The 40,748-nt window shown below is 65.2% G+C and carries 28 protein-coding genes and 1 pseudogene; 26 read left to right on the top strand and 3 right to left on the bottom strand.

Features of this window, described 5'->3' with window-relative positions; genetic code table 11:
• Positions 1 to 1,249 precede the first annotated feature (1,249 nt).
• The 8 genes from ACLMAL_RS36290 (at position 1,250) to ACLMAL_RS36255 (ending at position 10,970) form a co-directional block, all read left to right on the top strand.
• Positions 1,250 to 3,043: a hypothetical protein gene (locus ACLMAL_RS36290; protein WP_412003192.1), complete on the top strand. Its 1,794-nt coding sequence runs from the start codon at positions 1,250 to 1,252 to the stop codon at positions 3,041 to 3,043.
• 28 nt (positions 3,044 to 3,071) lie between these two features.
• Complete coding sequence (locus tag ACLMAL_RS36285; protein WP_412003191.1) at positions 3,072 to 4,556, top strand: PPE domain-containing protein; 1,485 nt, start codon at positions 3,072 to 3,074, stop codon at positions 4,554 to 4,556.
• A complete protein-coding gene (locus ACLMAL_RS36280; RefSeq protein ID WP_412003190.1) occupies positions 4,553 to 4,894 on the top strand; it encodes a hypothetical protein in 342 nt (113 codons plus the stop codon). The genes ACLMAL_RS36285 and ACLMAL_RS36280 overlap by 4 nt, the downstream gene beginning before the upstream one ends.
• Positions 4,894 to 5,619, top strand: a complete 726-nt coding sequence (locus ACLMAL_RS36275; protein WP_412003189.1) for a hypothetical protein — start codon at positions 4,894 to 4,896, stop codon at positions 5,617 to 5,619. Before ACLMAL_RS36280 ends, ACLMAL_RS36275 begins: the two co-directional genes overlap by 1 nt.
• Positions 5,620 to 5,639: 20 nt before the next feature.
• A complete protein-coding gene (locus ACLMAL_RS36270) occupies positions 5,640 to 6,005 on the top strand; it encodes a hypothetical protein (protein ID WP_412003188.1) in 366 nt (121 codons plus the stop codon).
• Between the two features lie 35 nt (positions 6,006 to 6,040).
• Positions 6,041 to 6,361, top strand: coding sequence for a hypothetical protein (locus ACLMAL_RS36265; protein WP_412003187.1), 321 nt, complete (start codon positions 6,041 to 6,043; stop codon positions 6,359 to 6,361).
• The gene (locus tag ACLMAL_RS36260; protein ID WP_412003186.1) at positions 6,361 to 8,886 is read left to right on the top strand and encodes a hypothetical protein; all 2,526 of its coding nucleotides are present in this window, start codon (positions 6,361 to 6,363) and stop codon (positions 8,884 to 8,886) included. Before ACLMAL_RS36265 ends, ACLMAL_RS36260 begins: the two co-directional genes overlap by 1 nt.
• 146 nt (positions 8,887 to 9,032) lie before the next feature.
• Positions 9,033 to 10,970, top strand: coding sequence for a type VII secretion target (locus ACLMAL_RS36255; protein WP_412003185.1), 1,938 nt, complete (start codon positions 9,033 to 9,035; stop codon positions 10,968 to 10,970).
• Between the two features lie 343 nt (positions 10,971 to 11,313).
• On the opposite strand, the gene ACLMAL_RS36250 is transcribed toward ACLMAL_RS36255, so the two are convergent.
• Complete coding sequence (locus ACLMAL_RS36250) at positions 11,314 to 12,381, bottom strand: hypothetical protein (protein ID WP_412003184.1); 1,068 nt, start codon at positions 12,379 to 12,381, stop codon at positions 11,314 to 11,316.
• Between the two features lie 178 nt (positions 12,382 to 12,559).
• Between ACLMAL_RS36250 and ACLMAL_RS36245 the strand changes: the two genes are divergently transcribed.
• The 9 genes from ACLMAL_RS36245 (at position 12,560) to ACLMAL_RS36205 (ending at position 25,639) form a co-directional block, all read left to right on the top strand.
• Positions 12,560 to 13,501 carry a C40 family peptidase gene (locus tag ACLMAL_RS36245; RefSeq protein ID WP_412003183.1) on the top strand — a complete coding sequence of 314 codons (942 nt, stop codon included), beginning with the start codon at positions 12,560 to 12,562 and terminating at the stop codon, positions 13,499 to 13,501.
• An 820-nt stretch (positions 13,502 to 14,321) separates the two neighbouring features.
• A complete protein-coding gene (gene eccA / locus ACLMAL_RS36240; RefSeq protein ID WP_412003182.1) occupies positions 14,322 to 16,034 on the top strand; it encodes a type VII secretion AAA-ATPase EccA in 1,713 nt (570 codons plus the stop codon).
• A gap of 426 nt (positions 16,035 to 16,460) precedes the next feature.
• On the top strand, positions 16,461 to 18,014 hold the full coding sequence (gene eccB, locus ACLMAL_RS36235; RefSeq protein WP_412003181.1) for a type VII secretion protein EccB: 1,554 nt from the start codon (positions 16,461 to 16,463) through the stop codon (positions 18,012 to 18,014).
• Positions 18,011 to 22,024 carry a type VII secretion protein EccCa gene (gene eccCa / locus ACLMAL_RS36230; RefSeq protein WP_412003180.1) on the top strand — a complete coding sequence of 1,338 codons (4,014 nt, stop codon included), beginning with the start codon at positions 18,011 to 18,013 and terminating at the stop codon, positions 22,022 to 22,024. The genes eccB and eccCa overlap by 4 nt, the downstream gene beginning before the upstream one ends.
• 107 nt (positions 22,025 to 22,131) lie before the next feature.
• Positions 22,132 to 22,449 carry a hypothetical protein gene (locus ACLMAL_RS36225; protein ID WP_412003179.1) on the top strand — a complete coding sequence of 106 codons (318 nt, stop codon included), beginning with the start codon at positions 22,132 to 22,134 and terminating at the stop codon, positions 22,447 to 22,449.
• A 26-nt stretch (positions 22,450 to 22,475) separates the two neighbouring features.
• On the top strand, positions 22,476 to 23,954 hold the full coding sequence (locus tag ACLMAL_RS36220) for a PPE family protein (RefSeq protein WP_412003178.1): 1,479 nt from the start codon (positions 22,476 to 22,478) through the stop codon (positions 23,952 to 23,954).
• 45 nt (positions 23,955 to 23,999) lie between these two features.
• Positions 24,000 to 24,395 (top strand): hypothetical protein, encoded by a 396-nt coding sequence (locus ACLMAL_RS36215; protein WP_412003177.1) that lies wholly within the window; start codon positions 24,000 to 24,002, stop codon positions 24,393 to 24,395.
• 39 nt (positions 24,396 to 24,434) lie between these two features.
• Complete coding sequence (locus ACLMAL_RS36210; RefSeq protein ID WP_412003176.1) at positions 24,435 to 24,719, top strand: WXG100 family type VII secretion target; 285 nt, start codon at positions 24,435 to 24,437, stop codon at positions 24,717 to 24,719.
• Between the two features lie 89 nt (positions 24,720 to 24,808).
• Positions 24,809 to 25,639: an ESX secretion-associated protein EspG gene (locus ACLMAL_RS36205; protein ID WP_412003175.1), complete on the top strand. Its 831-nt coding sequence runs from the start codon at positions 24,809 to 24,811 to the stop codon at positions 25,637 to 25,639.
• Between the two features lie 93 nt (positions 25,640 to 25,732).
• Here ACLMAL_RS36205 and ACLMAL_RS36200 read toward each other — a convergent pair whose 3' ends face one another.
• The gene (locus tag ACLMAL_RS36200; protein ID WP_412003174.1) at positions 25,733 to 26,113 is read right to left on the bottom strand and encodes a hypothetical protein; all 381 of its coding nucleotides are present in this window, start codon (positions 26,111 to 26,113) and stop codon (positions 25,733 to 25,735) included.
• Here ACLMAL_RS36200 and ACLMAL_RS36195 point away from each other — a divergent pair.
• The 8 genes from ACLMAL_RS36195 to ACLMAL_RS36160 all read left to right on the top strand — a co-directional run bounded on the left by ACLMAL_RS36195 (position 26,094) and on the right by ACLMAL_RS36160 (position 39,119).
• On the top strand, positions 26,094 to 27,266 hold the full coding sequence (locus tag ACLMAL_RS36195) for a MinD/ParA family protein (RefSeq protein WP_412003173.1): 1,173 nt from the start codon (positions 26,094 to 26,096) through the stop codon (positions 27,264 to 27,266). The two genes, ACLMAL_RS36200 and ACLMAL_RS36195, sit on opposite strands and share 20 nt — an antisense overlap.
• Entirely contained in the window at positions 27,257 to 28,786 is a 1,530-nt protein-coding gene (gene eccD / locus ACLMAL_RS36190; RefSeq protein WP_412003172.1) for a type VII secretion integral membrane protein EccD, read from the top strand. Before ACLMAL_RS36195 ends, eccD begins: the two co-directional genes overlap by 10 nt.
• A complete protein-coding gene (gene mycP / locus ACLMAL_RS36185) occupies positions 28,786 to 30,138 on the top strand; it encodes a type VII secretion-associated serine protease mycosin (protein WP_412003171.1) in 1,353 nt (450 codons plus the stop codon). Before eccD ends, mycP begins: the two co-directional genes overlap by 1 nt.
• Complete coding sequence (gene eccE, locus ACLMAL_RS36180; RefSeq protein WP_412003170.1) at positions 30,135 to 31,856, top strand: type VII secretion protein EccE; 1,722 nt, start codon at positions 30,135 to 30,137, stop codon at positions 31,854 to 31,856. The genes mycP and eccE overlap by 4 nt, the downstream gene beginning before the upstream one ends.
• A gap of 12 nt (positions 31,857 to 31,868) precedes the next feature.
• The gene (locus ACLMAL_RS36175) at positions 31,869 to 32,222 is read left to right on the top strand and encodes a helix-turn-helix domain-containing protein (RefSeq protein WP_412003169.1); all 354 of its coding nucleotides are present in this window, start codon (positions 31,869 to 31,871) and stop codon (positions 32,220 to 32,222) included.
• 75 nt (positions 32,223 to 32,297) lie between these two features.
• Positions 32,298 to 33,326, top strand: a complete 1,029-nt coding sequence (locus ACLMAL_RS36170) for a discoidin domain-containing protein (protein ID WP_412003168.1) — start codon at positions 32,298 to 32,300, stop codon at positions 33,324 to 33,326.
• Between the two features lie 5 nt (positions 33,327 to 33,331).
• A complete protein-coding gene (locus tag ACLMAL_RS36165) occupies positions 33,332 to 34,018 on the top strand; it encodes a hypothetical protein (RefSeq protein WP_412003167.1) in 687 nt (228 codons plus the stop codon).
• 169 nt (positions 34,019 to 34,187) lie between these two features.
• Positions 34,188 to 39,119 carry an NAD-glutamate dehydrogenase gene (locus ACLMAL_RS36160; protein ID WP_412003166.1) on the top strand — a complete coding sequence of 1,644 codons (4,932 nt, stop codon included), beginning with the start codon at positions 34,188 to 34,190 and terminating at the stop codon, positions 39,117 to 39,119.
• A 38-nt stretch (positions 39,120 to 39,157) separates the two neighbouring features.
• Here ACLMAL_RS36160 and ACLMAL_RS36155 read toward each other — a convergent pair whose 3' ends face one another.
• Positions 39,158 to 40,243, bottom strand: a complete 1,086-nt coding sequence (locus tag ACLMAL_RS36155; RefSeq protein WP_412003165.1) for an SPFH domain-containing protein — start codon at positions 40,241 to 40,243, stop codon at positions 39,158 to 39,160.
• A gap of 210 nt (positions 40,244 to 40,453) precedes the next feature.
• Between ACLMAL_RS36155 and ACLMAL_RS36150 the strand changes: the two are divergent.
• A pseudogene (locus tag ACLMAL_RS36150) lies at positions 40,454 to 40,748 on the top strand (L-asparagine permease); the annotation flags it as partial.

Genomic DNA, 40,748 nt, shown 5'->3' with positions numbered 1-40,748 from the left:
CATGGGTCGCGCGACCACCCGAGGGTGGTGCCGCAGCAGGGGCAGCAGCAGGAGCGGGTGGGGCCGCGGCAGGCGCGGACTGACCAGGGGGCGGTGTAGTCGGTGGGGCACCGGTGGCGGGCGCGGTGGCGGGTGAACCAGGCTTCGGGCCGCTCTGAGCGGGTACGGGCGCACCGTTCTGACTCGGCGCGGTTGCGCCGTTATGTCCAGGCGGTGCCGCGCCGCCCGGTAGAACAGGTGACCCGGCGCCGGGACGAGCTCGCTTGTTCTGCGACCACGGCGTTACCGGGCCGGGCTGCGAATCCTCCTCCGCTCCAGCGCCGCCCCCGTCGATGTCGAGCTCTGCCGGCCACGCCTGTGGGCTGGTCACCGGCTACATCCCCGTGCTCGCCGCGCAGCGGAACGTGCGAACGGCACCGTGCGGTTGCACGAGCAGGACAGGACGGAGGCTCATCGAGTACGCCCTCCTTCGGCCAACTGCGGCCTCGGCCGGCTGCGGCTGAGACGGTATGGTGGGCACGGCCATTCGTGCATGTCAGTGTAGTTCAACCCAGGACCATCCTGACCGGTCCGGCCTTCACTCGTGGTTCCCATTGCTGGGAATCATCGAGAATGGGCGTAGAAGCGCGCATATCCACGCACATACCCTGATGGCGAGTAGGTGACCTCATGAGCTGGCTGAGCTCAGACTTCTTGGGCCTAAAGGCCAAGGACTGGATCGTTATAGGGGCGGGTCTGGCTTTCGCTCCCTTCACCGCTGGCTCCTCGATGGTCGTGGCTGCGACGCTGGGCGGTGCACTAATGGGTACAACGAGCGGACTTCTCAACGGTTTCGAATCCGGTTCTGTGAAGGAGGGGTTGGAGTCGGGGCTCGTCACTGCTGGACTCACCGCGGTGGGAGGCCCGCTGGTCGGAAGGGCTCTCGGGGGAGTGGTCGGTCGTCTCGGAGGCTCGATGGGGCCTGAACTTTCGGCTGCGCTTGCTGCTCCCCCGGTCGCCGGGGTAACGAGTTCCTTTTTTGGGGATCAACCAACCACTCCGAAAAAGGTGTGGGCCGACAAATTGCCGACCACATGGATCGATGCTCCGGTTTCGGGATCGGGATCGGGATCGGGATCGTCGAACGGAAACATTCCGCAGCGGTACATGATCCGGGAGTCGAGTGGTGCAACCTAGCTGCTGCCGAAGAAATAGTAGCACCGCAGAAGCGGCAGTCTGACGTGCTCGAGCCGGCCTGAGGGGTCGTTTAATGGATATGTATCGGATGCTCATCCCGGATCGGGATGCGATAAACGCTGGTATAGGCGACAAGTATCCGAAGGAATATCTCTTCGGACTTTACACTCAGCAGATATACAAAGATGTGCACCGAGACTTCCTCGGCTGGTACAACAGCATGGGCAAAGACTCCAAAACTCCGCCCCCGACGATGCCGGTCATACCTCAGGTGACCGGTGTGGACGCGGCCAATTTCGAGTCATATGCCGTTACCGCGGGGAAACTGGAGCGGAAATTCCAACTTCTTCACGAGTCCGGCAAGGACCTGCCCAAGCTGATGAAGAAGACTGATGTGATCGGCCAAACGGGACAGAAGGAATTGAACGCTGTCGTGGAGAAGGTCTGCGACGCCGCGCCAACGGTTCCACCTGGCGTTGCCGAGGGTGCTATCAAGATCGACGATCATATCTGGGGCTATCTGATTACGGCGACGGACTTGGCGAAGGCCGCGCTCGACAAGGCGAAAGCCGCAAACGCTGCAACCGCCAACACTATCGACCAGACCACCGCCGACATGAAGAAGTACCAGGACCTCTTGGACGCCAACAAGAAGCTGGAAGATGAGCTCCAGCGGCTGTCGGCCAACCCCCCGGTCTTCCCACCGGTGACCCCTACTCCGCCGGGAACGAACCCATCGCCTCTCGACCCGAACATCGACCTTCCTGGACTCGACGATCCCCCGGGACTCGGCGATCCCCCCGGTCTCGACGACCCCTCGACCCCCGGACTCGATGATCCATCGGGCACTGACCCGGGTGGAACACCCGGTGGGGTCGGCAATCTCCCAGGCACGAACTATCCGACGTCTCCGGGTGCGATGCAAGCGGGCTACCCGTCCGCTGCCGGGGGCGGTATGGGCGGTATGGGCGGTATGGGCGACATGATGAGCCAGATGCTGCCGATGATGATGCAGCAGGCGATGATGCGGAATATGGCCGACCAGGATCTGAACAATCGGCGCGACGAGCTCGACCCTCGCTACCGCGACGGACTGTACCCGCCCGCGGCTGTGGTCGCACCGCCAGCGGCCCTGGCTCCGCCTGCGTCGACCGCTCCGGCGACTGCGCAGCCTGCGACGAACACGACGCCGCAGCCTGGCGCCAACTCCCAGCAGCCTGCCGGTGGCCCACCCGCGCGCATACCAGACGAAGACGGAATGGTGCTGTACACGTACAAAGACGGTCGTACGCAAAAGGTCTCGCCGATTGTGGCGCAGGCGCTCGATGCGGCGTTCGGCAATGCCAAATCCACCAGCGCAAAGAAGGCATACGAGAAGACGCCCGCCAAGTGGACCGACAACAAGCAGATCGGCGAGCGCGTCGATCCGTACCAGCTGATAACCGGCGATGTGGCGATTTGGGGTAGCGACCGCACGGCGCTGCTCGTGGTGTTCCCCGCCGAGGACGGCGGCACCTTGGAAGCCATCCTCCGGGGCGAGTTGGTGCAGTTCGCTATGCAGATGTCGGACGATGATGCGGCAGCTCCGGGCACGCCTGGTGCACCGAGCACGCCTGGTGCACCGAGCACGCCTGGCGCTCTCGGTACGCCTGATGCATCCGGCATGCCAGGGGAACCCGGCAAGCTGGGTGACCCCGGCAAACCTGAAGAGTCCCGTCCTGCGGGCGACTTCGGTGAGTTCAGTGGGTTCGCGCATCCGCGTGGTATCGATGTGACCGCACCGACGGACGGCGGGGTCTTCCCCGCGACGGCGGCGCCGGCCGATCAGTCCGCGAGCGCGATGGTGCCGGCCATCGCCGCGGGCTGATCGAGCGACGGCCAGGGAAGAGGAGGCGATGGCGCTCGAAGTCGATGTGCATCAACTGGTTATCGAGGCATCGAAACTGGCCGGAATGGCGCGTGACATCGGGACCGCGCTGCCTCGTGGCTGGGTGGTGCCCGCAGGCACCGATTCGATCTCGTCGCAGCATGTGCCGGCACTCAACGCCGCGACGGCGGATGTGTTCAACGGAATCCGGGCGGCGCTCAACGACGTTCAGCGCTCCGCGCACAAGGTCGGGCGTGCGGCAGAGGCTTACAGCACGGAAGACGACCAGGGCGCTCGCCTCGTGAACGGCACTGGGGGCGAGCTGGTCGCCAATCCTGTCGGTGAGTTGCAAATATTCAAACAGCAGGACCCGCCGGTGCTGTCGTTCCCCTCGAGTGGCGGCTCCGTCGATCCGCTGACGTTCGCCGAACAGTTGCGCGATGGTCCCGGGCCGGGCGCCGCGACCAAGTTCGCCGACTCGGTGCGAGGATTCGCCGGTGGCCCCTACGCCGTTGCCGTCGAGTTCGTCGATGGCGCGGCGCGAATGATGCAGAACTGGAAGCCGGTGGGTGCGGCGGCGGCCGCCGAACTCGACCGGCACCGGGGCAAGCTGGATCAGCTCGGCACTCGCATGAAAACGCTGGCCGATGACGTCGACACCTATAGCAACGCGTTCCGCAGGGCGAAGGCCAAACACCCCACACCGGAGGAGATCAAGGCCGCGCGCAAGGAACTCGTCGCCGCGATCCGCTCGAAGAATCAGGTGGCGATTCAAAAGGCGCTGGCCAAGTTCGAGGAACAGAACACTCGCTCGGCGGAGACCGTTACCGGATATGTTGCCGAGGTCGAGGCAAAGCCGCCCGCCGGTGACGGGCCGGGGAACGGCACCGGTAACGGCAACGGCAACAACAACGGCGGCAACAACGGTGGCGGCAGCGATAACAGCATGCTCAACTCGATGCTGCCCTTGATGAGCGCGATGTCCGGCATGGGACAGAACGCGCAGGATCAGGGATCCTTCGACGACCTGGGTGACTACGGCTACGAGGACTACGCGGATCTCGGGATTCCCAGCGGTCTCGGTGGTGGCGGTGGTGGTGGAGGAGGAGGAGGCGGAGGTATCGGCGAGGTGGATGCTCCAGCGATCCAGACCTTCGCCGCCGGCCCCTTGCCCGCGTCGACAGGGCCGCTCGTCACCGGATCGGCCATGCCGCGTGCTCCGATGATGGATTCGGCAAGTGCGGCGGCGTCGGGCGCGGCTCGAGGTGCCATGGGTGGCTCGCCGATGATGCCGTACATGCCGATGTCCCCGGGCATGGGCGGTGCGGGCGGCGGTGGTGGCAACGACCGCAGCCGGGTAGTGGCGTGGCATCCCGACCGCCTGATGTATGTCGACGACACAGAGCACACCGAGTTGGTGATCGGCGAACGGCCGACCATCGCCCCGACCGTGACGCCGCCGACGCCGGGCCCGAGCAACCAGAACACGTCCCAATCCGGAGGTAACGTATGAGTTCTATCCATCCCGACGTGCAGGCGGCGCTGGACGCCGCCCGCGATCTTCGGCATCGGATCGCCGATATGCGTGAACGGATCGACAGCATCCGGGCTCGGCGACCGTCGCCGCGCGGTGGGGTCATCCCCGAGGTGGACGCGATGGGCAGGCTCACCGATCTCTACGTGGCACCGGGTACCGCTGCTCGATTCACCAGTGCGGAACTGGTCGCCGAGGTAATGGCCGCCATCCGTGAGAGCACTGCGGACGCGGCACGGCAGTACCAGGTCATCATGAACACTCCACCTGAGGAGATCGAGGCCGCAGCGGCCGCAGCGGCGGCGGGTCAGGCGTAATGACCACGCCCAGTGCGATGGCGGAGGCGGTCCCCGAGGTCACTGTCGCCGATACGGTGCGATGGCTGCACGAGGAGGGCCTCGTGCGGCTGGCCGGGGTGGCCGATCAGTCCTCCGAGATCGTTGTCGCCTACACGATCGATGTGGCGACCGGTACCGTCAACGCGCACCCCGCCACCGGAGGCGGTGCCGGCGCGGACGTGATGTCGTTCGCCGCGGATGATCTCCCGCACCCGGTCGGCACGGCCAAGCGATTGGTAATCGTCGGTGTCACGACCGCGCAAACGCTGCTCGTCGTCGACCTCGCGGCTACCCTCACCATCGCGATCAATGCCGACCGGCCTGCAGAAGCTGCCAGGTCCTGGGCAATGCAGCTGATGATGAACCCAGAGGTCACCATCACCACCAACAGCGCCGACGTCGTGATCGGCAACAGCCCGAGACTTCGGCAGAGCTTCATCCCCGGCGGCGGCGCGACCATCCTCAATGTCGATGACGCCGTCCCACCACTCACGTCTGTCACTCTCAATGCGACAAACGACGGCCCCGATCATCTCGATGTGGACGCCGACGGCACTGGGGAGATGTATCTCGGCGCACGGTTCTGGCCGTTGAGCCAGGTCATGCGCATCAAGGACGAACCGTGGTCCGAGCTCGCGACACGCTTGGAGGGCCCGCCCGGTGGTCCCACCTCGGACTACGCATACAGATCCCAACCCGCCTAACGATTCTCGGAGAACAGCCGATGAGCAATAACTATTCGGACGACGACGACTTCGACGATGCCGAAACCGGCACCAGGGAGCCGGACTGGCGGACGCTGACCTACGAGGTGCTCAACCCTGACAACACCGTCGGCGTCGCCTGCGACAGGGACGGTGAGATTGTCGGTCTGCACATCACCGACGACGCGCGCGAAAACGGTGACGTCTGGTTGGGTGCCGAGATCCTCCGGTGTGCGCGACTGGCGCATGCGAAGTCGCGGGTAGGGCTGCGGACCGAGATGGAATTCAAGGGCACGAAGTCCTACACGATCGACTCCTTCGACCTCCCCACCGAAGCGGCGTACCGGGCCATGGAGAGAGAGGCGTTCGGCAAGTCCATTTCCTGAACACACTCATCGCAACGCGAAGAGGGGACACCGACATGACGTTGCATATAGGCGAGGCACACGAAGTGAAGGCGGCGGCCGCCGCCTTTGCCGGATCCATCACCACCGTGACCGGTCAGGTCGACGCGATCATCACGAACGTCAAGGACGTGGCGTTGTCGTGCCGCCCGGAGTCGCCGCTCGACATTCAACTCGTCGCGACCCACGACGAATGGATTGCGACCCCGATATGCGAGGCCGTGGTCACCAGCGGTAAGCATGCGCCGGAGACCGACGGGCGAACCAAGCACATCGTGAACGCATACACCACCGAAGACGATGCGAGTGGCGCGAGGATCCGCCGACTCGAGGTCTGATGGATCCCGACCGTAGTAGCCCGCACTGGAATGCGATCGTCGGCAACAACTGGCCTGCGATCTCTCCGGCGAACTGGCGCGCTCTCGAACGACTTGCGCGCGAAGGAGCCGCCACGCTCGATCTCCTCGACGCGGAAAACAAGCGCCGCGTCTTCGACGATCAGGTGATATCGAGTGTGGGTCTAGACGCGGTCAAGGAAGAGATGCTCCGCAGGCGGGGCACCGCGGAGGCATTCGCGGACGCGCTGAACGCGGCAGCCGACACCTACCAGGATTTCTCTGATCTGGTGTATCGGACCAGGAATCAGATTCTGGACATCGTGGATCGCGCCACCAGGCGGATTCAGAAGGCGTCGCGAGAAGCCGCCGAACAGAAGGAGGAATCCGACGCCGAGGCTATCCGGGGCCGGATACCCGGCATCATCGCCGGGGCAAGAGCCGAGGTCGAGGATGTCATGCGCACCGCGCTGCAATCGATCAGTCCGCACGGCCTGCCAAGCCTGGACGAGATCTCCAAAGCCTTCGGGTTGCCAGGCCCATGGGGGTCCGGTGATCCCCGCACTTCCGATTACGGGCCGGGGCATCGGCGTGCAACGGATCATTCCGGCCCACGGCATGACGGCCGCCGACCGGATCGCCCCGAGACCCACCAGGTCGTGCCGTTGCCGCCGTTCCCCGACGGCATTGTAGGTCTGCCGGAACCGGACCACATCGGCTTGCCGTTGCCGACCACCGACGCGGGGGAATTCGACGAAAGGCCCGGTCGCGGTCATGCGGACGGTGGTTCTGTGCTGCCGCCGTCCACGGTGCCGCCACCGTCCACCTCCTCGCCCGGCGGCACGACGACTGGCGCAGCGTATGCACCGGCTGCAGGGCCGAGCGACCATCCGGGTGCCGCCCCCGGCCTGGGGCTGTCGCGTTCATCGTCGATAGCGGAGGGCTCCGCCGATCATGAGCGTGGTCCCGCTGATCATGAGACCGGTACCGTCGAGAAGGATACCGAGCCCGGTGCCCGTCATACGGCTGCCGAGACCGGAACGGACGAGAAATCCGCAGCGAAAACCGCTTCCGGCCCCGATGCCGAGTCCTCGCTCGATTCGTCGGCGGCGCGGAGCGGAGCCACGGCCGATCCGGCCGCGATGCCGTCGGTTCCGATGGTCATGCCGACTCCGGTCACACCGGGCGCTCAGGTCGGGCCTGCGATCACTACCTCCGCTACCTCGCCTACTTCAGGTGTGACCGCTGCCTCCACCTCCGTCGGCGGTACGTCGGCGGCCGCCGCGGCCGCGCAGTCGTCGAATCAAGCCCGTTCGACGATGGCGCCTGCCGAATCACGAGGACCGACCGCCGTGCCCAAGGTGACGGCTGGTCCGGGCTCGAACGTTGCGGCGCCGAGCAAATCGCAGCCGCCGAACCGCGACATCCCGCAGGATGGTGAACCGGAGAGCACCGGCGGCAGTAACGAATTGGTTCGTGACGTAGTCGGCGCCGCGATGGCGTCTTCCGCCGCTCCGGCGTTCGTGCTCGGCAGTCGCGTCGACGGCGATCTGGTGCTGGCGCGCACCATACTCGGCGGCGTTCTCGCGGCCGGGGGTGCATCGGTGGTCGGACTCGGGTGGTCGGTTTCGGTGATGCGTCACCCGGGTGGCATCAGTGCGTTCGTGACGTCGAACGAGGGCCGCGGGTGGTTGCCCGCCGGGTTGTATCTGCCACGTGAAGTGTCCACCCCCTGGGTGTGGGAGGTTTCCGACGGATTCGCCTGGGAAGGCGTTGCGGATCCCGCGCGTGTGCTTGCCGAATTCGGATTGGCCTGGGGGCGCAAGTCTGGTGCGCACCTGACCGCGGTCGTGTCGTCGGAGCCGATCGACACGAACTTGCGCCGCCAACTGGGGGATGTGCCCGCAGAGGGGGAGGTGGGGCCTTCCTCGGCAATGGACCTGAGTGCACCACGAGCGGGTCTCGTCGATCGCCTCGGTCTGGTCGGTGCGCCCGCGTTGGTGAGTCGAGCCGTCGCCACGCCGGAGGCCGATATCGGCACGCGCTGTGTCGACCTGGCCACGGATGCGCACGTCCGAATCGGCAAGGCCGGACTCGGATCGGTGCACGCGCTCGACGCGCCTGCGGTGCGCGAGCGGATTCTCGCCGCAGTGCGGCAGGGGAAAGCGGTATCTCAGGACTGGTGGGAGGAATTGCGCGACGCGGACGATCTGTTGGCAGCGTCGATGCTGTCGCGGCGGGTCGATGTCTCCCGGGTCGCACTGGGCGAGTTGCGATCCGAACAGTCCGATGCTCGATCGACTTCGGAGTTGACCACTCTGCGTGGGATGGTGTTCGAGCGCCGCTGCGACGAACTCGTACTACTGCTGGAGAATGAGCCGACGCGCCAGAGCTTGCGGGATGCGATGTACGCGCACACGCAGCTGATCGGGCATCCGGCGTTCGACGAGGCGGCGGCGCACGGACCGGCACCGGATGCTCATCGCGCACCTCGGCGGCCGACGATTACCGCTGGGCCTGGTCGCTGAAGCAATGAAACATTGTGAACATTGAAAGTTGGTGTGGTGCAGGCAGGTAGGACCGTTCGGCAGTAGCGGCCGATGTACATCGGACTTCCCAATTGTGGGAAGAATCGACAATGAAGGTGTTATTGGTGGAAAGGACCTGATCGCGCATGCCTCACATCATCGATCTCGACCCTGATGTGCTGCGCCAGCTGGCGGCTCAGCATCAGCGGGTCGCCAGTGATACCCGCGCGTGGTCGAAGCCGCCGATTGACTGGCTCGCCAGCTTCCCCGGGACCTACGGCGCGATCGCCGATCCGGTGTACAAGGCGCTCAACACCTATTACGAAGCTCGAGAGCGCGCCGGCGAGGCTCTCGCCCAAGAACACGACGAAACCGCGCGGCAGTTGATCAAAGCTGCGAACGACTTCGAGAACAACGACAACGAGATCGCTAACCTGCTCCGCAAGTCGGGCCAGGATCTCAACCAACCCAGTGCGACACCGCCGCCTGCCGGGCCGCTGCCTGCCGGGCCGCTGCCTGCCGGGCCGCTGCCGGGCGACACCGACCCGAATGCGCCGATGTCGCCACCGACACCCGCACCCGGTGGCCCGACCTCGGTCGGCCCCGAACACCCCGAAACCTCGGGGGCGCCAACGCCGGGCGGCGCGCAGGACCCGTCTGTGCTGCAACCGACTGGTGCCGCGCCGGGTACCTCCGGTGCGGTAATGCCCGACGCCGGCGACGAAGACACTTCGGGAGTCGTGGGCACCCAGTCGACGTCGCCGAGTGCGGGCGCGACGTCCGCGGCGGGCGGCAGTGTTCTCCCGCCGGCGGGAGGCTCGCTCTACGGTGCAGCTGACGGTGGGACGTCGGCATCGTCGGCCGGCGCGTCCGGCCGCCCCGATGGGCAGCCGCCGGTTCCGTCGGCGGTTCCGATGCCGGTTTCGATGACGACCCCCTTCGGCGAGGCAGTCGCCGCGGCGAAGGCGAAGGAGGCCGAACCGGCGTACGTCGTCGGCGACCAGGTGAACGCCGATCTGGTACTTGCTCGGACCTTGCTCGGCAGCGTCCTCGCGGCCGTGGACTCCCCGGTGGGAATGACCTGGGCGGTGTCGGTGATGCGGGGACCGGCCGGCGCCGGTATCTTCATCACTTCGAACGAAGGGCGCGGGTGGATGCCCGCCAAGCTGTTCCTACCTCGTGAGGTGTCCACGCCGTGGCTGTGGGACGAACTGCTCGGCGAGGACTCGGCGGATAACGCATCGCCATGGGAAGGCGTCTCGGACCCGGCGCGGGTGCTTGCGGAGTTCGGCCTGGCCTGGGGTGGGAAGGCGAACGCTCAGTTGTCGGCTCTGGTGTCGTCCGGACCGATCGATCCGGGTCTGCGTGCCAGGTTCCCCGACGCCGCGATGGACGGACTCGTCGCTCCGGTCTACGACGTCGATCTGCGCGTGTTCACACCGGACACGGCCGATCGACTCGGTCTGACGGGGTCCGTTCCGGCGCTGGAACGTGTTGCCGCAATTGATGATTCGCAGGTTCGTGCGAATTGCGTCGAACTGGCTGCGGACGCCAACGCGCGGTTGCAGCGGTCGGGGCCCGCGCCTGTCGCGGCGCTCGAGTCGCGACGTCTGCGGGAGCGCATTCTGTCCGCGTTGCAGTCGGGTACTACGGTGCCGCGACAGTTGTGGGACGAATTCCGTGACGCCGACGATCTGTTGGCGGCGTCGATGTTGTCGCAGCGGGTCGACGTCGGCCGGGTGGAGGTCGGTCAGTTGCGGGTCGACAGCGAAGTCTCCGGGCTGCGCGCGATGGTGTTCGACCGTCGATGCAACGAGCTGGTGCTGCTGCTCGCGGAGGAATCGACAAGGCAGAGCCTGCGCGACGCCGTGTACGCACACGAACAGATCGTCGAGCATCCGCAGTTCGTCGACACTCCCGCCGCTGTCATCACTGCAGCGCCCGAACGTGTCTCCCGCCCGACTGCCGCGCCCGGCGCGGTCACGGCTTCGGGCGTCACGGCCGGGCCGCCTTCCGGCGCCGTTGCCGCGCCTGCGGAAACGCCACCGGTCGTACCACGTGTGGTCGTGCCCGAACAACCGTAAGGCACGCTGCCAGAGTGGGAAAGAGCGAGTAGGGGCCGCTCGGCGTTCGTCCGTCGAGCGAAGCCCTAGCGGCCGAGGTCCTGGTGGGTGTCGGCCGCCCGCGTAGAACGTGGGTGAGTCGGTTCCTCCGGGAAGCATAATGAGTTCGCTGACGGTACCGAGCCCGTTGGACGGCTATTGCCAAGGAACGTCCAAGAGCAGCGGGAGTCCGCGGAGCAACAGAATCAGGTCGGCATCAGGCGATCATCGCCTGATGCCGACCTGATTCTGTTGCATGATGTGCCTGATGCCCGCATCGATCGGCTGTACCCACGCCGGCCGTTGTCAGGTTGCTTCCGTTCGGTCAGATGTCCACGGTGAGTGGCGCATCCGCAGCCGCGTCGTCCACCTCATCGTCATCGTCGGCTTGCTGTTGCGTGCCTTCGGCCGAACCAGCTTGTTCCGCGGCCCGCCTCCGGGAGCGAGCGGCGGGTCTCATCAGCGAGACCGGGGTCGCGGAAATACCGGAGGCAGCCGGATCCTGTCCGGAATCGTCGCTCGCGGCTGCGATCGGTGCGGCGGTGACCGGCGGGGCCGCCTCGGCAGGTGGCGTTGCGCGGTCGCTCGGGGGTTGTGCAGCGGCAGCAGGAGGCGTGCGGTTCTGCTCCTCCTCGCGGTCTTTCCTCGCCTCCTCCTCTTTCTTCATCATTTCCGGAATCATTTGTGCCAGTGGCATCGCCATCATCGGGAGCATCCCGAGCATCGGCATCAACTGGTCCAGGATGCTCGGGCCGCCGCCTCCGTTGTTGCCTGCGGGAGGGGCAGGGGTGCCGGGTGCCTGCGGTTTGGGCTGGGTGGGGTTGGGCTTGTCGCCACCGTTGGCGATGTCTTCGTTGAGCTCGGCGACCGCCATGACCTTCTTGTACACCGCTTCGATCGCCGTGACGATCTGCTTCAGCAGGGCCGTCTCCTGCGGCGGTTTCAGCTTGGCCGTTCCGACGGCTTTGAGCTCGCTGTTGAGATCCGCGACAACACGCTGGATGCCCTTCAGCGTCATATTCTGTTCGGCGGCAACGCGTACGGACGTCTTGATTACTTTGGCGTCCTCCATCACCAGCCACGTCTGCGTGGCCTCGACGGTGTCGATGATCTTCTGGTACGCCTCGGTTGCCTCGCCTTTGCCCACCGTCTCGTAGACGACCGGCTGCAGGAGTTCCTGCACGTCTGGTGGCGGTTTCGGCACGCCCCTGCCGAGCAGGTCTACCGCGTTTTGAATAGCGCCTTCGGCCAACGTGATGTAGGCGGTCACGCCTGCTGACACACCCGGTGGACGGACCAGTTCCACCTTCCAATAGTTCTTCGGCAGCGGTGTGGCGGCCTTTCGCGCCTTCGCCTTCTTGTCGGCGGCAGCTTTCACCACATCCGTTGCCATGCGTCCACACCACCTCTCACGAGTTCCCCCTCATTGTCCGGGCTTCCCGTCGTTGGGGAGTGCGCATAGTTGAATGCAAAATCCTTTCGATAGGGAAGACGCCGGATTCGGGTCGGCGACACGATGCCCGAACACGATGGGAAAGGCGGTCGGTGATGCGCGAAGGCGAGTCGGTCGAATGGCACCGGAACTGACGGGCGACCTGTACGGGGTCCTGCAGTCGCTACTCGGGCTGTACGGCGAAGGCCAGCCCCAAGCAGGCCAGAGCGTGTCGTACCAGGCGGTCACCGATGATGTGAGCGCTCATAGCGGGAAGGGTGTGACCGCCTATACCGACGCACGCGGCATGCACACTTCCCTTGTCGAAACACATGCGGGCAAAGAAAGTGTCACCATCAAGGCCGTCGCCGAATCCGGTGACGGAACGGTCAATGGTCGTAACGGCCTGAACAATCAGATCGCCGATCTCCAGGCTCGGGTGCAGGCGATCGCCTCGGTCGGCGACACCAGGTTCAGCGGTCCCGCCTTGCTCGATGCCGCACAGAACACTCTCACCAACGCGACCAAACGGGTCAATTCCGATGTCGCGGCGGCCCACCAGCAGGCAGCGCGGATCATGCCCTCCGCCGTGCCGCAGTCCAGGACCCGTCGCCGCGGAACGACAGCACGCCGTCGTGGTCGCAGCCGCTCGCGATCGTCGTCCCGATTGCAACGCCGCAGCATCGCGCCATCGGACGGAACAAAGGGTGGTAGTGCGGTCAATGCGGCCAAGGCCTGGCTCGGCACCCCCTACATCTGGGGTGGTGGCGGTGCGGGCGGTCCGAGCGGCGGTGGTTTCGACTGTTCGGGTCTGACTCAGTATGCAATCGCGCAGGCGACCAATGGGGAGGTGGTGCTCCCACGTACCACCTACGACCAGATCTACAGCGGAGTTCGCGTGCATCCCAACGATGTTCAACCCGGCGACCTGGTGTTCCCCGGCAGTTCGTTCAGTAGTCGTGGGCCGGAGCATGTTCAGCTCGCCGCGGGCAACGGCATGGTCATCGAGGCGCCCTACTCTGGTTCGACGGTCAAATACTCACGTATGTCCAGCGACGCTGTCGTTGTGCGGGTGCTCTGAATCGGTAAGCCGGCCACGGCGCGTTAGAGGTCCCGGGCGAAGTCGTCTTCCTCAACGTGTGTGGTGTCCCGTACCACCCTGTGCCACCACACGCAGTGGCACCCACTGCTGCTTCCGGACCAATCGGAGTCGATAGCGGACCACCGCGAAGCCTGCCCTCATTGCGACGGGCTCAGCTGCCGAACGTCGCTGAACGAGAGCGTGACATACCGATTCCGGTGCGCGATCAATCTGGCAAATCGCGGATGTGGTGGAGCTTCTCGTCAGTGGGGAGGCGTCGGTATCGAGGCTCCGGAAGGCTACGAAGAGCGACTGTGGAGCGCGAATTCCGCGAGGCGGAAGAATTTTGCCCAGCAGCGGCCGGTGGCGTGCCGGCGCTACCGGCCGCTGCTATTGGCTAGATCGTCTGGGATGAGGGACCGAACGATCTGCTTCAAACGATATCCGATAACGACGGAACGTTCAATAGTGTGCACCCAATTAGCGGCAAGTAAATTGCGCAGAGATCGAATGCGGGCACCTCGCGGCGGCTGGAGGCCGGATCGCGGCCGCCAGCCGCCGCCGGAAGTGGGTCGTCGGAAGTGGAACCGGCGACCTGTGGCGAACCATACCGTCAAGTGACGGCACGTTCAAAGCTGGTTGTGTGGGTACCTGGCGGCCGACCGGAGGCGATCCATCCATTATTCTCAGTGGTGGGAACATCATGCGGTCTGGGCGCGGCAGACAATCACTACTGTTCGTTCAGGCGAGATCGGCGGAAGGGAAGCCCGAATTGTCAGCGGCCGAGGACGCGTTCTACACAGGGGTTCAAAGTTTGGCGTTGGTCGCCGGGGGTGTGCGCAACGACAATCATGCGTCCGCGGCGTTCCGGGCGGCCACCGACCTCGATCCGGATATGTGCGATGCCTGGCTCGGGCGCGCGATGGCAGGTGAGGTCACCTCGGAGGTGATCTACGGCGCCTACCGGTCTGTGCACAATCTCTATCGCGACCAGCAGCGGGCCGGCCTTGTCGACCGTGCGTTGTGGTGTCAGGTCGAGATCGGCATGTACGGGCTGCGGGTCGCCATGGCGGATCGCGATCAGATCGCGATAGCGCAGGCCTGCTCGTACGGCCAGGGTGGTGAATGGCAGGAAGCCGTCGCCATTCTCAACGAGGTGCCCAACGACGACGTCTCCCACTTCGTCCGGATGTCGTTGTTCTTCCGCACAAAGCGATGGTCGGATGTGCTCGCGGCGCGGAGCGCGCGGCCTTCGCTCGAGGACGGGTTGCTCGACATCGCGGCCGAGCTGATGGCGGCCCAGTCGCTCGCCCATCTCGGTCGCTTCGGCGAGGCCATGCCGCGGGCGCAGCGGATCGTCGAGGACAGCTCCTCGGGCAGCCTGTCCTACCTGTGGGCGGACGCGCATTTCTTGCTCGGAATGCTGTTGCGGCAGAACGGCGATCACGATGCCGCGGACAAAATCCTCAAGGGCCTGCAAGGGTCGGGGCTGTGGCCGGAACGTGAGGAATGGCAGCGCGCGGTCCGTGACAAGACCTACAAGCTCGAAGTCGCCACGCCGGACGTCATCGCCTCTCGCACCAATGAATGGGATCCGACCTCCGGCGACGATCCGGCCGAAGCTGCCGCCTCCGCGGCCCGGTCGGCACGCGACGCGCAGCTCGCGGAAGCCTCCGATCTGTTGCAGGCGCAGATCGGCATGGACTCGGTCAAGGAACAGGTAGACCGGCTGAAGTCCGGTGTCTTGATGGATCAGGTACGCGCCAAGCGTGGGCTCGCCGTGGATTCACGGTCGCAGCACCTGATCTTCTCGGGGCCTCCCGGTACCGGTAAAACCACCATTGCCCGTGTCATCGCCAAGATCTTCGCCGGGCTCGGCGTCGTCGAAAATGCCGATGTGATCGAGGTTTCCCGCAATGACATGGTCGGCACCCATCTCGGCCACACCGCACCGAAAACCAACGCGCTGATCGACTCGGCGCTGGGTGGGGTGCTGTTCATCGACGAGGCATACACGTTGATCCAGGAGGGTCTCTCCGGCGGCGATGCTTTCGGTAAGGAAGCGGTCGACACGCTGCTCGCGCGGATGGAGAACGATCGCGACAAGCTGGTCGTGATCATCGCCGGGTACGAGGATCAGATCGACAGGTTCCTCGCGTCCAACGACGGTCTCGCTTCCCGGTTCACTAAGCGGATCCGGTTCGCGAGCTACGAGGCCGACGAGCTGGTGCAGATCGCTGATCACATTGCGCGCAAAAAGGATTCGATCCTCTCCGAAGAAGCGCGTGAGGTGCTGCGGCTTCGCTGCGAGCAGTTGGCGTCGCAGACCAAGAACGGCAGGCGACTGATCGACCTGGCGGGCAACGGTCGTTTCGTGCGCAATGTGATCGAATCCTCCGAAGCCGAACGCGACTACCGTTTTACAAAGGACAACGCGGACATCCTGTCGATGACCGACGTGGAGCTGATGACGATCGACGCCTTCGACATCACCAGCGCTTTGGACGGTTTGGCGCCATCCGCGCGAGCGTGAGGTCCTAGCCGACCCGGCGAAGGATGGACTCGCTCAGAGGTGCATCGAAAGTGCACCTGGTCGCGTTGGGCTCCCGTCGATATCGGCCACGCCGCTGTTGGTGATCACCTCACGCACGGCGCTGGTTCTGCGGCCGGGGCCAACATGGATGTGTCGTCGGCTCTGGTAAGTCGGCGACCGTCGGCTCTACAACCATGGTGGTGTGGACGCGGTCCAGGTAATGCTCGCGGGTCGAGGTCCAATATCACCAGTCGGGGCGCAATGTCCGCGAAAGCGCATGCGGTATACGGCAACTTGCGCGTATCCGACGGTCGGACGCGGCTCGGAGTCGAATGTCGAGTTCCCATCCGTGGGAAGGCATGCGGTCGTTGCGTGGTAGGCGACGGATAGGTTTGGGCATCAGGTCGGCGGAAGGAACGAAAACCGGTGGCACGCTTCCGGGTGGTGACCAAACACCAGATATCTGGTTGGCGCTTTCTGCTCCGCAGGATCGAACATGCGCTGGTCCGCCGCGACGCCTCGATGGTCGACGACCCGCAACGTGGTCGTTCCACCGCGCTGGCGATCGGTATCGCCATTGTCTGTGTCGCGATCGCGGGTTCGGCGGTGATGGCATTCTTCAAGCCCGCCAAGAAGATCGGCGACTCGAAAATCCTGTCCGAGAAGGACACCGGCGCACTATTCGTGCGCGTCGGCAATCGGTTGTACCCGGCGCTGAACCTGACCTCGGCGCGGCTCATCATCGGTGCTCCGGACAAGCCGGTACCTGTCACACGTGACGAATTGGCGAAGTATCCGCGTGGCCCGTGGGTCGGCATTCCCGGTGCGCCTGGCAGCATCGTCGACGCCGACGAACGAGATTCATCGTGGACGGTGTGCGATACCGCGAAGACCGGTGCTGCCGCGCCGATCAATCCGCAGACCGGTCTGCCGACACTGCGGTGGTCTGCGGTGCGCACCACCGCGATCGGTGGTCCGCTCGCGGTCGACGGTGATTCCAACAGGCTGCTCGCCGACGGCGAGGCCCGTTTGTTGCGCGACGACACCACCACATGGCTGGTGTACGACGACAGTGAAAAGGGGGTCGTGCGCGCGGCGATCGACCTGTCGAATTCACCGGTCGCGCTGGCGTTGGGTATCGATGCGACCAGCCCGGTGATGGCGGTGTCCAAAGGCCTGATCAATGCGATCCCGGAAGTACCGCCATTGCGAGTGCCCGACGTGCCCGGCGTAGGCCAGACGGTGACGTTGAGCACCGGACTCACCGTGCTGGTCGGCTCGGTGCTCACGATGTCCACACCGGATCAGGGCGCGTCCTATTATCTGGTCTCGCAGTCGGGCGTGGTTCGGGTGACTGCCGTGTTGGCGTCGATGATCCGCAATGCCGATGTCCAGGGAGCGCCGTCCACCCAAACGGTCGGGCCCGCAGTGATTGCGGCCAACCTGCGCCCCGGTGTTTGGCCTGGGACGGCGACCTACCCGTCGCGTCCGATCCGGGTCGTCGACCCCGGGCGGTCGGAAGTCACCTGTTATCACTGGTCGCGCACCGGCACCGACCCGAATGCCGCCACCGAACTCCTGGTCGGCAGGCAACTGCCGCTGAAGAAGGATGAGCTGGGCCGGACCGTCGACCTGGTGAACTCGGAAACCTCGCGCGGACGCACGGCCGATTCGGCGTACCTGCCGCGCGACACAGGTCGCTTCGTACAGGTGACCGGCGCGGAACCGGGTTCGCCACTGCGTGAATCGCTGTTCTGGATCTCCGACAGCGGTGTTCGCTACGGAGTCGACGCGAAGCTTGGCGAGAGTGGTACCGATCAGAGTTTGACAGCGCTCGGGTTACGGGCACCCGTGCCCGCGCCATGGAGCGTTGTTTCGCTGTTCGCGGTCGGCCCGACCCTCTCGACGCGCGATGCCAAGATTCAGCATGACGGCATCCCGCCGAACCAGACAGTCGCCGGACTAGGTGGTGGATCGTGACCAGTACCCGTCGATTCGTGCGGCCCGCCCGGATGGTGCGCGGCCCCAAGGCGCCCGCCGTGACCGAGCTGCGCTTGCAGCCACCAACCGAGCTCCCCAAGCCGGTGCCGCCTTCGCGCCTCAAGATGATCATGCCGGTCGTCATGGTCGCGGCCATGGGCGGAATGATGGTCATGATGTTCCGCGGCGGGGGCGCTCCCATGTCGCCGATGTCGATGATGTTCCCGGCCATGATGCTGGTGTCGATGTTCGGCATGATGGGCGGCCAGGGTGCCGGCGGCGGCGGTGGCTCGGCGGGACTCAATGAGGAACGCAAGGATTACCTGCGCAGCATTACCGACAACCGCAAGACCGTGCACGCGGCCGAGGCGGAGCTATACGAATTCTTGCGCTACACCCACCCCGGTCCGGCAGAGATCTCCCGATTGATCGGCAGCCCGCGGATGTGGGAGGTGCAGGTCGCCAGTCCGCAGTTCCTGCGGGTGCGGATCGGGCGCGGCCGAATCGCCAACCAGGTGCGGGTGATCGTGCCGGAGGCGGCGCCAACCACCGACCTCGATCCGGTCGGTGTGGTCGAACTGACCCGATTCGCGAAGGCCTACTCCACCGTCGGCGGCATGCCTGTCGCGATCAATCTGCTGTCGGCGCCACAGATCGGCATCGATGGCGATGCCAAGGCCGTAGCCGATCTGATACGTGCGATGATCGCCGAAGTCGTTGTGCTGCATGGTGCGGACCAGGTCGCGGTCGCCGCGGTGCTGTCGGACCCGGACGGTCCTGAATGGTCTTGGCTGAAGTGGCTGCCGCATACCCAGCACCCCAGCGAGACCGACGCGATCGGGTCGAGCCGGATGATCTATCGCACCGTTGCCGAACTGCGGACAAAGGTGTTGGCCGGTCTCAACCGCGGACCGTTCTCCGCGAATTCCCAACCCACACTGGACCGCACCCACTATCTGCTGATCGTCGATGTGGGCGGACCGGCCAGCGAACGCGATATCTCGGGTATCGACGGCTGCACGTGGCTGCGGCTCGGCCCGGCGGAGCAGAGTCTGCCGAGGGCGCTGAAGTTCGTGGTGACCGACGATCGGTCGTTGAGCGAGGTAGGTGTGCGAGGGTTGCGGCGGGTCGGGGTCGCCGATGGGATGTCGGCGTCCGCCATGACGGCGCTGGCGCGCAATGTCTCTCCGTACCGGCTTTCCACCGTGGTGGAGGCGGTGGCCGCGGAGCAGGCAAGCGGTGGAACCTCCTGGGAAGAGTTGGTCGGAGTGACCGACCCCGGCGATATTCGACCCGAACGGACGTGGCCGCGCCGCCGCGACAGCGACCGGGCGAGGTTGAACATCCCGTTCGGATACGACCCCGCAGGCGGCGTCGTCTATATCGACATCAAGGAATCCGCCGAGGAAGGTATGGGCCCGCACGGTATGTGCATCGGCGCAACCGGCTCTGGCAAGTCGGAATTCCTACGTACTCTCGTACTTTCGGCGGTCGCGACGCACTCGCCGGATACGTTGAACCTGCTGCTCGTCGACTTCAAGGGTGGCGCGACCTTCCTCGGTTTCGATCGGTTGTCCCATGTGACCGCCGTCGTGACCAACATGGAGGAGGAGGCCGATCTCGTCACCCGTATGGAGGACGTGATCAACGGCGAAATGGGCAGGCGGCAGCGGATTCTGCGTGACGCGGGCAACTTCGCCAACGTCGCGGACTACGAACGGGCCCGAGAGCAGGGCGCCGACCTTGCGCCGCTGCCCACCCTGCTGATCATCCTCGACGAGTTCGCCGAACTGCTCGAGCAGCATCCCGGCTTCTCGAAGCTGTTCGTCGCCATCGGCAGGCTCGGGCGATCGCTGCGCATCCACCTGCTGCTCGCCTCTCAGAAGGTGCCCGCCAACCGGATGGGTGAGCTGGAGGCGCACCTGTCGTATCGAATTGCGTTGCGCACCAACCAGACCAGCGATTCACGTGACGCCATCGGTACCGCGGACGCCTACCACCTGCCGAAGAAGCCCGGTGCGGGCTATCTGCGGGTCGGTTCGGGTGACCTGCAACGTTTCCAGGCCGCCTATGTGGGGTCGCCCTACGTCGCCCCCGCGCAGGCGTCGACTGCCACCGCGCAGCGGGTGCGCAGAGCTGGTGGCGGGTATCGGCCGCCGCAACGATTCACCGCCGCGCACGTGGTCGAGGTGCGGCCGGCGCCCGTCCTCGCGCCGGAACCGATCGCTCCCCAGACCGACAGTGCTGACGGCGAGCCGGTGACCGTGATGGAAACCGTGCTGCATCAGTTGGCCGGGCACGGCAGGCCGGCGCACGCGATGTGGTTGCCGCCGCTCACCGTGCCTTCCACCCTCGATCAGTTGTTGCGGGCGGGATCTCCAGGGCCACTGCAGTTGCCGCTGGCGCTTGTCGACGTACCTCGTCAGCAGCGGCAGGACGTATGGTCAGTGGATCTGTCCGGTGCGGGCGGGCACATGGCTGTCGTCGGCGGCCCGCAATCGGGCAAGTCGACCGCGCTGCAGACCCTGGTCATGTCCGCTGCGCTGACCCACACCCCGGAACAGGTCCAGTTCTACTGCCTCGACTTTTCCGGTGGTCTTGCCGCACTGCGTAATTTGCCGCATGTCGGTTCGGTCGCCACGGCCCGCGACGTCGACCGGGTTCGGCGTACCTTCTCGCTGATCATGAATCTCGTCGCGAGCAGGCAGGCGCTGTTCGGTGATCTCGGCATCGATACCATGCGGGAATTCCGGCGTCGGCGTACCTCGCCTGCGGAGTCGGCCGAACTCACCGCTCGGGGTGACGAGCACGGTGACGTCTTCTTCGTCATCGATGGCTGGGATGTCGGATTTGCTGTTTCGGGTCCATACTTCGACGAGTACATGTCGGTGTTGGAATCGCTTGCGCTGCAAGGCCTCAACTACGGCATTCACCTGGTGATCAGCAGTTCGCGATGGGTTGCGATCCGTCCTGCCATCAAGGATCTGATGCAGACGAGAGTGGAGATGCGGCTCGGCGATCTCACCGACACGGTGTTCTCCACGCACCGCAATGTGATCGCCGCCATCCCATCGAACCGCCCTGGACGCGCTGTCTCGACCGATGCCCTGCATATGCTGACCGCGCTACCGCGTGTCGACGGCGTCGGTGACCCGGAAACGGCCGGTGCGGGTTTGGCGGCGGCGATCGCGCAGCTGAATCAGGCGTTCCCCGGTCGCAGGGCGCCGGAGGTGAAGTTGCTGCCCGCTCAGGTCACTTTGGATGAGGTGTACGCGGGTCGGAGCGCGCCGACCACGTTGGCTCAGCGCCTGGTACTGCCGTTCGGGGTCCGTGAATCCGATCTCCGCCCGGCCGTCGTCGATTTCGGCGTTTCGAACAATCTGATCGTGCTCGGATCGTCCGGATCCGGTAAGTCGACGGTGCTCGCGGCGCTACTCGGGGCGATCAGGCGACAGTTCGACAAGGACCAAGCCCGGGTACTGCTCATCGACTACCGCCGCCAGCACCTGGAGGCGATCGAAGAAGACCAGCTGATCGGTTACTTGACCAGTGAGCGAGATCTGCTCGAAGGGATTCCGTCCTTCGCCGCGAAAATGCGTGCGCGTCGCCCACCGGACGGTGTGACCCCTCAGCAGCTCAAAGATCGTTCCTGGTGGAATGGACCGGAGATTTTCGTGGTCGTCGACGACTACCACATGGTCGCCCAGCGCGGCGCGATGAACCCTCTCGATGCCATGAAGGACATCATCGTCGACGGCCGTGATACCGGGCTGCATGTCATTGTGGCGCGCAATATCGCGCAGGCCGATTCCGCGATGTACGACTCGGTGCTCGGTCAGATCAAGAACCTGAACTCGTCCGGGCTCATCATGGACGGCTCGAAACTCGATGGCATGCTCATCGGAGATGTGAAGCCTACGAAGCAGCCCGTCGGCCGTGGCATCCTCGTCGAGCCGCTGCTTTCTCGCAAGGAGCTCGTCCAGTCCGCGTGGACGCCGCCCGAGGACTGAGCGGGTGGTCAGAGTCACCGCCGAGCGACGTTCCCAAGATTGGGAATGGCTTAGCGTTCTTTCTGTACCGCTCGATAAGAGCTGGAATCAGTCGTTAGGAGAAGGCCATGATTCTTGGTGTCGAACCCGAAATTCTCCCCGTCAATTATGCCCAGCACACTACTGGCGAAGTAGCACTGACGGCCGTCTTCGCTGGATGCTCGGCCTTCACGAAACCGAAAGGCCCCGGTTTCGATGCTGTGAGCGACTGTGTGAGCGCGAGCCTCAAAATCTTCGATGGCATATTCAACCCTGTCAATATGGACGCCATGGCCAAGTGGTCCGAGGGGGCCCAATTGCTTCTCCCCGCGAGCGCGGCTTACGAGGGCAGCGACGTTGCTGGTGGTGGCGAGGTCAGCTGCCAGGGCTCAACTCTGTTGACGTAAGCGTGTAATCGGACCGGGAGCTGACCATGTCGTCGTTGTTCGACTCACTGGTAGAGGACGCACTGCTCCTCCAGGTAGGGATGCTCGGCCAAGCCGTCAACATGATGGCCCACATGCCTCAAATGCTCGGCTTCGGCGGCGTGCCCCCAGAGCTGAATTCTGCCTTGCTGACCTTCGGGGCAGGTCCGCAGCCCTTGACCGACGCCGCGGGCGGGTACAAGGCGATGGCCGAGGCACTACGTACGGCGGCGGCCGCCTCGGACGGCACTACCACCTCGATGGCGTTCAACTGGCAGGGAGACGCGGCGGACGTGGCGCAAGCGGCCTTCCGTCAGCATGCGAGCTGGCTGCGTACGCAGGCTGCTGCCGCCGACCAGGCTCATGCGGTATGCCTTGGCGTGCTGGAGGCGTACGGCGCAGCGTTATGCTCCATGCCCCGGTTCGACGCGGTGATGGAGGTTTCCTGCAACCGTGTCCCGCTGGCGGCAGAAGCCGCCATGACTCAGAATGCGATTCCGTGGGCCCTCAACGAGGCCTTGTACTTCGAAATGTGGATTCAAGCGGCGACGACGATGGTGGCCTACGCGGGCGCAGCCGCGACAACGTTGGCCGGGCTGCCACCTGTGACGCCGGCGCCGTCTATCGCTTCGGATGGTGGCATCCAGCCAGTGATGCTGAACTCGCAGGGCCCTCCGCCGCCGAATACCCACACCCCACGGTCCTCTGGTGGCCCGGACGGAAACGGTGGTGGCGGTTCGAACGATAGCGGCGGCGGAAACGGCGGTGGAGACGGGAACGGCAATGGGAATGGGAATGGGAATGGGAATGGGAACGGCGACGGGAACGGCGACCCGGGTTCGAAACCGGGCGATCCCACACCTGATCCCGGTCAACCAGCGCCCGATCCCACCCCGCCCACTCAGCAGGTGCCTGAAGGGGAACAGGCAGCTACGGATGTAAACCGGGCACTATCGTCGATGAGCGACTCGCTGGGCGGTCCCGGCGCGGACAGTGGCCTCGACCCGTCGGAACACGGGTTCTTCGGAACATCGGCGTATTCGCCGACTCTGGCCGGACTGTCCGGCGGAATCGGCAGTTCTGTCGCCCTCGGAATGATGCGTGGTGGACCCGGTGCGATGCCGGGAGCTGCCACCGGGTTCCGGATGCCCAGCAATTGGTCTCTCGGAAAGGGCACCGCCTTCGGCGCCACGCCGAACAATGTGTCGACCGCCCCTGCCTCGCGGAGCACGCCGCCGAGGGGTGCGACCGCACCCAAGGCGAATATGCGCCGTCGTCGCGACGAGGACCGCACCAAGTCGAAGGTCTATGTGCCCGGAGAACCCGAGGACGTGCCGGTGCTGGAGCAGCCTCCTGTGATCGGTGTCATCGAGTACGCCGACGGGGACTTGCCCGACGACCAGGTCTTCGAGGACGCGGTCGCGGTCGGGGTAATCGAGCGTGCCGACGACGATTCGGTACTGCTCCTTGCAGAGCGTCCCCGGTGAAGTACACCGCGGCGAATTGAAATCCATTCGTGAAAGGAATATCCAGTGGCAACTCCAGAGACACTCGACGTTACTCGGTACACCGGCGATCCCCAGGAGCTGATCAACAAGGCAAACTCGACCGCGGACGTCCACGGTTCTCTCGAGAAGCATCTCGGGTTGCTGGCGTTTACCCAGGACGAGTTGTACACCGCCATCGTCAGTGCGGGGGCGGGTAAGGCGGTCTACAACGTCCTCGGTGAAGCGCACCGGAAAGGCAAGGCGCTGTCCGCGACCTTGGCCTCGATCATCCAGCAACTGAAGAAGCAGGGTGTCGAAGTCGACGCATCCGATTTGGAGGGTGCTGCGAAGATGCAACGGCTTATGGGTGGGGATGGTATCGACCAGGGTGGCGCTTGGAGCAACGCCGACCCCAGCAAGATCAAAGACTTCGCCTCCTGAGTATCTGCCGATCCACCGAATTTGAAGGGTAATTGAGTCATGAAATGGGATTTCCCGGCCATCGAAGGCCACACCGAGAAGCTCGGACAAATCATCCAGGGTATGCAAGACGACGCGAACAACGTCCGAGAACTGAAAGGTCAGCTGCTGGCAACATTCTCAGGTAAGGGTGCCCAAGGCTACTCCGATGTGAATGCAGAGCTGGAGAGGAACTTGGCGTCCTACGACGAGGTTTTGACGCGCACAAAGTTGGCAATTGTGGAAGCCAAAGAGCTCATGCAAGTCACCGACAAAAACGCGAGCCAAGGATTCCTTTCCATCTAGAAGTAGCTGCGGTGCGGTCTTTGTCCGGCCAGGGCAGCTCGGCCGCCGAGCGGCTGGGCTGCCCTCGATAATTATGTATTGGTGAACGTGTGAAAACGGATCCAGTAGCGATCGATCTCAATGTCGATGCCGCCCTACTGTTGCAAGACATGGTCGGCATCGACTCCTATCCACCGGTGTTGGCGTTGATGCCGAACGTCTTCAAACTGGAGGATAGGGAGCGGGTGCGCGCTGTCATCCGACCTCAGCTCATCGAGGTAGGTGCCATCGAGGACGATCGCGTGCACCCGACGATCGAGCACTGGTTGCAGTGTTTGTACCGGCCGGATATGGAACTGCTCGCACGAATCGTGGATACCGGCCTGGATGGCGATGAGCGGGGCATGCTCCGGTTTTCCCTGGTCCGCTGCGGCGATACTCATGTTCTGGCGGTGCGGTGTGACGACCACATCGTCATCCAGTCGGTATTTCTGGAAGAAGAGGACCTCGACGGCGTAACGGCCGCATTGGCCGCGGCGCTCGGCCACCGACCGATGCTGAGTTTCGAGCCGTTCAGAGCGACGCTCCAGGACTTGGACGAGGTCCCGTTCGATCAGGACGAGCGTCGGCGGGCGTTGGTGGAGCTCGGTGCGCAGCCGCACACCGCAGGAGTGCTCAGCCGGGTGCTCTTCGAGGTGGTTCGGCGCGCCGAGATCCTGATGATCGAGCACCGTGACGGTGGCTCGACGCAGACCGAAGTGTGCGTGAGTGTGCTCGACACGCAATCGGGGCGATTCATGGTTACTCCGAGCAAGGCGATGGACGGGGAGATCTGGTCGACGTACGCGCCAGGCGACGAATCCGGTCTACGCGCGGGTATCGGGGCCCTGATAGAGCTGTTGCCGGGCCGAAGTTGGTTCGAGACCAGCCGAGTAGGTTGAACGTCGCACTGTGGTTGTCGAGAGGACGACGGAAATGAACCGAGCACCGAGCACCAATGGTCATTCGACCGAATCCGTCCGTGCGCGAGGCGGTTACGACGCGTACTTCTCACAGACCGGCGAGTCGGCTGCTACGACGGCGGCGCCAGGGCCGACCTCCGACGGCACCGCAAACCCAGATGCGTTCAGATACGGCAACTCCATTGAGCCGGTAGGCGGAGCGCCGCAGCGTCCGGCCGAGTCGTCGTCGGATGCTCGCACGCAAGCGCAGGGCACAGTAGCGCCGCCTGTTGGGGCGAGCCCACAGTCGCGCCAGGCAGCGTCGCCGACACCGCCGATGCCGCAGGCACAGGGGCCGGATTCCTCGGCGGGGCCGCCGCTTGCCCAATCGATCTCGAGCACGTCTACCCAAGGCACCTCGAATCCGAGCGCGTCGACCCCTGGCCCGTCGACCTTGAACACGTCGACCCCCACCACATCGACCTTCGCCGAGTCGACGAACACGGCGTCGTACTCGCAGCCTGTCGCGCGCTCGGAAGCCGCACCGGAGGTCTCGGGCGACGGTCAGGTGTGGCAACCGGCCACTCAGACCGCGCAGTGGGTTCCCGATCGCATCGACCACTCGGCCTACGACCAGACACCGCGGGTCGAGGTATTGCCCGCCACCCTCAGTTCCATGGACCTGCTTGCCGACATCGCGGCGGCAAGGCGGGCGCAGCTGCGCTCCCAGGCCGGCATGCGCGGCGCTTTGAACAAGGTGGGGTTCAAGCTCGGGCTTTCGCCCGCCGAGCAGCGCGCCGAGGATCGCCGCACGCGAATCCGGCGTCAGCTCACCACGACTTATCAGATCGCAGTGGTCAGCGTGAAAGGCGGAGTCGGCAGGACCACCGCCGCCGCGACCCTCGGTTCCACCTTCGCGAGCCTGCGACCCGACCGGGTGGTCGCTATCGACGCGAACCCGGATTTCGGTGACCTCTCCACCCGCACCAGCCGCCACCCCTTCGGACTTACGCTGCGCGACCTCGCGCAGTCGACGAATCTCGACGCCTTCTCCGCGGTGCAGTCCTACACCTCGATCAACGATGCCGATCTTGCGGTCATCGCGTCGCCGTGGACGACCGAGGCCAATGAGGCGCTGTCGGGCCGGGAGTACGCCACCGCGGTCGAGGTGTTGCGCAAGCACTACAACCTGCTTCTCGTCGACTGCGGGACCGGGGTGCTCGATTCCGCGACCGCCGCGGTATTGCAGACCAGCGATGCCGTCGTCGTCGTCACCCCGGCCACGGTCGGCGGAGTGACCGGTGCGGTCGCCACCCTCAACTGGTTGAGCTCGCACGGTTTGCAACACTTGATCGCGAAGTCGATCGTCGCGATCACCCACCATCAGCCTGCCAAGCCGACTGTCGATGTCGCCGCGATCGAGAAGCTGTTCGCGACCGCGCAGCGTCCGACCTGTGTCGTACCCTACGACGAGCATCTGGCCGAAGGCGGCGAGATCGACCTGCGCCTGCTGGACAAGGAAACACTGTTGGCATTCGAAGAACTCGCGGCCTGGCTCTCCGACAGTTTCCCCGGGTATCTCACCGGTAGCACCGCTGACTCGGGTGACCGAGGAGGATGGCGGTGAGCACTGCCGTCGCGCCGGCGCCTGCCGGGACGCAGCCGTCGGCGGAGGTCGCACGGGCCAGGATCGCCGTGATGGTCTCCACCTATCAGGTCGATGTGGTGGTGCCGACCAAGTTCACGATCGAGACGTTCATCGACGATCTGGTCGGTGTTCTCGCCGCTGCCGTCGATGATGAGAATATCGACTTCGCACCGCCGCAGGGACAATGGAGTCTTGCCCGTCCTGGGGAGCCGCCGATTCCGCGGTGGCGCAGCCTCGCCGACCATGACATCTCCGACGGCGCGGTATTGATGCTGTCGGTGATCGAGTCGGTGGAGGTGTTCACGCCGGTCGTCGAGGACATCACCGACGCACTGGCATTGATCAATCAGCGGGAGTTCGCCGAATTCGACAAGGGCACAGCCATTGTCGTCGGTGTGGCCGCGCTGGCCGTCGGAGCGACCACGGTCGCGGCGATGTTGGCCTGGTCGTGGACCGAGACCGGTTCGACGTTGTGGTGCGGCGTTCCCGCGCTCTTGCTCGGCGTGCTGTGCCTGGGTGCGGCGATGTCGGCGCGGCGGCGCAAGGCCTCTGCCGTGATCTGCCTCGGCCTCGCGCTCTCGGCGACTCCGCTGCTGTTTGCGGGTGGCGCAATGCTGGTACCACCGGCCTATGACCAGCCTGGTCCGTTCGCGGCGGCCAATTGGGCTGCGGGAGCGGTCGTAACCGCGGTCGCCGCGGCCACCATGATGCGGCTCACCGGATTCGGCATCGCGACGCTGATGGCGGTAACGGTGCTCGGTGTCTGCGTGACGGTCGCGGCGCTGCCCCAGGCGTACTTGGATCTGTCACTCGGGCAGGTCTCCGGCGGCACGGTATTCGTGGCCTTGGTGCTGCTGAACATCGCACCGCGACTGGCCGTGGTGATCGCTCGGATTCGGCCACCGGACCTGCCTGACCCCGGCAATGAGGTGGCGCCTGCGACGCTGACCGATATCTTCGACGCCGAGACGGCCCGCGAGGGTCACGAGGAGATCGAGGACAACGAACGTCAGCTCAGACGAGCCGAGGTCGGCATCGAGGGCCGCGCGAGACTGGCAGTGACCAGTCTGCGCGGCCTGATCGCGGCGGTCTCGATATTGCTGTCGGCCGCCACGGTGATCACGGCCGCGGTCAGCCCCGGTGGTGTCCGCGAGATCGTCATGGCGACAGCGGTGGCCGGTGTTCTTGCGATGCGAGCGCGCTGGTTTCCGGACCGCGTGCAAGCGATCGCGCTGATCTCTGCCGCGGCCGTCACCGTGTCCGGTGTCGCTTTTGTCCTGATGCGCGCCTATGAGACGCCGGCGGCGCGGCTCGTGGTGGTGTTGGTCGTCGCCCTTGCCGCCTGCGCGGGATGTGTTGCGGCGGTCCGACTGCCGGGTAAGCGGCTGTCGCCGGTGACTCGCCGGATGATCGATCTGGTCGAATACGCGCTCGTCATCGTCGTCCCCGTCATCGCCTTTTGGATTATGGGCGTGTACACCGCGATGCGAGCAATCTGATGAAGGTCGGCAGGGCCGCCGTTGCTGTGCTCGCAGGGATTGTGCTGGCTGTCACCGCCGCACCTGTCGGTGCGCTCGAACCTCCCCAAGTGGTGGTCGGGTCGCCGCCGCTGGACGATCCGCCAGGGCCGGAGGCTCCGACAAAGCAGAACAGCGGGTGTTTGTCCGCCGGTGTGCTGCGCGACAGCGACCTCGCGCGGACGCCACCCTCGGAACTTGCTCTCGAACTGCGTCGGGTCCGATCGCTCAGCACGGGAACCGGGGTCACCGTCGCTGTCATCGACACCGGTGTGCAGCCCAATCCGCGTCTGCCCAATCTTGTCGGCGGCGGCGACTATGTCGTGGCCGGGGGAGATGGACTGGCCGATTGCGATGCGCACGGCACCTTGATCGCCGGAATCATCGGGGCCACTTCGGCTCCCACGGATGGATTCATGGGCGTCGCCCCCGATGCGCGGATTCTTTCTGTGCGCCTCAGGTCTGCCGCATTCACGGAGGAGCATCCGGTTACCACCGATGCGGCACACCGACTGAGCGTCGAACTTCGTACCCTCGCGCGCGCGATTACGCACGCGGCGAATCAAGGTGCCGACGTGATCACCGTACCGCTGCCGATTTGTGTGCCCGCGGACATGCGGCTCGACCAATCGATCCTCTCGGCCGCTATCGGGTACGCCGTGCGGACCCGTGGCGCGCTCATCGTGGCGGGTGCGGGCGGTACCGCATCTGGCTGCACACAAAATCCCGAGATCGATCCGACCAGACCCGCCGATTCGCGCAACTGGCGCGACGTCAAGACGATCTCCACGCCGGGGTGGTTCGCCCCAGACGTGCTGACCGTCGGATTCACCACTGCGACCGGTGCGCCGATGCCGGATTCGTTGACGGGACCGTGGGTTTCGGTCGCTGGGCCCGGTACGGGCATCGAGTCGCTCGGCCCTGGTGTCGACGGTTTGATCAACGGGGTCGGCTCGGACAAGCTGTCGCCGGTGGGTGGGGCATCGTTCGCCGCGGCCTACGTCAGCGGTGTAGCCGCACTGCTGCGCTCGCGATATCCCACCGAGACGCCAGGCGAAATCGCCGCTCGACTGCAGGTGAGCGCGCACGCACCGGCGCGTGGCATCGACAACGTGGTCGGTGCGGGCATGATCGACCCGATGGCCGCCCTGAGTTTCCGTTCGGCGCCGAAACGCCCCGCCGGGCTGTTCGGAACCTCACCGTTGGACATCCCGGCCCCGCCTCGGGCGAAGGACAAGCGCCCGAGCATCACGGCGACCATCGTCATCCTCGCCGCGGTTCTGCTCGGAGTCGGTGCGAGCTACACGAATTCGGCGTTGCGGAGGCGTCGGTGAGCTTTCCGAGTATTCGGGCCGCCGGTGTAGAACGTGGTCCCTTCGCCGCGATTGTCGTCGTCGGCAGCCCACTGCTTGTCGGTCTTTCCGCGAAGACTCCGTGGTGGGTCGGTGCGACTGTGGTTAGTGTCCTGCTGGTGATGGTGACAGTACGGGTCAACGGCCGCACCACTGTGCGCTGGATGATCGACTGGGCCGCCTACCGGCTCGGCCGCACGGCCAGGGCGCGAGAACGCGCTCAGCATGCCGAGATCCGGGATGTCGAGGTCGCCACCGGTGTGTGTGGCATCCACAAGGCGGGCACCACGCTGGTCGCCATGATCCAGCTCGCCCCCAATCTGGATCTGCCGACGGTCATCTCCGAACAAACCCTCTACACCGAGGACACGATCCCGATCGACGTGCTGTTGCCGATGCTCGACCAATTCGGCATCGCCGTCGACATCGACATCGTCACGACCGGCCAGCGTGTGCGCTCGACCGGCAACTACAGCATGCTCTATGACCAACTGATCGGCTCCCATCCGGTAGTCGGTGATCGGTTGACGTGGCTGGTGGTCCGGCTGGACCAGGAACGCAACCTGTCCGCGCTGGCCAAACGTGGTCGATGCGAGGTGGTCGCCCCCAAAGCGCTCGCCAGTGCGGCGCACCGCATTGCGGGGCGGCTGCGCGAACGTGGTTTTGCCGCACACGCGCTGCCCTCCGGGGCGCTCCGCGAAGCGACTCGACTCCTGCACGCGGGGGTCGAGCTTTCCGATCTCCGTGAGACTTGGACTACCCTGGAATCTTCTGCGCCCGGTCGCTGCGTGACCAGCTTCGTCATCGACTGGACCCGGCTCGATGGCGTCGGATTGGACGATTGCTGGTCGTGGAACCGCGGCCGCACGACGTTGGTTGTCAGCCTGACCGAAGGCGAGTCGGGCCCGCGCGCCCTGGTCCGATTCGTCGGCCCAGCCGTGACGACCGAGCCGCCGGACTATCTGCGCCTGCTCAAGGGCAGACAGTCGACAGCGTTGATGGCCTCACTGCCTACGGCAATCTCGGTCCGGGCCTTGCCGGCAGATGAGTCCGGTTCCGAGTTCGCGCCCGACGACCTCGCCGCCGACCTCTCGGTTGCGATCGGCCCCAATGGCCAGATCATCGGTTCCATCAGCGGACAACCGCGACATACCCTTGCCCTGCCGCTGTTCGACCCGGCTCGCTACAACCCGCGACGTCGGACGATCGATGTCCATGCGATGTTGCCTGTCGCACAGCAGATCATCTTGCGTGCTATGGTCGTCGGCGCCGATGTGGAGATTCATTCGGCGCGTCCGAACAGTTGGCGTCAACTCATCGCCGCGGTCGGCGATGCGAGCTCGCTGCGGCTCGTCCCGGACGACGGCGTGGGATCGGATCCGAACCTCGACTCGGATGATGGGCCCGCGACGATCGCCGTCTTCGATCATGTTCCGGCGCGGGCATCGAACGCGCACACAACAGTCACGATCAGCGAGCCCGGCGGTCCGCGCCGGCGCTCTGTCGATCTCACGATCAACCAGGTCGGCGCGAGCACCGTGGATGTGAGCATCCCGATGCGGACCGTCCGGGTGGATTTGATCGAGCCGAGAGGAGAAACCCGCTATTTCGATACTGCCGACGGCCCACCCGCGATTGGTGCGGCCAATGGATCCGCGGTCCCGGTGTCGGGGCCTCCCGGTGGCCGTCGGGTGAGCTGACAGGGGCCGGTAATGTCTATTAGCGTGGCAGTGGATTCCCAACCCGATGGTGGTGATCTTCCTCATCTGGACGGTGGGGAGGCACTTACTCCCCGACAAGCAGCGGCGGCGATTTTTTCGAGCCGATTGTCGGGTCTGATCGCGGAATCGGTCGTGTCGACCGAAGACGGTTCTACGCGATCCTTGACGTTGTATTCGTTGGCGCAGCACCTGGAATTGGCTTACCCGGATGTGCCGGTTTCGCAGTCCGGTCTGTACCGGCTCATTCACGGTGACGCGATACCGAGGCTGGATCTTGTTATCGCTCTGGCCCGGGTATTCGACGTTCCGCCGGAGTATTTCGTGACCGAGGAAAAGAAGCGCTGATCCGTTCGGCGGCTGTTCTCTCCAGCGGGAATAGCGACAGTCCTGGCGTCAGCTGATCCGGATACGATCCGGATCATGCCCGATGAGGACTCCGGTGACGTCTTTCTTCGCCATCGAGGTGCTCTCCTCGAGGCGGTGCTGTCGGATCCGTCGTTCGGCTATGTCGGCTCCGCTGTAGGTGGGCAAGCCGGGCCCGGTGAATCCGCGCCTGCTTCAACCGAGTTCGAATCGGAATTGTCTGCTCCGGTCGAACGCCGTCGGCCTTCCGATGGACCGAAGGCGAGTGAGCGAATCCTCGCGTTGTTGAACGGCCAGTCGCAGGGACCCGCGTCGTCGGCGGAATACGCGCCGGACTACGCGGCGTTGGCCGCGCCACTGCGCGCTCCTGACGATGAGGACCCGCCGCAACCACCGCAGGAAAACCGGTCGAATTCGGCCGCGTCGAGCCGCTTGGCGCCCGCTCAAGGGGTCATGCGTGACATCCTGACGCAGCTGCGAAAGCCCAAGGTGGCGTTGGCGGTCGGTGCCGTCCTCGCGGTGTTGCTGGTCCTGATGCTTGTCACCACCGGCGGCGGTGAGGACAAGCCACAGGACCGGGCCTTCGTCATCACTCCGTCGCAGACTGCGGCCCCTCTGACGACCACCGGCCCACCTGCCGCGGCGAGCTCGGTCATCCAGGTGAAGTCGGCGCAATCGAAATGCCCGCCGGGAAGTACCCCGGCCATGGACGCCTTCGGCGGGCAGCCGGGTAAGGCGTGGTCTTGTGTGCGCGCCTACAAGGTCGACGGCCAGATCATCACCATCGACCTCGGCAAGATCTATCAGATCGACTCGATCGGTATTGTCCCCGGATGGGACCACATCGGTACCGACGGCACCGATCAGTGGGCCAAATACCGTACTGTCAGCCGAGTTTCGTATCTGTTCAACGACGGCACCGGAACTGGATACACGCAGCCGACCCTGGATCAGCGCACCATGGTGGTCACGAAGCTCGACCCACCGGTGAGCGCGTCCAAGATCGTGCTGACGGTGTTGGAATCGAAAGGCAGCCCCGCGATCAACATCACCGCCATCTCCTCGGTTGTGATCACCGGACGTTGAGTGTGATGTCCGAGTCGATCTGCCAGTACTGTTCGCACCGCAATGTTGGCGGCGCGATCTCCCGCTGTACCCACTGCGGAGCCCCGCTGCGCGCTGCCGCGCACAAGGCGGCGGCTGCCGTCGAATCCACCGCGCATGTGGTGGAAAAGACGGTGGAAAAGACCGCAGGGGCGGCGGAGACTGCGGTCAAAGTTGTTGCGGGGCTTCCGCGCTGGAAATGGCGAGTGCTCGGCGTGCTCATCGCGGTCATCGTGGTGTTCGGAGTCGTGGTGGTCCGTTCGTGTTCGCCGTCGATGCCGTCGTTGTTCGCGGTGCCACAGCAGACTGCCGTCAGCGCGCTGCCCGAGGCGCTGCGCTCCGGCGCATCCTGTGTGCAGCTCAACGCCACGGAGATGGTCCAGAAGTGTGTCATCGCTGCCAGTCATCCACTGCTGGCCGGCGGCATCGCAGGCGGCAAGGAGTTGACGTTCCACACGGAAGTGTCCTTGCCCGCGAGCTTGAGCGACACCATAAGACGATGGCGGGCCGCGGGCGCAACCGTGCTGACGGACGGCCCTGTTTTCGCCGCGATCGGGCCGTCGGCGACCGCGTGGTACGCCGACACTCGGTCGGGCCTACGCCTGGAAACCGGAACCTTCACCGGCAAGGCGGCTGCCCAGACCTTCCTGACGCGGGCCGGTCTGGTCCGTTGACGGTTCAGCTATCCGAGTCGGCAAGGTTCTGATCCGGATCAAATCTGCAGTACAAGCGACGTACATCCTTGTCGCATCGTTGAATGTACCGCTATACAACGGTACGTTAATCAGGTAACGTGTGGAAACCGTACGTTACGAGGTCAGTTCTCGGGAAGGCAGCGGTTCGATGGTGGCAACCACGCAGCAGACGATAACTTCGGGGCGGTTCCGCAACGACCCGACCGATCTGGAGGCGGCCTACTTCCGCTGGATCCAACCGGGGGCGTCTGCGTCGGCGATCACCGATCGGGCCGAGCGGATCTTCCGGCAGCATCTGGAGTTGGCGGCGGTCCGCACTCCGGGATCGGCGACGACCAAGGTGTACCGGCCCGACGACAGCAGTGGGCTCGGTGCCGCGGTCCAAATCGTCAATGACGATATGCCGCTGCTGGTCGATTCGGTCACCGCCGCATTGCGTCGACTCGGTGCCACGGTCACCGAGGTCATCCATCCAGTCTTCGATGTGACCCGCGATGCCGACGGCAAGCTGCTGACCATCGTGGCTCGCGACGGCGAGGCGGACCCGGGGCCAGCGGCCGTGGCGGAATCATGGATCCACGTGCAGTTCGGCCACGGCCTCGCCGACGAGCAGGTCAACCGGATCGAGCAGGCGCTGGAGCCGCTGCTGAACGATCTGCGTCGCGTCGCGGACGATACGCCGACCATCGTCGGGGCAATGAACACCGTGGCCGACGGCCTCGAGAATGCCGCACAATGGGCGGGCGATCCCGAAATCCCCGAGGCCGCAGACCTTTTGCGCTGGATGGCCGACGGGCACTTCACCGCGCTCGGCTACGGCTACTACCGATTCCGCCGTTCCGCCCCGCGCCCGGACGCGCCCATGGAGCCGTGGCAGATTCCCGGAACCGGCCTCGGCGTGCTGCACAACGGATCGGTCGCCGACGTCAGCGCCCCCGTGCTGGGTGCAAAGCGGCCGGTGCTGCGCCTTGCCAACGGCTCGGTGGATTCCCTGCTGCCCGGTTCGCGCGACCTCTACTACGTCAGTGTCGCCGACTACGGCACCGGCGACGCGACCAGCGCGGGACCGGCCGGGGCCACCGTCGCCATGGTGAAGGGCGAGCACGTTTTCGTCGGCACGTTCACCGTGACGGGCCTGCACGAGAACATCCTCGACATCCCGGTCATCTCGCGGCGCGTGCTGCAGGTCATCGAATGGTCCGGCTTCGCGCTGAATTCCTTCTCCGGCCAGGCCATGCTCGAGATGATGCAGTCCTTCCCCCGGGTCGAGCTGTTCTCCACCGACGCGCGCAGGCTGTTCGAAACCGTCTCCGGCGTCATGAATCTCGGCGTGCGACGGCAGGTCCGGCTGTTCCTGCGTCGCGACAACCGCAGCGGCACGGTCTACTGCCTGGTCTACATGCCGCGCGATCGCTACTCGACCGAGGTTCGGGTGCAGATGGGTGAGCTGCTGCGGGCGGAGTTCGACGCCGAGCAGCTCGCCTACTCGGCCCGCGCCACCGAATCGGAATTGGCCGTCGTGTACTTCACGGTGCATCGCAAGCCCGACGCGGAACCGGCCGACATCTCCGATACCAATCGCGAACGCGTGCAGGAGCTGTTGTTCGCGACGACCCGGACTTGGGCCGATCGCTTGGTGGCGGAGGCCGCCGGGGTAGCAGACATATCACCCACTGTCGCACAGGATTACGCGTCCGCGTTCCCGGCGAGCTACCAGCAGGAATACCAGCCTGCCCGCGCGCTCGCGGATGTACAGCGGCTCGAGCGGCTGAGCGACGGCGACATCGACACCAATCTCTACCGGAATCCCGAATCGCCGTCGGGGGAGTGGCGTTTCACGCTCTACGTCGCGGGCGAGGGCGTGTCCCTGAGCCGGGTGCTTCCGGTCGTGCACAGTCTCGGCGTGGAAGTCGTCGACGAGCAGCCCTACCGCATCACCCTGTGGGACGGCGCGCAGCGCTGGATCTACGACTTCGGGCTGCGGGTGCCTGCCGCGCTGCTGCGCGGTTCGCTCGACGCCGACATCGAGGCCGATCTCGCCGCCACCGCCGATGTCGATTCACTGCCGGAAACCAGTGTGCGCAAGCGCTTTCCGGAAGCCGTCGCCGCCATGTGGTTCGGTAAGGCCGAAGTCGACGGGCTCAACGAGCTCGTGCTGCGCGCCGGCCTGCACTGGCGTCAGATCGCGATGCTGCGGGCCTACGCGAAGTACCTGCAGCAGGCCGGTTTCGCCTACACCCTCGGCAACATCACGCGCGTGCTGCTGACTCATCCGGCCACCGCGCGCTCCTGCACCGACTTGTTCGGCGCCTACTTCGATCCCGACGGCACCGGCCCGGAGGCCGAGGTCCTCGCCGAGGGGATTGCCGAGCGGGTGCAGGCCGAGATCGACGCGGTCGTCAGCCTGGACACCGACCGGATCCTGCGCGCGGTGCTCGGGCTGATCAAGGCGACGCTGCGCACCAACTACTACCGTCGCGATGACGCGGGCAACTCGCTAGAGTATCTGTCCTTCAAGCTGAACCCCCACGTCATCGCCGAATTGCCCAAGCCCAAGCCGCAATTCGAGATCTTCGTGTACTCGCCGCGAGTCGAGGGCGTGCACTTGCGCTTCGGCGCGGTGGCGCGCGGTGGGTTGCGCTGGTCGGACCGTCTGGAGGACTTCCGCACCGAGATCCTCGGTCTGGTGAAGGCGCAGGCGGTGAAGAACGCCGTCATTGTCCCGGTTGGCGCCAAGGGCGGTTTTGTGGTCAAGCAGCCGCCTACTGCTACCGGGGATCCCGGCGTGGATCGGCAGGCAATGCTCACCGAGGGCGTGTCCTGCTACCGCACCTTCATCTCCGGCCTGCTCGACGTCACCGACAATGTCGAGCACACCACTGGCGCTGTGCTGCCGCCCGCCCGGGTGGTGCGTCGCGACGGCGACGACACCTATCTGGTGGTCGCCGCGGACAAGGGCACCGCGACGTTCTCCGACATCGCCAATGGTGTTGCCCAGCAATATGGTTTCTGGCTGGGCGACGCTTTTGCCTCCGGTGGCTCGGCGGGTTACGACCACAAGGCGATGGGCATCACCGCCAAGGGCGCGTGGGAGAGCGTGAAGCGCCACTTTGCCGAGCTGAACGTCGATACCCAGACCCAGGAGTTCACCGTCGTCGGCGTCGGCGATATGAGCGGCGACGTGTTCGGCAACGGCATGCTGCTCTCCAAGCACATCCGCCTGGTCGCGGCGTTCGACCACCGGCACATCTTCCTGGACCCGAATCCCGATGCGGCACGGTCGTTCCGGGAGCGGCAGCGGATGTTCGCACTGCCGCGTTCCTCATGGGCAGACTACGACGGGTCGTTGATCAGCAAGGGCGGCGGCGTCTACGATCGGTCGGCAAAGGCGGTGCCGGTCTCGCCCGAGGTGCGTGCGGCGCTCGGCCTGGGGCCCGAAGTGACCAAGCTGTCGCCGCCGGAGATCATCAAGGCCATTCTGCTCGCACCGGTCGATCTGCTGTGGAACGGCGGCATCGGCACCTACATCAAGGCTGCTTCCGAGACCGATGGCGAGGTGGGCGACAAGTCCAACGACGCGGTCCGGGTCAATGCGAATGCGCTGCGGGTCAAGGTGATCGGTGAGGGCGGTAACCTCGGCGCGACCGCGCTCGGCCGCATCGAGTACAGCCGTGGCGGCGGCCGGATGAACACCGATGCGATGGACAACTCGGCGGGTGTCGACTGCTCCGACCACGAGGTCAACATCAAGGTGCTGTTGGACGCGGTCGTCTCCAGCGGTGAGCTCGCAGTCGCCGAGCGCAATCCACTGCTTGCTTCCATGACCGACGAGGTCTCCGAACTGGTTCTGCGCGACAATATCTCGCAGAACTTCCGCATGGGCATGTCGCGCGCCGATGCGGTGGCCATGTCGGGTGTGCACCGGCGGTTGCTCGCCGATCTCGAAGCGCGCCGCGGTCTGGATCGCAGGCTCGAAGCGCTGCCGACGGATGCGGAATTGGAGCAGCGCGCCGCAGAGGGTCGTGGGCTGACCTCGCCGGAATTGGCGAATCTCATGGCACACGTGAAGCTTTCGCTGAAGGCCGATCTGCTTGCAGGGGACCTGCCCGACAGTCCGGCGTTCGCCTCGGTGCTGCCGAATTACTTCCCGTCACCGCTGCGCGAGCGGTTCGCCGCCGCCATCCGCCGCCATCCGCTGCGTCGGGAGATCGTCGCGACCGTGGTGATCAATGATGTGGTCGACTACGGTGGCATCACCTACGCCTTCCGCCTCGCCGAGGAGGCAGGTGCGACCACCGATGATGCGGTGCGCGCCTTCACCGCTGCGGTCGAAATATTCGATTTGCACGCGCTGTGGCAGCGGATCCGGACCACGACGATGGCCACCGAGGTGCGCAACGAGCTCGAGCTCGAGACCAAGCGCACCCTGGACCGGGCCTCCAGGTGGCTGCTGGCCAACCGGCCGCAGCCGATCGCGATCGGCGCCGATATCGCCCGCTACCGTGACGGTGTCCGCGCCCTCACCAGCAAGGCGCCTGCCTGGCTGACCGGTTACCTCGCCGACGATCTCATCGCGCGCTCGCACGGCTCGGTCGAACGCGGTGCACCGCAGGACCTGGCCGAGGAAGCGTTCGGGCTCATCCACCTGTTCCCGCTGCTGGATGTGATCGACATCGCCGACATCACCGAGCGTGACTCGGTGGAGGTCGGGGTGCTGCACGCCGCGCTCAACGAGCACTTCGAGATCGAACGGCTGCTGACCGCGGTCGGCAATCTCGAACGCGGCGACCGGTGGCGCACGCTGGCCCGACTCGCAGTCCGTGACGATCTGTACGATTCGCTGCGCTCACTGACGCTGGATGTCTTGAGCGCCACCGAACCGGATGAGAGCGCCGCGGAGAAGATCGCCTACTGGGAATCCACCAACCGGTCTCGCCTGGCAAGGGCCAGTGCGTCGCTCGGGCAGATCTTCGACGTCGGCAGCTACGACCTTGCGACGCTGTCGGTGGCGGCGCGGCAGGTGCGCAGCATGGTGAGCGGTGGCGAGACCACCGCGGTCGCGCCGACCGTCATCGGCTGATATCGACCGCGGGTGTCCGGAGGTTCGACGCGAAAGCGTCAGCCTCCGGACACTTGCGTTCCGCAGCTGCCGCAGAACTTTGCCGCGGGCGCGGTTTCCGCGCCGCAGTTGGCGCAATGCCGCGGTGCCGGCGGCGCCAGAGGGTTGCCGCAGTTCGTGCAGAAGCGAGCACCCACCGGATTGGTGGTCTGGCAGTGGGCGCACACCGGCTGCGCATCAGCGGCAGGCAGCTCGGCGGGGGATGGCGGCCGCTGCCATGGACTCGGGTGGGCGCCCGTCTGCTGCTGGATGGCGCCTAAACCCAGTGCGGCGCCCAGGAATCCGCCGTCCATACCGTGACCGCCATGTCCACCGTGCGCGAACCCTTGGCTCGCACCGAGTGCGAGTTCACCTGCGGCGTAACGCTGGAAGTCGCCGGCCAGCTGAATGTACTTGACGTCTTTGGCAAGTCGCTTGATGCGCTCGGCGTCTTCCGGGTCGAGGGAGATGTCGAAGTTGCCCATTCTCGGAATCCGCAGACCGTATTCGTAGAGCGCGATGTTGGTCTGCTTCATCACGGCGGACTCGATCGGCTGCAGCTGCGCCGACAATCCGAGCACCTGCCAGTTCCCCGCTGAAATGCCCTGGGTGACAGCAACTTTCATGGACTTGAGTAGCAGGTCGCCACTCCAGCTCTGCACTCTGGTCGGATCCGCGAGATCGGCGGTGCCGGTCAGCGCGGTGAGCATTTCGCGGGGGTCGCGCACCGAAAGCGCGAACTCGCCGAAGGCGCGCAGGGTCACCACTTGCTCGCTGACCGGGTCGAAGATGTCGGCCAGCCGCCCGCCGAACTTGATGCCGGGGGCCTCCCTGGTGGACACGAAATACAGCTCGGCGCGATAGAAGTTTCCGCCGGTGGCCCGATCGATGAGAGAGCCGAGCACCGGCAGTTCATCCGCGTCGACGCGGTGGCGGCCGGGCCCCATGGCGGTGACGACCTGTCCGGACTTGACGAACAGAGCCATCTCATCCGCGTTGACGATCACCCGGCTGTAGCGGCGGATGTTGAGATCCGGCCACTTGTAGACCAATTGGTTCTTGCGGTCCTCGGGGACCGCAATGAACTCCCTTTCGAACCACGCCATGTCCGCTCCTAGCCGATTTTCCTACAGAGCGTACCGATATATAGCGGCTCGCTCAATCATGCCGATGGCGATTTTCCCTGCTTAACGGCCATGGCCCCTGAATGTTCCTGATTGCCATCGTGTTACATCGGGTGCCCGCTATTGAACGTGCCGCTACTTAACGGTACATTGATCGCAGATATGATCGCCGTCACTTGAAAGGCCGTCACCATGACCACAGTTCGACCTCCCTCGGAGCAGGCCGCACCGGCCGACTCGCTCCACGACGAGGACGCGGGGTATCACAAGTCTCTTCGCCCACGTCAGCTGCAGATGATTGCGATCGGTGGCGCCATCGGCACCGGTCTGTTCCTCGGCGCGGGAGGCAGGCTGGCCCATGCAGGGCCCGGGCTGTTTCTGGTGTACGCCGTCTGTGGCGTGTTCGTGTTCTTCATCCTGCGCGCGCTCGGTGAGTTGGTGCTGCATCGCCCCTCCTCGGGGTCGTTCGTCTCCTACGCCCGTGAGT

It is taken from the genome of Nocardia sp. CWNU-33 (assembly GCF_046764895.1).
In the GTDB taxonomy this organism is placed as follows: domain Bacteria; phylum Actinomycetota; class Actinomycetes; order Mycobacteriales; family Mycobacteriaceae; genus Nocardia.
The sequence above is the reverse complement of the archived record's forward strand: the minus strand, read 5'-3'. Positions and strand labels throughout refer to the sequence as shown.

What these genes read in the sequence shown, in the direction of transcription:
- ACLMAL_RS36165 (WP_412003167.1), top strand. Translation starts at nt 33,332, where the DNA reads ATGTCCGAGTCGATCTGCCAGTACTGTTCGCACCGCAATGTTGGCGGC.
- ACLMAL_RS36250 (WP_412003184.1), bottom strand. Translation starts at nt 12,381, where the DNA reads ATGGCAACGGATGTGGTGAAAGCTGCCGCCGACAAGAAGGCGAAGGCG.
- ACLMAL_RS36220 (WP_412003178.1), top strand. Translation starts at nt 22,476, where the DNA reads ATGTCGTCGTTGTTCGACTCACTGGTAGAGGACGCACTGCTCCTCCAG.
- eccD (WP_412003172.1), top strand. Translation starts at nt 27,257, where the DNA reads ATGGCGGTGAGCACTGCCGTCGCGCCGGCGCCTGCCGGGACGCAGCCG.
- ACLMAL_RS36290 (WP_412003192.1), top strand. Translation starts at nt 1,250, where the DNA reads ATGGATATGTATCGGATGCTCATCCCGGATCGGGATGCGATAAACGCT.
- ACLMAL_RS36260 (WP_412003186.1), top strand. Translation starts at nt 6,361, where the DNA reads ATGGATCCCGACCGTAGTAGCCCGCACTGGAATGCGATCGTCGGCAAC.
- ACLMAL_RS36285 (WP_412003191.1), top strand. Translation starts at nt 3,072, where the DNA reads ATGGCGCTCGAAGTCGATGTGCATCAACTGGTTATCGAGGCATCGAAA.
- ACLMAL_RS36275 (WP_412003189.1), top strand. Translation starts at nt 4,894, where the DNA reads ATGACCACGCCCAGTGCGATGGCGGAGGCGGTCCCCGAGGTCACTGTC.
- ACLMAL_RS36270 (WP_412003188.1), top strand. Translation starts at nt 5,640, where the DNA reads ATGAGCAATAACTATTCGGACGACGACGACTTCGACGATGCCGAAACC.
- ACLMAL_RS36210 (WP_412003176.1), top strand. Translation starts at nt 24,435, where the DNA reads ATGAAATGGGATTTCCCGGCCATCGAAGGCCACACCGAGAAGCTCGGA.
- ACLMAL_RS36160 (WP_412003166.1), top strand. Translation starts at nt 34,188, where the DNA reads ATGGTGGCAACCACGCAGCAGACGATAACTTCGGGGCGGTTCCGCAAC.
- ACLMAL_RS36265 (WP_412003187.1), top strand. Translation starts at nt 6,041, where the DNA reads ATGACGTTGCATATAGGCGAGGCACACGAAGTGAAGGCGGCGGCCGCC.
- ACLMAL_RS36245 (WP_412003183.1), top strand. Translation starts at nt 12,560, where the DNA reads ATGGCACCGGAACTGACGGGCGACCTGTACGGGGTCCTGCAGTCGCTA.
- ACLMAL_RS36280 (WP_412003190.1), top strand. Translation starts at nt 4,553, where the DNA reads ATGAGTTCTATCCATCCCGACGTGCAGGCGGCGCTGGACGCCGCCCGC.
- mycP (WP_412003171.1), top strand. Translation starts at nt 28,786, where the DNA reads ATGAAGGTCGGCAGGGCCGCCGTTGCTGTGCTCGCAGGGATTGTGCTG.
- ACLMAL_RS36170 (WP_412003168.1), top strand. Translation starts at nt 32,298, where the DNA reads ATGCCCGATGAGGACTCCGGTGACGTCTTTCTTCGCCATCGAGGTGCT.
- ACLMAL_RS36255 (WP_412003185.1), top strand. Translation starts at nt 9,033, where the DNA reads ATGCCTCACATCATCGATCTCGACCCTGATGTGCTGCGCCAGCTGGCG.
- ACLMAL_RS36175 (WP_412003169.1), top strand. Translation starts at nt 31,869, where the DNA reads ATGTCTATTAGCGTGGCAGTGGATTCCCAACCCGATGGTGGTGATCTT.
- ACLMAL_RS36155 (WP_412003165.1), bottom strand. Translation starts at nt 40,243, where the DNA reads ATGGCGTGGTTCGAAAGGGAGTTCATTGCGGTCCCCGAGGACCGCAAG.
- ACLMAL_RS36225 (WP_412003179.1), top strand. Translation starts at nt 22,132, where the DNA reads ATGATTCTTGGTGTCGAACCCGAAATTCTCCCCGTCAATTATGCCCAG.